The following is a 53,089-nucleotide window of genomic DNA, read 5'->3' on the forward strand; positions in this document are numbered from 1 at the left end:
CTCATGCCCCTTGAAGATTTCTTTATCCAGGATCCTGTCATTGACCAAGTCATAGTAGCCCTTCGAGATTTGCTTCGTCGTTTTGATTTAAAACCTTATGACGAAAAGGAACAGTCTGGCTTGATTCGAAATCTTGTGGTGCGTCGCGGGCACTATTCCGGACAAATCATGGTTATCTTAGTGACTACACGTCCTAAAATTTTCCGAGTGGAACAGTTGATTGAACAACTTATCAAGCAGTTCCCAGAGATTGTGTCTGTCATGCAAAATATCAATGACCGAAATACCAATGCGATTTTTGGTAAGGAGTGGAAGACTCTTTATGGTCAAGACAATATCACGGACCAGATGTTGGGAAATGACTACCAAATCGCTGGCCCAGCCTTTTACCAGGTCAATACAGAAATGGCAGAAAAACTTTATCAAACAGCTATTGACTTTGCGGAGTTAAGAGAAGATGATGTGGTGATCGATGCCTACTCAGGAATTGGAACCATTGGCTTATCTGTTGCTAAGCATGTCAAGGAAGTCTACGGTGTTGAAGTTATTCCAGAAGCGGTGGAGAATAGCAAAAAGAATGCGGCAATCAACGGGATTGCCAACGTCCACTATGTATGTGACACAGCTGAAAATGCCATGAAGAACTGGCTCAAGGAAGGTATTAAACAAACTCTCATCTTGGTCGACCCACCACGCAAGGGCTTGACCGAAAGCTTTATCGAGGCAAGCAGCCAAACAGGATCTGAACGCATTGCCTATATCTCATGTAATGTAGCAACTATGGCGCGTGATATCAAACTCTACCAAGAATTGGGTTATGAACTGCAGAAAGTACAACCAGTGGATCTATTTCCTCAAACGCATCATGTGGAGGCGGTAGCTCTGCTCGTGAAAGCCTAGAAACCTTTTAGCGAAAGGCTTTATGGAGTTGTAGCGCTCAATGTTATTTGTCAATAGTGGGGATGTATTAGAGTAAGAGTCAAAGTTGATGTAATTGAAATGATATTGATTGATTTGAGTTCGTTTAGATTTTTATTTCCATAAACGGTAGAGCGGGTATTGTATGCGAAGCTAGAATTATTGTTAGGATACTTGCCTACAATAATCCATGGTTTAGTAATGTGGTTATATAAATAACGTTGGATTTTGAATATATAAATGTAATGACTTGATTATTGCAAGTTTTTATGTAAAGATATAGACGTAATACTTTTAGAAGAAAGAGAGATGAAATGTCTAAAGTAAGTTATAGAACCCAATTAGGGGAATGTATAAATGGAGATTCACTACAAGAATTACAAGATTTGGGTGATAATAGTGTAAATTTAGTTGTAACTAGCCCTCCGTTTGCTTTACAACGCAAGAAGGAATATGGGAATGAGTCTCAAGAGAAATATGTAGAATGGTTGGCTCAATTTGCTAAAGTTGTTTTTGATAAGCTAAGGGATGATGGGAGTTTTGTTATTGATATAGGAGGAGCATATGAAAAAGGGGAACCCTCTTATAGTTTATATCAGTTTAGGGCCTTAATTAAATTTTGTGATGAAATAGGGTTTAAATTGGCTCAGCCGTTTTATTGGCATAATCCTTCAGCCTTGCCTTCCCCAATTGAATGGGTCAACAAAAGAAAATTAAGAGCAAAAACATCTGTTAATACAGTATGGTGGTTGTGTAAGGACCCTAGAAAATGTAAAGCAAATGTTAGCAAGGTGCTGAGCCCTTATTCTGATAGAATGAAAAAATTGATCAGTAGGCCAGAAGAGTATATAAAGGGGGCTACTGCAACACGTCCTTCAGGTCATGTTCATAATAAGGAAAGTTGGAGTAGAGATAATGGTGGTGCAATACCTTCAAATCTATTGCAAATACCTAATAGTGAGAGTAACAGTAAGTATTTAAGATATTGTAAAAAATACGGAATAAAAGGACACCCGGCAAGATTCCCTGCTGGACTTCCTGAATTTTTTATAAATTTTTTAACGGACGAGGGGGACTTAGTCATTGATATTTTTGGAGGGAGTAATACAACTGGAATGGTTGCAGAAAACAATAATAGACGTTGGAAAGCTTTTGAATTGTCAAAAGAGTATGCAGCCGCATCAATATTCAGATTTTTAGATGAAGATAATGAAAATGCTGAAAAATATTACCAGCAAATGATAGATGGTAAAACAGTTGAATTATAAAAACCCAATAGATCACTGGGCATTAATCAAAAATGCTGTCAGGATCTATTGGGTTTTCTTCATGAATCGGATAAATCATAGTACCATTTTCGCGAACAAAATTGACGTTAATTTTGGGATTATTAATATCTTTTTGAGTTCTAAGTTTCTCTTCCCATTTTTGGAAATAAGGTTCAAGGTCTCTTGCGTTCATAACATAGATTGCTTCAAGTGTGATTCCATGATAGATTGCAAATGACCATGGTACTCTTCTATATTTTTGAAGAATTTCAGTATTTAAATGATGATTGGTACTAAAACCCGAAGCTGTTGTGTCGAGGTTTATGGACTTCATTTCCCACTCAATTGTGGGATTTCTTCTTGAAGTCGCGTCATTTCCTTCTCTACCTGGTAGAGCATTTAAATAAAGATAAATCAGTTGTTGAACAACTTTGGCGCCATTATCTTGAAAAATATCATCAATTCCGTACTGTTTAGCAAAATCTCGTAATTCTTCTAATTTTGCCCAAAGCCCTTCTATCCGCTCTATCTCTTTTTTATGTTCATTATCAAAAAAAGCCATCGTTCCCTCCTAATAAGTTATTTTTTTCCTTACAAATATGACTAAAATTAATTATATCAGAAATAGTCTATAAAGTATATAGTCTAATTCTAAGACATATTTGAAACAGAATAATTTGATAGCTCAGGTTCTAATTAACTAATTTTTATAATTTAGAGTAATTCTTTTTCGCTTATAATAAAGATGCAGATTTCTGGAAAGGAGGAAAAATGGTCAGAAGGAGTTCTAAGAAATTAACGAAGAAGCAAGAGCGCATCCGTAATGCATTTGAATCCGAAAGAACCGTTGAAGTCATTCCAGCAGTTGTACAGAATGCTAGTTTAGGACAACAGAAAACCCGTGTAGCGGCTTATTGCCGGGTGAGTACCTTTGATGAATCCCAATCAGGTAGTTTTGAACTGCAGAAACAAACTTATCTGGAGCGGATTCAAAACACTCCCAATTGGGAATTGGTAGGCATTTATGCGGATCAGGGTGCATCAGGTACCACCATTAAGAAGCGTGAGCAGTTTCAGAAAATGCTAGAAGACTGCAGGCAAGGGAAAATTGATTTGATATTAGTCAAGAGTATCAGTCGATTTGCCCGGAACCAGCTTGACTTCATTAGCATCTACCGGGAGCTGAAAGCTTTACCTCATCCAGTAGGTATTTTAATAGAAGACATTAATCTAAACACACTGGATACCAAAGGAGAGCTGGTTCTTGGAGTCATGTCTATCGTGGCTCAAGGAGAGAGTGAACAAAAGAGTGCTTCGATTACCTGGTCGATTATTGAGCGTTTCAAACGTGGTATTCCGATTATTCCAACTCATAACCTGCTTGGCTATACCAAGGACAAGTATGGTCAAATCGTGATAGATGATTCGGAAGCCAAGGTAGTAAGGTACATCTACGATTCTTACATGAATGGCAAGACTGCGCGTGAAATTGCTGATGCGTTAATGGAACACCATATTCCAACGGTCACTGGACTTGAAAACTGGTCTACCCTTGCTGTTAATAACATTCTTAGGAATGAGAAGTATAAGGGTGAGATTATCATGCAGAAGACCTATACGGTTGACTGCTTTAGCCACAAGACACGGAAGAATAATGGTGAACGTCCGAAATACCGACTGAGAAATGGAATTCCTTCAATCATATCTGACTCTGACTGGAGTTTAGTACAAGAGCTACTCTCTCAACCGAGAAGAAGAACGAAATCTGCAAAGCTAGCTGTTGTGCCAAAACTCTATGTAAAAAAAGTGAAGTCAGGTATTTTGAAGGATTTTATTGTACTCGATTCTTCATGGAAAAAGAAGGAGATTCGAACTGTATTTAAAGGAGAAGAGTAATGAGATTTTCAGACTACGACCTACAGGTTATTACCATTGAGAAAAATGCCAGTGATTACAGTATGACTGTAAACAAGAACTTTGTGACCTTTAGTAAGGCCATAGCTGCTGAGCTGAATTACCCAAGTCATGTCATTGTGGCCTTCAACAAAGACACAAAAGTCATGGGGATTCAAGTATGTCATGCCAATACCAAGGGTTCCTATGAGTTCTGCAAGTCTAAGAAGATTCGAAAAGGTGTAGTTCAGATGATGAACAAGAATCTGAAAGAAGCTCTCTTGACCATCATGCCAGATTGGGAAAGTAATAAACGCTACAAGGTACCTGGTATTCATATTGCTGAGGATAGGGCCTTTGTCTTTGAGTTAAAAGGCTATGAGGTTCTTGAGGACTTTCGTAAACAGACACACCATGATATGGAGGACTTAGCAAATAGAAAAAACAAGAATCTATAAATTTCCTATTGCTTTTAAAAGTAATGAACTTTATAAAGCTGAAAATCCATTATTATAAAAGAAACAGGTCTAGTATATTCACTTTTCTAGACCTGTTTATCAATATTTGTTTAGAGAAAAATTTATGGCATTTAGTAAACAGTAAAAGTTAGAACGTACAACTATTGTTCATCTTTAAATATTAATGAATAGTGTTCGTTGTATCTCATGAAAGTCGGCTTGTCATCAAGAAGTTTGAATATTTGTAAAGCTTGTTTCATTTTATGCTTTCCTTCAATTTTATTATTTTGTTTCAACTCAAAATATCCTTGGGCATATAGGAAAACAGTTTTCTCATAGTAGCTCAACTCATTCTTTAAAAGCAATTCTATTTCTTGTATTAGAAAGTTGCAATGATTAAATCTATAATTATCAATACTTGCGATTAAGCAGTTCAAAGCAAGTTCTGTAACTAACCTTTTATTCGTTTTACTAACAAAACAGTAAAAATAGTTTTTTACCATTTCCTTTGTCAATAAGAAGAGAGTATCATAATTTAGTGTTCTCACACAATTTCCGAGGAGAATAATTTCATAATAGCCCCACTTTTCAATTTTAAATAAGTAGTCAGATAATTCTAATAATTCATTTTTAGTAGGCTTAGTAGATTTATCAAAAGTATAAATTATAGATTTTATCATTGTCCTTTCTAATGATGAAATTTTGTATGTTACATCTTCATTTAATAATAGCTTTATATTTGAGAATCTTTGTTTAGAGTATTCTTCCTGAATATATTTAATAAGATTAATAAAATTGTTAGGATGATTTTCATTGCTATGAATGGTCAAAAACTCTTCCAGAGTAATATTAAGCTTATCAAGTATATTCATTAGTCTGATGCATGATATTTCAGATTCGCCTCGCTCAAATCTTGAAATTTGAGATTTAGAAAGATATTCATCGGCTATTTTACAGATACTAACTTGTTTACCCTTTCGAACTTCTCTTAGTGTTTTGCCTAAAGATGATTTCATGATATTCCCACTTTCACAACAAAAAAATATTTTGATAAAAAATATTATACAATATCTGGTAATAAAAAGAAAGGACTTAAACCTATGAAAAAAATTTTTTTATTCCTTTTTTTAATATTGGATATTATTATTATCATTGGTATAAATAACCATGTTATGTTACTTTAACAAAACACGTAAAAAAGTATGATAGAGAACTTATGGAGTTCCATATATTATAGGAGTAGGTGTATGCTAGATGATATTGTAATCACAGGGATCGGCATCGTGTCTCCCTTAGGTATCGGAAAAAAAGAATTTTGGAAAAATAGTTTAAATGGGAAATCAGCTATTATACAGAGTAAAGAGATGATGAATGCTGGAATGAAATCATCTACTTATTCAAAAATAAAAGAATTGAATTATGAAAACCATCTTCAAAGTATAGAAGAACAGACATTGAAAAATCAATCGAAATTTGCTAAGAATGCTTATATTGCAGCAAAAGAGGCTATACTTGATGCACAGATAATAAATTATCTTGATAAAGAAAAAGTGGGAATTATCTCTAGCTCAGCGATTGGAGGAACACCTGAAATTCAAGAAATTTATGAAGAAATAACACAAGGAGGTATAGATGATATAGAGTACAAAAATGTAGGAGATAAATTTTACAATAATGGGATGTTTAATTATCCAGCTACTGAAATATCTAAAATATTTGGCTTTAATGGGATTTGCGTGTCCCTTTCCACAGGTTGTACAGCAGGTTTGGATGCTTTAATAACTGGAATTCAGTTATTAGAGAGTAATGAATTAGATATAGCAATTGTGGGAGCATCAGAAGCGCCTTTATGCACTTTGACCTATTCAACATTAAATGCTATCGGAGCTTTATCAAAATGGGAAGGTGAACCTAGTGAATCATCTAGACCCTTTGATAAAAAAAGGTGCGGATTTGTTATAAGTGAGTCATCCGTTTATCTAGTTTTGGAAAAGAAGAAACTAGCTGAAAAAAGGGAAAGAAGTATTTATGGCTATCTAAAAGGAGTAGCGAGTCTTTGTAATGCGAATCATATGACCGATTTAAAAGATTCAGAAGCTTTATCAGAAACCATACGACAAGCAATACAAAGAAGTGGATTAAATCTTAATGGTATTGATTATATCAATGCTCATGGTAGTTCGACACAACAGAATGACAAATGTGAAAGCGAGGCATTTCACAATGTATTTGGTAGTTTAATAGATGAAATTCCAGTAAGTTCCACTAAATCCATGATGGGACATCCATTATCTAGTGCGAGCCTAGTTGCCTTAGTCAGTACAATAGGGGCAATTCAGAATTCAATAGTTCCACCAAATATAAATTACGAATACCCTGATCACGAATGCGAATTAAATATTACCTTAAAACCAACAAATAAAATAATTAATACTGCATTGGTTACTGCAAGTGGTTTTGGAGGTATACATTCTGCCTGTATAATTGGGAAATGAGGAATTGAAATGACCACGAGAGTTGTTATAACAGGAAGAGGGATTGTCAATCCCTTAGGAAATAAAATATCAAAATTCAAGCATAATTTATATTCACTGCAAAATGGTATAAAAAAAATAGAGAGGTATGACACTTCCAAAAATAGAATTAAAGTTGCAGGAATTATTGATAATTTTGACGAATCGGTAATTTCTAGAAGAGTTAATCACAAAATTGATACTTTTATTAGATATGCAGTATATGCAGCTCAACAAGCTATGGAGGATAGCGGATTTAAAGAGTGTAGTAATTACAACTCATATAGGACAGGTGTTTTTGTCGGGAATAATTCAGGAGGATGGGACATTTCTGAAAGAGGATTCAAAGAATTGTACATAGATGGAGCTGAATTTGTTAACCCGTGGCAGGCAACGGCTTGGTTTCCTGCGGCAGCTCAGGGATATATCACAATACTTAACAAAATCCATGGTTATTCTAAGAGTTTTGTTGCAGACAGAGCAAGTGGTGCGATGAGCCTAAAATTTGCATATGAATCAATTAAATCTGGTTTTAATGATGTTGTTGTTTGTGGAGGTACTGAGGCTCCTATTACTAAACTAGCTACAGTTTGCTATTCGCAAACAAAAGATTTATATGAAAGTGAGGAAGCAGTGTACTATTCTCTCTATAATAGAGGGAATGGAATCGTACTAGGTGAAGGGAGTAGTTTTTTAGTACTTGAGGAATTGGAACATGCTTTAAGTAGGGGGGCTAAAATATATGGAGAAATTGTAGGCTCGAAATCTAACAGAGGAGACTATATAAAATGTATGGATAAATTAATGTCAGGTTTAGAATTGACTTATTCAAATTTAGATGTTTTTTTGCCTGAAGCATGTGGAGTTTATGAATGTGATAAGATTGAAGATCGATTCATTGATGATGTTTTATCAGATAATACTATTATTTCGACCCCTAAACAGCTATTTGGTCATCAATATGGAGCCTCTACGGTAACAGACGTATTAATTGGAACTATGTATATAGAGGATTCGATATGTATAGTTGACACTCGAAATAATAATATGAGGGTAAGTAGTGTTGATGAGGTTGATACAATATTAGTTTCATCAAGAACAAGAGAAGGTATTAATGTAGGAACGTTGTTAAAAAAATATAGGAGCTAAAAATGAAGGATATTTTAAATTTTTTAAAAGAAGCATTGGAAAATATTGGAATTGAGAAAGAAGAAATCAACAACAGTAGTTCTTTATCGGACTTCGACTTGGATTCTACAGAGAAAGTAGATTTATCATTAGCTATAAAACAGGAGTATTTTGTTGAAGTTGCTTTAGAAGATGATAAACAAAGTTTGATTGACTTATCTAATGAAATTTATTCAAAAAAGGAGAAATAAAATGAGTAAACCTATTAAAGAATATTATCAAAAAATATATAAAACCGAGAGTCCATCTGCTCATGAATGGACAGCAGGGACAGCCAATCCAGAGTTAGTTAACTTAGTATATGAGCAGAAAATTAAGCCAGAGTCTCATATTTTAGAAATAGGTTGTGGACTAGGGACCGAATCAGTCTTTTTAGGAATTAGGGGAATGAATGTGACTGCAGTTGATATTTCAGAATCTGCTATTTTGACAGCTAAAAAAATTGCTAGCGCATATGATGTAGTTGTGGATTGGAAAGTCGGTGACATTCTTGAAATGGAATTGGAAGAGAACAGTTTTGATGTTATTACGGATCAAGGGTGTTTTCATCATTTAACAGATGATGAAAGGAAAATTTATGCTAAGCAAATCCTTAAATTCTTAAAACCTGGCGGTATGTTTATTCTTCGTTGTTTTTCCGATAAAATTTCACCTGGAGCACAACCAAGGAGAATCTCAAGTGAAGAATTATTGGATACTTTTTATCCTGAATTTAAGTTAGAACATCTTGAGCGTATCCTATCATTTTCTACCCAAGATAGGCAGTTTCCACTGGGATGGTTCACCATTTGGTATAAATAATATGATTTATGGCCATGGTATAGATATTCAAAATTTTGAGCGAACTCGTGTATTGTTAGAAAAATATGATTCAATAATGGTTGACCTCATATATACTGAAAATGAGTGGAAATTTATTAAGCAATGTAATACGGACTGTATTTTTAGAGCGACCTTATTGTTTTCACTAAAAGAGTCAGCGTCAAAAGCACTTGGGACTGGTTTTAGAGGAATTAAATATAGCGATATAGAGATAAAAATAGAAAAACAAGCCTATATTTTAAATATTAAAGAAGGTTTATTTAAAGATAATTTTAATGCGTTGTTATCATTTACATGTGATCGTAATAATATTTACACATCTGTTATTTTAGAGGTAGAGTATGAATAGTTTAATTAAAACAATGTTTTTTGATCCAAGTAAGCATCCAAAGTTAGCAATAATTACTGACAAAACTAAATTTACGTATAAAGATTTACTGTTTAATATTTTTTGTCTCAAGGAATATTTATCTAGGCTTTCTATTCATAAAAACCAAACAGTATCAATATATATGAATGATTGTCCAGAATATGTTTTCTTATTTTGGGCATGTATATTTTCGGGAATTAGACCTATTTTAATAAATAAAAAAATGAATAGGGCAAACTTAGATTATTTATACTCTAATTCAAACTCAGTTTATTTAATTAGTGATATTGATTTAGAATGTGACAATCAAGCAATAGTGAAACTTGATGATATACGTTCTTACCTTAATACAAAAGAATGTACTGAAGAATTGAATTTTAGTAATATAGATTGTTTACCTAGTGATGTTCCTTCTTTTTATTTATGTACTTCGGGAAGCACTGGAAATTCTAAGATTATTCCACATACTCTGGATGATGTACTTAATTGTATAGAAAGTTTTCAAGCTACTTCTACATGTATTGTACCAGAGGATTTAATTTTTTCAGTGTCTAAAATTCCTTTTGCGTATGGATTTGGAAATAGTGTATATCTACCATTTTATGCAGGTGCAACAGTATTCATTTGCGAATATGATTCCATTTCACAGATATATAAAAGTATTTGTAGGAATAATCCTACAGTAGTTTTTGGAGTACCGACATTTTTTAATGCAATTCTAAAATTATATGATAACATAAATGAAATAGGTTCGAAGTTTAGAATGTGCATTTCTTGTGGAGAAACATTACCTAATGTAGTATTTGAAGAATGGAGCAGAAGGACAAATAATTATTTAGTTGAAGGAATGGGAACGACAGAACTTTTATACATTTTTTTTATAAATAGTTTACATTCACCAAAGAGTGGTAGTGTTGGAACACTTGTACCCGGATATTCAGCAAGGATTATCAAAAAAGATGGCAGTGAAGCCGAAATTAATGAGGTTGGGGAATTATTTGTATCTGGAAGGAGTTGCTGGAACAAAGAAGTTTCTGAAATAAGCACAGGGGATTTGTTTTACCGTGATGCAGGTAATAACTATTACTATTGTGGAAGAACAAATGATTTATTTAAAATTAATGGAAATTGGTTTAAGAGTTCTACTATAGAAAACGAACTGATTAGGCAGTCTGAAATTAATGAAGCGATGGTTAGAGTGAATCCGATCAACAAAACTTCAATTGAGGCATATATTGTTTTGGCTGATAATCAAAAAATATCAGATTTGAAACTAAAAAGTAGATTAAGAAAGAGAATCCCTCATTATGGGATTCCTGATAAATTTTTTAGAGTTCCTAAAATTCCAAAGGGAATTACAGGAAAAATAAATAGAGGAGCGGAGATAAAGACAAGTGAATAAGAACAATCTATTTAAAATAATTAATATAAAAGAGCTAACGGATGTAAAAACTCCATATGGTTGGGTAAAACCTATACTAAAGAATTTCTATTTAAGTACTACTCCTGACTTCACATTTGGTATTTCTAGTTTAAATTCGGGTAAAAGCCAAGAACTTCTTCATGAATTTAGTGATGAAATCATTATTTGTATCTCTGGAGAATTTAATATATATGTCAATAATATAAAATATGATATTCATGAAGAAGAATGTGTATTTATACCTAAAGGTCAAGCTTATAAGATTGAGAATGAAACAAATGCAGAGGTCAAAGTCATTTACATTGCATTTCCATTAGCTCCCAACCCAAAGTTAGGACATACTTACATAGAGAAAGGATAAATGATATGGATGAAATTAAAGAATTTAATCCTGAGGTAGTAAAAGCTTTTTTCGCCTTAACGGAAGAAATTACAAATGAAATTGATTTTTCACAAAGAGAAAAAGAATTGATATTAATTGCAATGTTCCTTGTAAATCGAGGAATTAGTGGACTTAATACTCATATTCATAGAGCATTATCTGCTGGAGCAAGTGAGGAAGAAATTTATCATACAATTTTATTAGGCCTTCCAGTTGTTGGAATTACAGACGTTAATCTTGCTTTTAAAGAAGCAACTAAAATTTTTGGAGAAAAATAAAAATGGTTAAATTTATTGATCTAAGTGTTTCTGTGGGAGATAACGATTCAGAACCCTCTAAATTTAAGCACACTAGGTTAACTAGTTCAGAGGGAGCAAAGGGACTAGCACAAAAAGCAGGAATACCCATATCTTCTTTCCCTAATAATGAATTTTTGACACTTGATACCTATACTTTATCGACTCATATGGGAACACATGTTGATGCTCCCATTCATTTTGGGGATAGTGAGAATGTAGAAAATATAAATACAAAATCTGTTGACCAATTGCCACTTGAATGGTTTTATGGTGAAGGTAAAGTATTAAACTTTTCAAAATTTCCTAGAAAAAAGAATATAGAGAAAGAAGATATAGTAAAGGTATTAGAAAAGGAAAAAATTGAAATTAAACCAAACGACATCGTACTTGTTTATACGGATATGGATAAGTTATATGGAACAAAAGAATATTTTACTGATGGGCCAGGGATGTCTAAAGAAGCTACAGAATTTTTGTTAGATTTGGGTGTTAAGGTAATAGGAATTGATAGTTATGGATTTGATAGATCCTTTCCAGTAATGTTAAACGAATTCAAAATTACTGGAAATAGAAATGTGCTATGGCCATCTCATTTCGTTGGAAGAACGCGTGAATATGTTCATATAGAGAAGCTGTGCAACCTAGATAAATTACCTAAAGAGGGGTTTTTGCTGTCTTTATTTCCAATAAAGTTAGATAAAGCGGATGCAGCTTGGGTGAGGGCAATAGCAATTGTGGAGGAGTAGATGAAAGTAAAGAATGAAATAATAATAAAAGATAGACTTGAAGATGTCTTTGAAATAACGAATGATGTTAGAAACTGGCCGTTGCTATTCAAAAACTATACAAAAGTTGAAATACTTGAAGAAGATGAAAATAGTATAAAGTTTAGATTATTTATGAATGATGGTCAAAAAGAGATTTCATGGATTTCCTTACGGAAGACCGATAGAAAAAAGTTTTCAGTAGAAGGTGAGAGATTAGATCCAGTTTTTCCATTTGATTATATGAAACTGAAATGGTATTATGAACGGGTTAAGGAAGGGACAAAATTGTCATGGGAGCAAGAGTTTATCCCTTCTAAATCATTGAATCCTGCTGACCAAAAGCGCCTTATTGAACATATGTTGAATAGTCCTCAAAAAGAATTGCAATATATAAAAGAAAGATATGAACGCATTGTTAAAAAAGAAAAAGATAAAGATTAAAAATAAAATAATGTGCTATTCTATTAATTCATCTTGGGAAAAAAGTAAAGATAATCTTTTACTTTTTTTTATTCATGGTCTATCAGAACATCCCTTAGTTTGGGAAAAGATTATTACTTATTTACCAACATATAGATGCTGTGTGTTATATAGGCCAGGATATGATTCTTCGTTTTCTGAAAATGAATCACAAATATTAGAATGTGTTATTCGTAGATTATGTCATATACAACAATGTAACAATTATTTTATTGTAGGGCACTCGTTAGGAGCTTATATAACACTTCAACTTAATAAATTTTTACCAAAGGGGAGAGTCTTAATCTCTCCATTTGAGTCAATCAAGTTAGGTCAATTAACTTTTAGCTCATATGAAGAATTTGAATATAGTCTTGAAAAAGGATTTAAATCGGATGTTACAGGAGACCTCAAACAAGAGTATTTTAAATTAACGAGGGAAATAGGCCTTTCAGTCATAAATAAAGATATTGAACTACATAGTAGTCTGAACTCAATTAATAGAATCATTGAACTACCAACATTGATAGTAAGACCATTATACGATCAAGTAATTTCTAATCGAAGGTTTAAAAAATTGTTGCAAAAAATTCCATATGCTACTACTGAATTTATTGCCGGCGGACACAATATAATCTATGAATCTCCAAAATTGATAAGCAGTTCTATTGCCCGTTTTATTGAGGAAAAGATATGAAATTAACTATTTATTTTGATAATGCTTTTTGGTATGGCCTAATTGAATATACAGATTATAATAATAATTATAGAGTAATTAAACATTTATTTGGTAGCGAACCTAAAGACTTTGAAGTTTTTGAGTTTATCTATAAAAAATTACCCTATCTTATTGAAAAAAATAATAAAATTGTAGTTTCATCGTCAGAGTTACAAACATTACCAAAAGATAAAAAAATTAACCCCAAAAGGATGCAAAGAGAGATAAATAAGGCTAAAAATAAACCTGTAGTATCTACTAAGGCTCAGAAGGAATTATCTAAGGTTCATGAGTTAGTGAAGAAAGAAAAAAGATTAAGTAACAAGAGACGTAAAGAGGAAATGAAGGAACGTCGATTTCAGTTAAAGGCGCAAAAACGCCTAGAAAAAAGAAAAGGGCATTAATAATATTTTGGTTTTAAAAGTATTATTATGATACCCTTTGCTTTTACAGAATATAAGGTTGAATATAGATTATGCAATGGGAAAAAGTAGTTTTTTTCAAGAATTGTTGTTATAATGATACTAAAAGTGGAGTCAAAGAATATAATTAGATTAGCTTTAAAAGGGCTAATTTGGGGTAGGACGAAATGTAAGGAGAAAAATATTTTATAAAGGGAGATTGTTATGTCATTTCAAACCTTATTCCAAAATACATTTTATAATGAGCTTTTTGCTAAGATTAATTCGTATGTTTATAACTCTAGAGAATCTTTAAATATATCCTCATATTCAATTGATGATATCAATTTTGCCAAACTAGATGACTTTTCTATAAAGAGTATTCATGCAAGCAATAAAAGTGGAGACTTTATTGTTTCGGATTTACTTGTAATTGGTTTTTTAAATATTGGAGGTCATGGTCGATTTGGCTATGAAAATGACAGTGCTGAAATCTGGCTTTCAGTAAAAGTAAAGTACCTATTGGCAGATGGTCTTCATCAATTTTCTGTCTTAAAAATTAAGCCTTATGTTCCTTCAAGTGAGAAGGGGCCTGTTCCTTATTTTTCAAAAGAATTTGTGCCCTATGTTAGCGCGAAGAATATGGATAGTATTGCAGAAGATATTTTAGAACAATATTATCCGGAGATGCTGCAAGCTCCTATGGCACTGCCCATCTATGATTTTGCAGGGAATATTGGAGTTGAGGTTGAAGAGGGTACTCTTTCTTCAGATAGCTCTATTTTTGGTGAGATGGTTTTTAAAGATAGCCTTGTGACTTTCTTTGATGGTAATCAAGAAAAGGAACGTACTGTGAAAGCCGGAACTGTTCTCGTTGACCCTAAGGTAAAAGGACTTCGGAATCAGGGAGGCTTTAATAATACCATTATTCATGAATGTGTTCACTGGCTCCTGCATCGTACTCACAATGAATACAAGAGTTTATTAGGATCGAAAGATACCAAAATTTCTAGCCGTTTAAATCGCTCTGCTATTAAAGAAGATAAGTGGAGTGCTTACGACTGGATGGAGTGGCAGGCCAATGGTATTGCGGCGAGAATTCTAATGCCAAGGAAAACCACAAAAATGATGGTTCAGGAACTGTTTCTCAAGTACTCGTTCCTTTTTGATGAAGATGAAAGAATCACCATGTTTGAACAGGTGATTGACGATTTAGCTCAATTCTTTCAAGTGTCCCGATGGGCTGTAAAAATTCGCATGATGCAGCTTGGTTATACCGAGTTTGAAGGCATCTACAAGTATGTGGGGCATGAATACATCAAGAGCTACACCTGTGAAGCGGATGCGATTCAGAACAATCAGACCTTTACCATCTCTTTTAACAATGCTTGTTTTTTGAACTTCAAGAACGAACGCTTTAGAGAGCTGATGGATTCAGGGAAATATGTTTATGTAGATTCTCATTTCTGCCTAAACTCTGAGAAGTATGTTCGTATGGTAGAATATGGAGTTTATCAAATGACTGACTATGCATACTCCCATATGGATGAATGCTGTCTCGTATTTGATATCCACTATGCAGGTCGGAAAAGTATTAGTTTTAAGGATTTCAATGATTATATCTTGTATCGTGGAAATCTGCCTGAACTAAAAATTGAGATAGATTTCTCAGAACACATCATTGAAGTCAACTCAATCCCGGAATACTCCGGCCATATTTTCCCTGAGATTCAGCGCATTATGGAATCTCTTCCGAATCATTTTTGTGGTACATTGCGTTTCCATCGAGATAGGAAGAATTGTACACAGGAACAATTGGAAGAATACAGTGGCGTTAGTGTTTCTACAATAGAGAGAATGGAAACAAAGCACGGAGAGAATGGTAAGTTGAAGAACATAATTGCCGTCTGTATCGGCCTAAAGCTGTATCCAGATTTTAGCTTTGATTTGATTAGGAAGAGCACTCACAGTTTTAATGACCTGCTTCCTCACCACTGTGCTTATAAAATGATTCTAAGAAGTTGTTACCACCTTTCATTAGAAGAAGTAAATGAAAAACTAAAATCGATGAATGTGAAAACAATTTAAAAATTTTTTATGTTGCACCCCTCATTTTTTGAGGGGTGCTTTTTTGCGTTCTAACAGGTTTTTTAAACAAATGGTTTATATCAAAGACTTATTTTCACGTTCAAAACCCCTCATTTTTTGCTCTGTTGACTTTCGCCAAATGGTTTTATACTAGTCTTGTGAGTTGGAGATGGCCATCGATAGTAACTCCAAAAAATTGATGAAGGACGGAATTTTCCGAATGAAAATAGTATTTATTTGTTCACCCTATCGAGGGAATGTTGCAGAAAATGAAAAGAAGGCCATTGCCTATTCCAAGCAAGCTGCCAAAGCTGGCTATGTCCCCCTTGCACCGCATCTGCTTTTGACACAGTTCTTAAACGACAGGAATCCTGATGAACGAATCCAGGGCTTGACCATGGGGCAGGAGCTTTTGAAGCGATGTGATGAGATTTGGGTCTATGGTCCCAATATCTCTCAAGGTATGAAGTATGAGATTGAAACGGCGAAAGAGCTGGGGAAACCTTTCCGATTATTCCACGAGAATGGTCAGCCTATCAATCCACATACCATGGAAATTGATGACCGGGTAGAACCCTTGTTTGCCCTCCAATGTAGTGGCCACAAAGTTCGCTATGCAGGAGAAAAGAATCCAAGAGTTACTAATACGAAAGATTCTGTTTGGTCGAAGTTTCCAAGCATGTTCTTAGAATAAGAAAGGAAAAGCTATGGCTCAAATGAAAAAACTAGAAACTGTTGTCTCCAACTTACGAATGCTGGCAGATAGTTTGGAAGAACTGTATGGTGCGGTTGACCATACAGATGAAGCACCTGTGGAAAAAGCTGAAAAGGCAGCTTTACCAACAGTCACTATTGAAGATATCCGTAAAGTTCTGGCCGAAAAGTCCCGAGCTGGTAAAACAGAACAGGTGCGAGAACTCCTTCAAAAGTATGGAGCAAACAAGCTCTCTGCGGTAGAAGAGAAGCGTTATTCTTCTCTTCTTGAAGATGCGAAAGGACTCTGATATGGCGGGAAAACAACACGCACTATTATCAGCATCCTCCAGCCACCGCTGGCTGACGGTGCCGCCTCTTGCTCGCTTAGAGGAGTTCTTTGAACACAAGACTAATCCTGCAGCAGAAGAGGGGACACTGGCCCATGCTCTAGCTGAGTATAAGCTGAAAAGTGCACTTCGGATAGAAGCAGAAGAACCGGAAGGTGAGTTGACGCTTGAGATGGAACAAGCCACGGAAGATTATGTTGCCTTCATCATAGATGAGTTTGAACAACTGAAACAAGGTACCAGTGATCCAATTGTTCTCATTGAGCAGAAAGTTGACTTTTCTCGCTATGTTCCAGAAGGATTTGGGACGGCTGACTGTGTCATTGTGGTAGACAGCACCCTGCATGTTGTGGACTTCAAGTATGGCAAAGGGGTGCTGGTCGAAGCCGAGAACAACCCGCAGATGAAGCTCTATGCCCTGGGAGCCTTGGAGTTCTACGATGCTCTCTATGATATTGAAGAAGTCAAGATGACCATTTTTCAGCCACGAAAAGGGAATATCTCAACGGCTATTTTACAACGAGAAGATTTGCTAGAGTGGGCTGAGACGGATCTGAAACCTAAGGCTGAACTGGCCTTTAAAGGAGAAGGAGAGGTCACCTATGGTCCTTGGTGTCAGTTCTCACCTTGTAATGCCGTTCTTCGGGCACGAATGGACTATCATAAAGAGCTTGAACAATTCCAGTTGGCTTCCCCTCATCTTTTGACGGATGGAGAGATTGAAGAAATTCTTCTTCATGTGGATGACCTAGTCAAATGGGCGACAGAGGTGAAAGACTATGCGACCAAGGTGGCCATTGATACTCATAAATCATGGGAAGGATTTAAACTGGTCGAAGGTCGCTCTATCCGTCAGTTCACTGATGAAGATGAAGTGGCCAAACTAGCAGAAGCAGAAGGCTTCACGGATATCTATAAACAAAGTCTGGTTTCTCTGACTGAACTGGAGAAACGGATGGGCAAGAAAGCATTTAACCGATTGTTAGGGCATTTGGTCCGCAAACCTCAAGGCAAGCTGACCCTTGTTCCTGAAAGTGATAAACGAAAAGAATATATTCCAGCAGCAGCTGAATTTGGAGGAAGCTAATATGTCAAAAGAAACAAAAGTAATCGTCCCTGGACGTCTATCCTATGCGAATGTATGGGAGCCGCAATCTATCAATGGTTCAGAACCGAAATATTCTGTATCAGTAATTATTCCAAAGAGTGATAAGGCCACGATTCAGAAAATCCAACAAGCCGTAGAGCAGGCCAAACAAGAAGCTATTTCAAAATTTGGAGGGAAGATTCCAGCCAATCTGAAACTACCACTCCGAGACGGAGATATTGACCGGCCGGATGATGAAGCCTATGCCAATAGTTATTTTATTAACTGTAATTCCAAACAAAAGCCGCAGGTCGTAGACCAGCAGGTTCAGCCAATCCTAGATCAGACGGAAGTCTATTCAGGCTGTTATGGTCGGGTATCTGTGACATTTTATGGCTTTAACTCCAATGGCAATCGTGGGGTGGCAGCTGGCCTTGGAAACATTCAAAAATTGAAAGACGGAGAACCACTGGGTGGCCGAGTTCGAGCAGAAGATGAATTCGGTACCGTTGATGATGACGACTTTCTAGCTTGAGGTGGGTCTCCACCTCTTTACCTATTGGAGGACGGATGAAAACTCTAAGCATTGATATTGAAACTTATTCAGATGTAGACTTAACAAAATGCGGAGTCTATCGCTATGTGGATAGCCTAGCCTTTGAGATTTTGCTCTTTGCCTATAAAGAGGATGAGAAAGAAACGCAGGTGGTAGACTTAGCTCAGGGAGAGCAGATTCCTGAAGAGATTCGTTTAGCTCTATTAGATGATGCCATTATAAAAACGGCCTTCAATGCCAACTTTGAGAGGGTCTGTCTTTCCAAGTTTCTAGGAGAGCATCTCTCAGCTAAGTCCTGGTTCTGTACGGCGGTACTTGCAGCAAGTTTAGGCCTACCATTATCCCTTGAAGGAGTGGGCCGAGTTCTCAACATAGAAGAACAAAAGATGAAAGAAGGAAGCAGGCTGATTCGCTATTTCTGTCTGCCCTGTAAAGGAACGAAAGCAAATGGTATGCGAGCGCGGAATTTCCCCCATCATGCGCCTGAGGACTGGGAATTATTTAAACGTTACTGCAAGCGAGATGTTGAGGTGGAACAAGCTATTCGAGAGCGTCTGAGAAACCATCCCTTGCTTTATAGTGAGCAGCTTCTCTATCAGTTGGATCAGGAAATCAATGACCGAGGCATAGAAGTAGACTTGCAGTTGGTTGAACAGGCCATTCTTTGTGACCTTTCTTATAAGGAGCGGGTCACAAAGCGTGCTTATGAATTGAGTGGATTAGAGAATCCGAATTCTGTCTCTCAACTAAAGGGCTGGTTAGAAGAGCAAGGAGTCTTCATGGACTCGTTGGGAAAGAAAGAGGTGACCAAGCAACTCAAAGAAGCAGATGGAGAAGTACTTGAAATGTTAAAACTGCGTCTCTTGATGTCCAAGACCTCCGTCAAGAAATACCAGGCTATCGAACGCTGTGTTTGCTCAGACGGCCGGGTACATGGACTTTTGCAATTTTATGGAGCGAATCGCACTGGCCGCTGGGCTGGACGATTGGTTCAGGTGCAGAATCTTCCTCAGAACAAACTCAAGGATTTGTCCCTTGCCAGAACCCTTGTGAAAGAAGGGAGGTTTGAAACCTTGGATACTCTCTATGAGAATGTCCCGAGTGTCCTTTCTGAACTTATTCGGACTGCCTTTGTCCCCAAAGCAGGTCATCAGTTTATCGTTGCTGACTTTGCTGCGATTGAAGCTCGGGTGTTGGCTTGGCTGTCTGGGGAATCTTGGCGGTTAGATGTTTTTGAACAGGGCGGGGATATCTATTGCGCATCTGCGTCTTCTATGTTTGGAGTACCGGTTGAGAAACACGGTGTTAATAGCCACCTTCGCCAAAAAGGTAAGATTGCAGAACTAGCTCTTGGTTATGGTGGGTCAGTCGGCGCTTTAACCGCTATGGGAGCACTGGATATGGGACTGGAAGAAGAGGAACTGCAGCCGCTCGTCAATCAGTGGCGGTCAGCCAATCCGCATATTGTGGCCTTTTGGTGGGAGATAGATAAGACCGCAAAGCAGGTCTATGAAACAAGAGAACCGAAGAAGATTAAGAATCTTGTCATCAGCTATCAATCTGGCATGCTCTTTATTACGCTACCTTCTGGACGAAAGCTAGCTTATGTTAAACCTCGCATGGGCATGAATGCATTTGGCAAACCTAGCTTGACCTATGAAGGGATTGGAGAGAGTAAGAAATGGACTCGGCTTGAGACCTATGGACCAAAGTTAGTGGAAAATATTGTTCAGGGTATCGCCCGAGATTTATTGGCCTATGGCATGGTGCAGCTCGAGCAAAAGGGATTAGCTATTGTTCTTCATGTGCATGATGAAGTGGTGGTAGAAGTGAGAGAAGAGAGTGTGGCAAAAGTCTGCCAGCTACTTGCCACAAAGCCAGACTGGGCCGAAGGTCTGCCTTTACAAGCCGACGGCTATGCCTGTGAATTTTATAAGAAAGATTAAGGAGGAAAGAATGGAACTTACCATTTCATTAGGAAACAAACGAACCGATAAGATTTGGACGCAAACCAGTTATAGCTTGGAACAGTTTGAAGCCCGCATTTCAACCACTATCCGAACGGCTGAGACCGTTGCAGAGTATAAGAAACTAGCGAAATCAAAACAAGATAATATTAAAGATGTCGGCGGCTTTGTTTTAGGAAAGCTTGACAAAGGAAGACGAAAGAAAGATGCGGTGTTGTCTCGCTCGGCTCTGACTTTAGATATGGACTTTGCGACACCTGGCATTATGGATGAAGTCGAACTCTTCTTTTCTTTCTTTGCCTATTTCTATTCAACGCATAAACATACCAAAGAGCATCCAAGGCTACGTTTGATTATCCCCTTATCTCGGGAAGTAACGGCTGAGGAATACCAGGCTGTTGCCAGAAAAGTGGCTGAAGATATCGGTATGGAGCTATTTGATGATACGACCTATGAACCGAGTCGACTCATGTATTGGCCTTCAACCTCGCAAGATGGAGAATTTGTCTTCAAAAAATTGGAGGGTGACTTCCTCAGTCCGGACACGGTTCTAGCGCGCTATCAGAACTGGAAAGATACGACTGAGTGGCCTGTATCCAGCCGGCAGAACAAGCTGCTGGAGCGGGCCATTGCCAAACAAGCAGATCCTCTTGGAAAATCTGGCTTGATTGGGGCTTTTAACCGAACCTACACCATTACAGAAGCAATTGAAAAATTTCTAGGAGATGTTTACAAGCCTTCCAGCATTCCAGGTCGTTTTGATTATATTCATGCCACAACCAGTGCTGGGGTTGTTCTTTATGATGACAAATTTGCTTATAGCCACCATGCGACCGACCCTTATGGTCACAGGCTTTTATCGGCTTTTGACCTGGTTCGCCTGCATCTCTTTGGTGATCAGGATGATGAGGAAAAGAAAGACTCAGCTAAGCAACCGTCTTATAAGGCTATGCAGGATTATGTCCTAAAAGATGATGCGACCAGGGAGACACTGGCAAAAGAGCGCTTAGCAGATGCGACTTTGGAATTTGCTGATACGGAGAATTGGCAGGCGAGCTTAGAGCTGGATAAGACCGGCCGTGTTAAGGATACCTTATCCAACATTGCGACGATTCTGCACTTTGACCCCAATCTTCAAAACATTGTCTACAATGAATTCAAGAATGTTATTGATGTGATTGGTGAGCTGCCTTGGAGACGGTCACGTCCTGGCTGGAATGATTCGGACTTAGCTAATGCCAAGCTCTACTTTGAGCGTGTCTATGGTATTTGGTCACCTACCAAGTTCAAGGATGCTCTTTTAGCTGTGGTGACTTCTTACCGGCTCTACCATCCCATTAAGGAGTATTTAGAACCCTTGGTCTGGGATGGAGTCGAACGGATTGATTCGCTTCTTATCGTTTACCTTGGGGCAAAGGACACAGCTTATACACGAGCAGTCATGCGAAAAACTATGGTGGCTGCGATAGCAAGAATTTATGAACCAGGTATTAAGTTTGATTCTATTCTTGTACTAAATGGACCGCAGGGGATAGGAAAATCAACCTTCTTTCTCAAGCTAGGTAAAGAGTGGTTCTCGGATTCTCTGGCGATTTCAGACATGCGGGATAAAACTGCGGCAGAAAAGCTCCAGGGCTATTGGATTCTAGAAATTTCTGAGATGACAGGAATTCGAAAAACAGATGTGGAAACTGTTAAATCCTTTATATCACGACAGGATGATAAGTTCCGTCAAGCCTATGGGGTGAATGTGGAAAGTCACCCACGCGCTTGTATTATTGTGGGTTCAACCAATTCAGAAGGTGGCTTCTTGCGAGACGTGACTGGGAACCGTCGCTTTTGGCCGATTCGAGTGTCCGATGCCAGTCAGTTAAAGCCTTGGGAGCTAGTCGATGTAGACCAATTGTGGGCAGAAGCCAAGGTCTATTATGAAGCAGGGGAGGAATTGTTTCTAAAAGGAAAAGCAGAAAATGAAGCAAATAAAGAGCGACAGGAGGCCATGGAATCAGACGACCGAGAAGGCATTGTAGCTGAGTACCTGGATACCTTATTGCCAGATAACTGGGCCAAGATGGACTTATATGAGCGACGGACTTTCTTGGCTGGTAGTGACTTTGGCAGTCAGACTTTGAAGGGAACAGAACAGCGTGAGCGGGTCTGCATTATGGAAATTTGGTGTGAGTGCTTCGGTAAGGAACGACAGAATATCAAAAAGGCTGATTCCTATGAAATTGAAGGAATTCTAAATAAAATCGGTGGCTGGAATAAGTACACAGGAAATACGACTGGTAAGATGAAGTTTTCCCTGTATGGTACTCAACGTGCTTTTGTCCGGGTGCCGTAAGGCAACTTGGGAAGCTTTAGTTGGTTTCCGCAGGTTTTCGATTTTACCTTTCAGCAACCGAATGGGAAACTGCTCAAAGCTGTTGCCAATAGTAGTTTCTCTAGTACTAGTTTCCTTAGTTGCCTATCTTTTCTAAGAGAGTAGTGTTACTACTAGTAAAATAGGAGTAATGGACACCCATACGCGCGTAAGGAGTTTGAACCCTTTTGGCACCCCCTATCGGAAACCCTGGGAGGAGAAGAAATGCGAGAAAGAGAAATTGAAGAAAAACTGAGACTAGAAAGTCAGAAGCGGGGTGGTCTCGCCATGAAGTTTGTCTCGCCTGGCTTGGTAGGGATGCCTGATCGAATCGTGATTTTACCTCAAGGAAAGATTGGTTTTGTGGAGTTAAAAGCCCCAGGAGAAAAGCCCAGAAAGATTCAGGTCAGGCGCATGGAACAGTTAAGAAAGCTGGGGTTTCTGGTTTATATGCTGGATGATAAAGGAAAGATTGGAGAAATACTAGATGACATACAAGGCACATCCTTATCAGGAGGTAGCGACTCGATTCATTGAGGAGCATGAGACAGCTTGTTTGATTCTTGATATGGGACTAGGCAAAACCGTGATTACCTTAACGGCATTGTGGAATTTGATATTGGATTCATTTGAGGTCAGAAAAGTCTTGGTCATTGCCCCGCTTCGAGTAGCCAGTCATACTTGGAAGAGTGAGCTGGATAAGTGGGAACATTTAAAGGGGCTGGATATTTCCATTGCCATTGGCAGTGAACCAGAGCGAAGAGCCGCCTTAACACGCTCAGCCTTTATTTATACCATCAACCGAGAAAATGTCGTCTGGTTGATTCAGAATCAACTCTTTGATTTTGATATGGTGGTGATTGATGAGCTATCTAGCTTCAAGTCTTATCAGGCTAAACGCGTCAAGGCTCTTAGGAAAGTTCGATTTAAAATCAAGCGCATGGTTGGGCTGACGGGAACTCCTGGAAACATCATGGACCTATTTTCTGAGATTGGCATTTTAGATGGCGGACAGCGCCTGGGACGCTTCATCACAGCTTTTCGCAATCAGTATTTTGACCCCGACAAACGAAACGGTCAGGTTATCTTTTCTTATAAGCCAAAGGATGGCGCAGAAGAAGCCATCTATGAAAAGATAGCGGATATGACGATTTCTATGAAGGCAGTGGATTATCTTAATATGCCAGAACGAGTGGACAATGAAGTTCTAGTTGAGATGTCGGAGACAGAATTTGCAGTTTATAAGGAGCTCAAAGCAGAGATGGTGGTTTCTCTCAAGGGGCAGGTACTTGATGCCGTGAACAGTGCCAGCCTTTCGAATAAATTACTGCAGATGGCTAATGGCATGGTTTATGATGAGAATCGAAAGGCGGTACTCTTGCATGATCAGAAGTTAGTGGCTCTTGAAGAAATGGTGGAGAGTATGAATGGCCGGCCTTTGTTAGTCGCTTATTGGTTCCAGCATGATTTGAAACGCATCAAGGAACGTTTTTCAGAAACTAGAGTGATTCAAAGCAATCAGGATATTGAGGACTGGAACAAGGGAAAGATAGTCCTTGGTTTGATTCACCCGGCAAGCAGTGGTCATGGACTGAATCTTCAAGCTGGCGGTCATACCATTTGTTGGTTCGGCTTAACTTGGTCTTTGGAGCTGTACCAGCAACTTAATGCCAGGCTCTGGCGGCAAGGGCAGAAAGAAACGGTGGTTGTTCACCACATCATTACAAAGAGCACGATGGACGAACAAGTCATGAAACGATTGAAAGAAAAGGACATCTCTCAGCAATCCCTGATTGATGCCGTCAGATATGAATTGAGAGAGGAGGAAAAGGATGGATAAAATAGAAAGCTTTTTCTATGATTACAAGAACATGAAAAAGGAGATGAAGCTCTTATGTAGCCAGTTGGACCAGTTTGTCGGCATCTCAGAAAATGAGATGCTGGACACCATGGTCTATGGTCGGTCTGATGAACCAAGGGTGCAGACCAGTAAGAATCCTTATCGCAGTGAGATCATTGCTTTATCCTACAAGGAAGAAACAGAGAAAGCCAATCGGGAGCTTTATCAATATTTGTCAAAGCGCTACTGTCGTTTAGTTCAGGAATTGCATTTTTTTGAAGTAGCTGTCAGTCAGCTTCCAGATGATTTGGCGGAATTTGTGACGGATTTAGTCATTGTGTCAGAAAGCTGGGACAACCTTATGGTCAAGTATCATATCAGCAGGAGTACCATTAGCAGGTGGAAGCAAAAGGCCATTAAGGAACTGCGTTTGATTTATACCATCAGAAACCAGCAGTTAGAAGATTTTTTACTTAGCTAGAGGAGAACCATATGTGCAAACGAGGAGATATTTATTACGTAGATTTTGGAAATCAGAAAAACAGTCATATTCAGCAAGGGATTCGACCGGCCATCATCGTCAGCAATAATAAAGCTAATGACCATTCTCATTTGGTTACGGTTGTTCCCCTAACCAAGCAGGTTCAAAAGAAAAAGCACCTGCCTACTCATGTGTATCTACCTAAGAAAGTTTTCAAAGGGCTTAAGTGGTCCAGCTTGGTTTTGGCAGAGCAGGTTCTTACAGTGGATAAATTTCAGTTAAAAAATAAGGTCATGACCATTCGAGAAGAAGCCTGGCTGGTGCGGATTGACCGGGCTTTACGGGTCCAGATAGGAGTTTAAAAAATTTTGAATAATCTTCGCTAATGACTTGATAAATAAAAAGTCGTACGGTAACATACACATACAAAAAAGAAAAGGGGTAAAAGCCCTGAAAAAATAGTGGACTTAATTAAGAAATACGGATTTTACCACGTTGGAAGTTGACGACTACGTTTGGTTGGACTAAGGAGGCAGAAACATGTGGCAAGAAGGAATATTTACAAGTCACAATCGAAAGGTGGTTTACCTAGCGAAGGTAAGCACTGAACCCTTCGAGGATGGAATAGACAACGGACGCATCTTTAAATTGGGAGTGGACGTAGACGGTGAGGAAGTCATTAGTTACGACAGGGGTTGGGAAATGTATCCGGAAGATGAAAGCCTAGAAGAAATTTTGGACCAGATTCTAGAACGTTTTCCAGCTTAAATATAGAGCGCAGAAATATTTGAAGTTTCTGCCTTAAAAATGTCTGAGATACAAGAAATGGTCATTTCAGGCATTTTTTTGTACATTTGAGAGGATAGCAACCCCTGATCAGTTGTTTTTAGTTATACTAGAAGTACCAACAGAAAGAGGTGCTACACTTGAAAATCTTAGAAGTTGAAATCCTATCTACTTTATTTGTTTCAGGAGTCTATATCTACCATATCAAGTTTCAATTCTTAACACTTTATAATCAACAAACCTACAGCATGCAGGTTATGCCAGTGACAAAGGAAGCCATCTCAGATATGGCAGCATACATAATGGAAAATTATTACAGGCGCATGGTTCGTTGTTCATTGGATTGTTTTTCATTTGCGTAATAGGTCTACTTAACGTATAATATGATGTAGATGAGATATTCTCATGTCATCACTTTGATGAGACAAGTGACGGTTCTGACTTGTTGGTAAACAAAAATTAGCCGAGTGTGAAATGAGAATTTTTAATTTGAGTGGTCGGCTCATGGTCAATCTGATATTAATCTTGGACATAAGGGCCAAGCGGGTGGCGGACACCAAAATTAAATCCGATATTTAATCTTGGACATAAGAGCCAAGCGGGTGGCAGACACCAGAATAAACCGACTAAAATAAATGGCTTACAGCTTGCTGTAGGTCATTTTCATTTAGAAATTGAAAAGAGGTTGAGGTTTCAAAATTTTGAAAAAATTCCACTGATTACTTGCATCACCTCCTTTCTTGTTGTATAATATTAGTGAAGATAGAAATATCTTGAGTGTGGAGACACTTTAAAGTTGTACTGGGTATGGAACAGGTATAATTCCATAACTTAAAGCTATCAAGATGGGTAGCGAGCTCCAAAGCAGAGATAGTGCTTGACTAATACGGCTAGTAGAAGAATGTCCGTAACATTTTAGCTATCAAGATGGGTAGCGAGCCTGACAACCAGGATAAAACACTCACTATATAAATAGAAGGGTGACCTGAGTAGGTTGCTCTTTTATTGTTAAAGAAAGACTGGAAAAGCTTAGTGAATATTCATAGAAAAAAAGAGCAAGTAAGAAGAAATATTATTAGTAGTGCTCGTTTGTATAAGGAGAGACTTGTAGGTAAGCGTTTTATTTATATATTTGGTGATGAATGTTTTGAAATGCATTTTAAAACTGATAGTTTTAAACATCTTACTGGTGCAAATGCAAGACTGTCGCCAAACCAATTTTACATGTCAGCCTCTGAAGGGCATTTAGGGGGAAATCAGATATTTTTTAATGATCGCCATCCATTAAGTATAGCAATCAGAAAAACGGAGGGATTGAGAGCACTAGATTTATTTATAAAAGAGGAGCTATTTGTAATAAAGGATTTAGTTACTGCGTCAGCAACTTATCCGTATGCACTCACAAACCTAGATAAATCATTATTAGTGGTTCTGGACTCAACTGATGCTACTGGGGATACATATTATGTGCCTAGGAGTTTTAGAGTTAAAGATAGAAATATATTTGATAAAACAAGCTCTCAGTCTATTCATGCTGTCGATTTTATTTTAAGTAAAGAAGATGTGATAAGGAAGTATGATACTATCCACATGCAAGATAAGGGAAAAAGTTTGAGTACTTTATCAGAGGAGCTGAAAATGAAAATCTCTGATGATCTTATGTGCTAGTAGCCGTATTTTATAACTGAAATACTAAGTTCTATCTGTTGGTGAGATAGAACTTTTTTATTTGTCAAGTAAAAACTGTAAAAAACAAAAAGACGGGACTACCCCGGTATTAGGGCGGGACTACTCTGGAACTACCCCGGTATTAGGGCGGGACTACTCTGGAACTACCCCGGTACTAATACGGTACTAAGTCGGTACTGCTTTGCACGAATAATTGTGATATGATTAAGATGTGAAAGAACATAGAGAGGAGGGGTGAAGGCCATGCCGAGACGACCCGCTCAGCCCTGCAAATTTCCAAACTGTCCAAAGCTCGTACCTTATGGTTCTAAGTACTGCGAGGATCACCAAAGTGTTCACTCACTTGAGGTGAAGTCGACAAAGGCTAAAGGTTACGACTCACGGTGGAACAAAGCTCGGCTTCATTTCTTGAAAACACATCCGCTTTGCGTGAGGTGTCGAGCTAAAGGAATGATTACACCTGCAACAGTAGTGGATCATATCACTCCTCATCGAGGAAACCAAAAACTCTTTTGGAATGAGGGCAACTGGCAACCTCTTTGTAAATCCTGTCATGATTATAAAACTATGACGGAAGACCATGCTCCAATTTATGGCTATGATTTCTGACGAGGGGTAGGGGGGATAAAATCTCTGTGAGTTGCCTCTCAAAAGACCGTGGCCCCCTCAAACGTGCATTTTCGCAAAATGTAAAAGGGGTATATTTTTTGAAGAAATAAATAACTGAAAAACAAGCTGTAACAGGAAGTTATGGCTTGTTTTTATTTCGTTTTATGATTTAAAAGGTTAGAGATTTCAGTAAAGAAAGGAGGCAGAAATGGACGATTTTCAGAGAAAACAGATTAGAAAACTACGTTCTGAAGGTTTGGGATACCAATCGATTGGAAAGATAGTCGGTTTATCTAGGGATTCTGTTCGCAATTACTGCAAACGAAATCCGGAACTATTGGGCTATCGAAATGCCGTCACGAAGATGATGAAAGACCAAGCCAGTGGTCTTCCTTGTTGCCTTCACTGTAAAGAAACCTTTATCCCCAAAGGAACTGGTCGACCTAAGAAGTTTTGTTCAGATGCTTGTCGGAGATACTGGTGGCAGGACCATCCAGAATTACACCAGAAACAAAATACAGCTTACTATGAATTGGCTTGCCAACATTGCGGTAAGTCTTTTTTATCATACGGCAATGCGAAGCGGAAATTTTGTAGCCATGCCTGCTATATTCAATCTCGTTTTTACTAAGGAGGTAGTATGAAAGTCACACAAGATATGACATGGGTCTCTTTATCCATTGACTCTTTAAAACCAGCGGCTTATAACCCACGAAAGAAACTCAAGAAGGGTGATAAGGAATACGAAAAAATCAAGAAATCCATTGTGGAGTTTGGTTATGTTGACCCGATTATTGTTAATTTCGATGGTACTGTAATTGGAGGCCATCAACGACTGACCGTCTTATCTGACTTGGGCTATAAAGAAGTTCAATGTGTTCAGGTTCGAATTGAGGATGAGAATAAGGTAAAGGCCCTGAATGTTGCTTTAAATAAAATCACAGGCGCGTGGAATGAAGAACTTCTCGCAGACCTGATGGTGGACTTGCAAGATGCGGATTTCAATTTAGACCTAACCGGTTTTGAAGCCCCAGAAATCGATCAGCTATTTTCTAAGGTTCACAACAAGGAAGTGAAAGAAGATGACTTTGATGTAGATGGGGAGCTGACAAAACCGACTATCTCGAAACAAGGAGATATCTGGCATCTTGGGAAACACCGAGTGATTTGTGGTGATTCTACAAAGCTAGAAACTTATCAGCTTCTCCTGGGAGATAAGAAGGCCAACCTTATCGTAACTGACCCTCCTTACAATGTTAATGTGGAAGAAACAGCGGGAAAAATCAAAAATGATGATATGTCCGATGCGGATTTTTATCAGTTCCTTTTTAACATGTTTGTCAATGTAGAACAGTCCATGGAGGATGATGCTTCTATCTATGTTTTCCATGCGGATACAGAAGGACTGAATTTCAGAAGGGCCTTTAAGGATGCTGGCTTTTATCTGAGCGGTTGTTGCGTTTGGAAAAAGAATGCTCTGGTATTAGGTAGAAGCCCTTACCAGTGGCAACATGAACCTGTGCTCTATGGCTGGAAACAAAAAGGAAAACACCAATGGTTTTCTGATAGAAAGCAGACGACCATTTGGGAATATGACCGTCCAAAATCCAGTAAAGAGCATCCGACTATGAAGCCTGTTCAGCTTATGGCTTATCCGATTCAGAATTCTTCCATGCGAGGGACACTTATACTGGACCCATTTTTAGGCAGTGGGTCTACCTTAATTGCGGCTGATCAGACAGGTCGAGTTTGTTATGGCATAGAACTGGATGAAAAGTTTGTGGATGTTATTGTCAAACGCTACATGGAAGCAACAGAAAAGACGGATGTGAAACTAATCCGTGAAGGCAGGACCTTATCTTTTGAAGAAGCTTTGAATGAAATGGAGGAAGCACAATGACGATAACTTTTCTGGATTTCTTTGCAGGAATCGGTGGCTTTCGTTGTGGATTAGAGTTGACGGGAATGAAATGTATTGGCTATTGCGAGAAGGATAAGTTTGCAAGAAAATCATATGAAGCCATGTATGAAACGAAAGGAGAATGGTTCCATGACGATATCACAAGCATCAACCCAGCACAACTTCCAAAAGCAGATTTATGGTGTGCGGGAAGCCCTTGTCAAAATCTGTCTATCGCAGGAAAGCGAGCCGGATTATACGGTGAACGAAGTGGACTCTTTTTTAGATTTGTTGCTTTGCTCGAAAGCCAAGAAGAAAAGGATAAACCCGAGTGGATACTCCTTGAAAATGTTAAGGGACTTTTATCAAGCAGCCGGGGACGAGATTATCTCGACTATCTCTCTAGTCTGGGGCAAGCAGGGTATGACCTCGAATGGCAGATTTTTAATTCCAAAGATTACGGAGTCGCACAAAACAGAGAACGAGTCTATACTCTCGGACATCTTAGAAGCAGAGGTAGACGACAAGTATTACCTGTCCGCAGAGAAAGCAGCAGCCATCTTAAGCAGCTTATAGGTGGCATGCAAAGTTACAGAGTTTATGATACTTCTGGCATTTCAACGACTCTTGTTGGTGAGGGAGGCGGAGTAGGTGCTAAAACAGGACTCTATATGATTGACCAATCTTTGACAGCTCCTAAGGTAACAAATACAGCACGCTGTATCACTGCTCGCTATACATCAGGGGTGACAAAAAGAACAGCTATGAATACAGCAGTTTTAGAAGTTGCTGAGCAAGAGGGGATAAAGGTTCGCAATGGTACTAAGAAAGGTTATCAAGTTGCGAATGTTGGAGATTCAGTTGATTTATCTTATCCAGGATCCAGAACAAGAAGAGCACGAGTTGGAAAAGGATTGGCTCATAACCTTTCTTGCGGAGGGCAAATGGGAGCTGTTGTCTGGAAGGGAAAAACAGTTAAGATTCGAAGATTGACTCCTAAAGAATGCTTCAGGCTTTAAGGATTTCCTGATGAGTTATTTGAAAAAGCTTGTGCCGTAAATTCGGATGCTCAGTTGTATAAACAAGCAGGAAACGGTGTGACAGTATCAGTTGTATTTGCTATTGGGAAAGCCATTCTAAATGCGATAAAGGAAAATCATGACGAATAATCTTCCTGAATCAGAAACCAAGCATTATCTTGAAAAAATTGCTGTTCAATTGGAGTCGTTTCCATCGATATCACCAGTTTCCAAAATACAACTTCAGGAACTGCTTATGCATATTAAGAGGGCATTGAAGACCAATCAGTTTGGTTATCTAGAATTGAAATATATCAATCAAATGATTGAGCAATTGATTGTGGAGACCACTCTTGAAAGTCAAAAAATATTCGAATAATTATCTCTTATAACTGGATAAATATGTATAATAGAGGTATTATACCATTGAACAAATTGAACCCCAAAGGAGAACAAAGATGAATGCGAAGATTGTAGAATTATTAAAAAAGCGGTATCCTGCTGGAACAAGGGTGCGGCTCTTAAAAATGGAAGACCCGAATCCAGTGCCAATTGGTATGTTGGGAACGGTGGAAGATGTAGATGATATTGGTTCCTTGGTTGTTCAATGGGACAATGGCCGACAACTCCATGTGTTACATGGCATTGATGAAGTAGAGAAAATCGATTCATAAGAAATTAAGTCTTCGGACTTTTTTCTTGTGGGCTGAAGGAGGTGAGGGCATGGCACAGAAGGGCAGAAAGCCCAAACCAATTAGTTTAAAAATCTTAGAAGGGAATCCTGGCAAGCGTCCACTTCCAAAGAATGAAATACAGCCTAAGAAGAAAGCTCCTAGATGCCCTTCCTGGCTTGAAGAAGATGCCAAGAAAGAATGGAAGCGTATGGGCAAAATCCTAGAAGGATTGGGACTTTTAACTGATATGGATATGACAGCTTTTGCAGGTTACTGCCAAGCTTATGCACGCTGGAAGGAAGCAGAAGAGTTTCTTTCAAAACACGGCTCTATCATCAAAACTCCCAATAGCTATCTCCAACAAGTGCCACAAGTTTCTATTTCTCAGACCAATCTTAAAATCATGCTTAAATTCTGTGAACAGTTTGGCTTGACTCCATCTTCCAGAACACGACTTGCTTCGATGGATACAGATGTGGGGTCAGGTGATGAAATGGAAGATTTACTTGGAGGGCGCTTATGACATATTACTACATCCCTTCTCCCTTCATGCTTCCAACTTCTCATTATGACGAGAAAAAGGCAGACCGGGCAGTAACCTTCATTCAGAATCTCTGCCATACCAAAGGACGCTGGGCGGGACAGAAATTCTTCTTATTACCCTGGCAGGAACAAATTGTACGTGACCTTTTTGGTATCGTAAAAGAAGATGGGAATCGACAGTTCCTGACGGCCTATGTAGAGATTCCTAAAAAGAATGGGAAGTCTGAACTAGCTGCTGCGATTGCTCTTTATCTCTTATACGCAGACGGAGAAGCCAGTGCCGAAGTGTATGGGGCAGCTTGTGACCGAAATCAAGCTTCTATTGTTTTTGATGTGGCCAAGCAAATGGTTTTGATGAGTAAAGCTCTGGAGAAACGATCCAAAGTCATGGGAGCCACTAAACGTATCATCAATTATTCCAATGCTGGTTTCTATCAAGTGTTATCGGCTGAAACTGGAACCAAGCATGGACTCAATGTATCAGGTTTAGTCTTTGATGAAATTCATGCCCAGCCCAATCGCCATTTATACGATGTCTTAACCAAAGGGAGTGGTGATGCAAGGGAGCAGCCGCTCTTTTTTATTATCACGACAGCAGGAAACGATAAAAACTCTATTTGTTATGAATTGCATACCAAGGCCTTAGATATACTAAAGGGGCGAAAAAAAGATAGTACCTTTTATCCAGTTGTCTATGGCCTTTCAGAAGAAGATGATTGGAACGATGAAGAGAACTGGCTAAAGGCTAATCCCTCCCTTGGTCATACGATTGGGATTGACCGGGTTCGGGAAGCTTATCTGAATGCCTTAGATAACCCAGCAGAAGAAAATGTATTCAAGCAATTGCGACTCAATATTTGGACCAATTCAGCTGTGACTTGGATTCCGGAACATATCTATGATAAAGGAAGACAGCCGATTGATGTGGAGAGTCTAAAAGGCAGAGATTGTTATGCTGGTCTGGATTTATCTTCCACTTCAGATATTACAGCCTTTGTCCTAATCTTCCCACCAAGAAATGAAGCAGAGAACTATCAAGTTCTTCCATATTTTTGGTTGCCTGAAGAAACCCTGGTTCTTAGATCTAGACGAGACCATGTGCTGTACGATGTCTGGGAAAAGCAAGGCTTTCTTCTTACCACGGAAGGGAATGTTGTTCATTATGGATTTATTGAACGGTACATTGAAGAACTGTCCACTATCTATCATATCAAAGAAATTGCCTATGACCGCTGGAATGCGACACAGATGGTTCAGAACTTAGAAGGCATGGGTTTAACAATGGTTCCATTTGGTCAGGGCTATAAGGACATGAGTCCACCTTCCAAAGAGTACTATAAACTCATGATGGAAGGTAAAATCCAGCATGGAGGTCATCCGGTTCTAAAATGGATGGCCCAAAACGTAGTCATGAGACAGGACCCAGCCGGAAATATTAAGCCTGATAAAGAAAAATCTGTCGAAAAGATTGACGGGATTATCGCGACCATTATGGCTTTAGACAGGTGCATTCGACATCAAAAGAATGACGGTAGTATTTATGACGAGCGAGGAATCTTATCCTTTTAAATTTATTAGATTTTCCACAATTGAAAGAGTGATTGTAAAGCATCTCAAGCGAGGTGCTTTTTTTCATGCCTAGAAAAGGAGATGACTATGGGAATATTGGAACGATTAGGACTAAAACGACAGAGGGGAGAGCCCAAAAATAAGTATGAAGGGAATGACTTTTCGCTACTCTTTGGTCGAACCACGAGTGGGAAAACGGTCAATGAACGGACGGCATTACAAACGACAGCGGTCTATGCCTGCGTAAGGATTCTGTCAGAGACCATTGCATCTTTACCTCTTCATGTTTATCGATACTCCGAAGGAGGAAAAGCAAAGGATACGGAACATGTCCTTTACACGCTTTTGCATGATGAGCCGAATCCTGACATGACATCTTTTGTCTTTCGGGAAACCTTGATGAGCCATCTCTTGATCTGGGGGAATGCCTATTCTCAGATTCTTCGTGACCGTTCAGGTCAGGTGATTGGGCTGTATCCTTTGCTACCGGATCAGATGAGCGTTCATCGAAGTGAGAAGGGCAAGCTCTTTTATGTTTACAATCGTTATGAGGAAGACAATCCTAATTTTCAGGAAAAAGGAAGCATTGTTTTATCACAAGAAGAGGTACTTCATATTCCAGGCTTAGGGTTTGATGGTCTGATTGGTTATTCTCCGATTGCTCTGGCGAAGAATGCGGTGGGGATAACGCTTGCCTGTGAAGAATATGGCGCTAGTTTCTTTGGCAACGGTGCTAACCCCGGTGGAGTTCTCGAACACCCGGGTATCTTAAAAGACCCTGCTAAGGTCCGAGATTCCTGGAATGCAGTCTATCAGGGGACACGAAATGCTCATAAGGTAGCTGTCCTGGAAGAAGGTATGAGCTATAAGCAAATTGGGATACCGCCTGAAGAAGCACAGTTCTTGGAAACCCGCAAGTTTCAAATCAATGAGATTGCGCGTCTCTTTCGGATTCCACCGCACATGGTAGGAGATTTAGAGAAGTCCAGTTTCTCTAACATTGAGCAACAATCCCTTGAGTTTGTTAAGTATACCTTGGATCCCTGGGTGGTTCGGTTTGAACAGGCTCTTAAGAAAAGTTTGCTGCTGCCGGAAGAAAAGAAGACCCATTTCATTAAATTCAATGTGGATGGCTTGCTTCGTGGGGATTACCAAAGTCGAATGAACGGCTATGCGATTGGACGGCAAAACGGCTGGCTCTCGACAAATGATATCCGAGAGCTGGAAGAACTCAACCCTATCCCGCCAGAAGAAGGGGGTGACCTTTACCTCATTAATGGCAATATGACCAAGTTAAAAGATGCAGGAGGATTTATGAAAACAAATCAAAAAGGAGAGAGTCATGAATAAATTTTGGAATTTCAGCGAGAATGAAATGGGGCGTGTGCTGCATCTAAATGGTACAATCGCTAGTGAATCCTGGGTGGATGATGATGTGACTCCGCGAATCTTTAAGAATGAACTCATGAGTGGCACCGGACCATTGACCTTATGGATTAATTCACCGGGTGGAGATGTCTTTGCGGCAGCTCAAATCTACAATATGTTAATGGACTACAAGGATGACGTGACCGTCAATATTGATGGCATAGCAGCTTCGGCAGCCAGTGTTATTGCTATGGCGGGAACCACCGTCAATATGAGTCCAGTTGCTATGATGATGATTCACAATCCGATGACGGTCGCAATTGGCGATTCTAAAGAAATGGAGAAGGCCATTGCTATGTTATCGGAAGTCAAAGAGTCCATTCTCAATGCCTATGAAATTAAGACTAGTTTATCTCGGGTACAGCTATCCCACTTGATGGATGCTGAGTCTTGGTTTAATGCTAAGAAGGCTCTTGAACTTGGGTTTGCGGATTCTATTTTGTATGAGCCTGCACCTCATGAAGATGGGACGGTTCAAAGTATGATGTTTAGTCGAGCAGCGGTGACCAACCAGCTGCTTTTAAAATTGGCTGATAAAAAACCTCAGCCCAAAACACCAGTTTCTCAGTTAGAGAAACGGTTGTCACTCTTGAAATAAGAAAGGAATAACCATGAGTAAAATTTTACAATTGCGAGAAAAACGAGCGCAGGTATGGGAGAAAGCAAAAAGCTTTCTGGATACCTGTCGGGATGATAAGGGGCTGGTTTCTGTAGAAGATACGGCCCGTTATGAAGAAATGGAAGATGAGGTTGTTCGCCTTGGTAAAGAGATTGAACGCTTGGAGCGGCAGGAAGCACTGGACAAGGAATTAGCCAGTCCGGTTAGTCAAGCCATTGTCGCCAATCCAACTGTAGGCGGAGGAAATCCAAAAGGCGGACGTTCCTCTAAAGCCTATAACACAGCTTTTTGGAACAATATCCGCAAGAAAAACTTCTATGATATCGAAAATACCCTCAGTATTGGAGACGACTCACGTGGCGGTTACTTGGTTCCAGATGAATATGAGAAACGTCTGATCCAGGCTCTTCAAGAAGAAAACTTCATGCGGAGTCTTGCAACGGTCATTCAGACTTCAAGCGGGGAGCGGAAGATTCCAGTTGTGTCAGGGAACGGTGAAGCCACTTGGATGGATGAGAACTCTAAGTTCAAGGAATCAGAAGATACCTTTAGTCAAGTAACGCTTGGTTCCCATAAGGTTGGAACAGCTATTAAGATTTCTGATGAGCTGCTCTATGATTCCGTCTTTGATTTGGAAAGCTATATGGCTAATGAATTTGCTCGTCGTATTGGTGTGAAGGAAGAAGAAGCTTTTCTGATTGGTGATGGAACAGGTAAGCCAACTGGAATTTTTCAAACGGTCACTGAAGGGGCGACTAGTGGTGGTGCGACGATTACCTTTGACGATGTCATGGATTTGTATCACTCGCTTAAATCACCTTATCGGAAAAATGCAGTATGGATTTTGAACGACTCCACCGTAAAAGCTTTACGGAAACTCAAGGACAATAACGGCAACTATATTTGGCAGCCATCTGTTCAAGCTGGTGTACCAGATATGATTCTGAATCGTCCTTATTTCACCTCTAGCTTTGTGCCAACCATTGATACAGGTAAAAAAGTTTTGGCTTTCGGTGACTTTTCTTACTACTGGATTGCGGACCGTCAAGGACGTTCCTTTAAGCGCCTGAATGAACTCTATGCAGAAAGCGGTCAAGTTGGCTTTCTTGCTAGTCAGCGCGTGGACGGCAAGTTGATTCTGAATGAAGCGGTTAAAGTCTTGACCATGAAATGAGGCTTCTCATGAAGATTAGTTTGGAGGAAGCAAAGAACTATCTGAGAGTCGAACACTCAGAGGATGACCACTTGATTCAAGTCATGATTTCTGCCAGTGAAGAGTTGTGTTCTAGTATCCTACGCAAGAATCTAGAGGAAGTGACGGAGGAGAAAGAAGTTGACTTCCTTCAGACGATTGTTTTGTTTGGGACAGCTTATCTTTACGAGCACCGAGAAGAAGGAGGGCAGGAGAGTTTGGTAGAACTCCTCAAGGCTCTTCTTTCTGCTCACAGAAGGGATGTGTTCTGATGAAGATAGCTCCATTAAGCAAACGGGTTTTCTTTGAAAAACGAGTCATTGTGCAAGATGCTATTGGCAATGAAAGCAGTCAGTGGCAGCAATTGTTTTCTAGGTGGTGTTCCTGCAAGGTGCTTCTTGAAATGGAAGGCACTACAACAGTAATGGTCAAGAATATTCATCAGTTACGCTTTACGCTGCGCTACGACTCTTCCATTCGAGAGTTGGATAGTCAAACCACTCGTCTTCGCTTTGAGGATAAGTTTTATAATATCAAGGCCATTGATTCGTTAACTTATCCTCAGGAGATAATCCTGATAGATGCGACAGAGGAGGTACAATATGGCAACAATTGACCCGTCTGACCTAGCTCGAGCTGTTCAAAAGGAGTTGGAGAATTATGTTGAAAGGTCTACTGAAACAGTGAAAGCAGTGGTGGAAGACAGCACGGGGGAAGCTGTTAATGAGTTAAAGAAACATTCTCCGAAAAAGCGGGGGAAATATGCTCGAGGCTGGAACTCTACTGTGACTAAAGAAACGAATCTAGCTTTGACAAAAACGATTTATAATCGAACACCAGGACTGACACACCTCCTTGAAAATGGTCATGCTAAACGAGGCGGTGGCAGGGTTGAAGGAATTCGGCATATTGCTCCTGTTGAAGAAAAGATGATTCGCCAATTTGAAGAGCGCTTGAAGGAGAAGTTATGAAAAAAGATGAGTGGTTTTCATTTTTGAACAGTCTAGGTTTACCCTGTGCCTATCATCATTTTGAGGAGGGGCATAGTCCAGCTCCTCCCTTTGTGGTGTATTGGTTTCCTGCTTCTCAGAATTATGGCGCAGATAATCTGGCTTATCACAAAGGAAGTCAAGTCAGACTGGAGCTTTATACCGAGAAAAAAGACCTTGAATTAGAAGAGAAAATAGAAGCAGCACTCGACAGTCATTCTCTCTTTTTTGACAAGGAAGAAACCTATTTGGATACAGAAAAGCTGTATCAGGTTATTTATCATTTAAGTCAATAGAAAGGAAAAATCCGATGGAGAAAAATAAAGTCACCTTTGGTTTGCAGGATGTCCATTGGGCAGAAGTAACCAAAGAAGGAGATGATGGGGCGCTGACCTACGGGACAGTGGAGCGACTTAGGGGTGCCGCAGAGCTGACCTTGGAGCCACAAGGGGATTCTGGTTCATATAAAGCAGACAACATCAATTTTTATACGACAGAATCTAATGATGGCTATGAAGGAACTCTGAAACTGGCTCTTTTGACACAGGAATTTTTGACCCGAGTGTTAGGAGAAACGATTGATGCCCAGAGTAAAGTCATCTCAGAAATCGCAAGCAGTGAGAAGAAAAACTTTGCCTTGATGTTCCGATTTGAAGGGGATAAGAAAGAAACGCTCCATGTGCTCTATTATTGTTATGCAAGCCGGCCAACAGTAGCTTCTAAAACAAAGAGCGGTTCAGACATCAATGAAGTGGAATTGAAATTCAAAGCCAGTCCTCGGCCGCTTGATAAGCTAGTCCGTCGCAGGACCACAGAAGATACCCCAGAAGATGTCAAAAAGACTTGGTTCGCAAAAGTCTATGAACCAACTGTGAAACCAGGAGGTTAATCATGAGGAAAACGATTCAGTTATCAGGTAAGAACATTGAGCTAGCTACTAATGCTTACACACCGATTGCCTATAAAAAAGAATTTGGGAAAGATTACTTTCAGGATCTGTTTCAAATGTTGCAGGCAGAGTCGATTCTAAAAAAAGCTGAACAGCTAGAAGAAGGCAAAACTTTATCTGCATCGGATGTGGGTATGAGCATGTTGGCGGATTTTGATATGACGTTTTTTCACAGGCTCTTTTGGGTTTTTGCCAAATCAGCTAACCCATCTATTGAACCTTTTGAAGAGTTCTTTATGGGCTTAGAAGACTTTCCGCTTCAAACAGTAGGACCGGTTCTGATGGAATTGTTAAATCAAGGAATGACCACCAGAAAAAAGTCGATGCGTCGGAAGAAGCGAGTAGCGAAACCTTCACGGTAGAATCCTATCTTCACTGTTGTAAAGAGACAGGACTATCCATGTCAGATTTAAAAGAGATAACGATTGGCATGGCGCTGGACTATCAGACAGACTATGTGGAAGTGCGTACCAAAGAAGCAGATAGAACTCGCAAGGCTACGCAGGTAGACTTTGATAATTTTTGATGTGGTGGTAAGGAGGTGACGGTATGGCTGGAACGATTAAAGGAATCACAATTGAAATTGGAGGCGATACCCAGCCCTTACAAAAAGCTCTAAAAGGGGTGAACCACGAAGCCTTAGAAGCAAGCCGAGAACTGAAACAAATTGATAAGGCACTAAAATTTGACACAGGCAATGTCACTCTCTTAACTCAGAAACAAGAGGTTTTAGCCAAGCAAGTTCAAACAACCAAAGAGAAGCTAGAGACACTACGTCAAGCCCAATCTCAGGTAGAAGCTCAGTTTCAAAGCGGGAAAATCGGAGCTGATCAGTATCGAGCTTTTCAAAGAGAGGTCGAAATCACTCAGAACACTCTCAAAATCTATGAGAATAAGCTAGAGGGTGTAAACCGAGCTTTGGAGCAAAATGGCTCCAGTGTCACCAGCAACAAAAGTAAACTAGCTGCTTTAGGAGCTGAACAAAATCAACTAGCTTCAGAGAGTGAGAAAGCCGCTTCCTCCTTTAAGTTGCAAGAAAGTCAGCTAGGCCGTAATGCCAGTGAATCTGAAAAACTGGCCCTTGCTCAGAAAAAGGTTGCGGCTCAGTCAGAGATTGTCGAGAAACAGATTGCCAATTTAGAACGGCAGTTAGAGTTGACCAAGGCTGAATACGGTGAGAACTCAGTTGAAGCCAATAAACTAGAAAAGTCACTCAATGAAACCAAGACAGCTTATCATCATCTGCAAGATGAGATGAGCAGCATGAGTGGGGCAAGTGATAATGCTAACCACAGCTTAGCAGAAACTAACAATCTTCTAAGGTCTGAGATTCTAGCCAACTTCAGTGAAAAACTGAGCGAAATCAGTCAGAAGCTGATTGACTTCGGAAAAGCAACACTGGAAGCTTTTCGAGAAGTGGACGAAGGGATGGATATCATCGTCACCAAAACCGGTGCCAGCGGAAAAGCACTGGATGAGATGACAGATATTGCAAAAGGCCTTGCGACTGAAATTCCAACGGACTTTCAAACAGTGGGCAGTGCTGTTGGTGAGCTTAATACCCAGTTTGGGTTGACTGGTGATGCCTTAAAGGACGCTTCTGCGACTTTGATTAAGTACGCAGAAATCAATGGTTCGGACGTGACGGAATCAGCTATTTCTGCAAAACAAGCTATTGAAGCTTATGGACTTGAGACGAGTGATTTAAATCGAGTCTTAGATACTGTCACTTATACGGCCCAGGCGACTGGAGTCAGTGTTCAGGATTTGATGAACAAAGCTATCCAAGGTGCTCCACAAATTAAGGCTTTAGGACTTTCGTTTGATGAGGGTGTGGCTCTTATGGGGCAGTTTGAAAAAAGTGGGGTCGATTCTTCGGCTGCTCTTTCTTCTCTCTCCAAAGCAGCAGTCAACTATGCAGCTAAAGGAAAGACACTGAGTGAAGGCTTAAAAGAAACGGTCGAACAAATCCGAAACAGCACTAGTGAAACGGAAGCCTTAACGCTTGCATCCAGTATCTTTGGTACTAAAGCTGCTCCACGGATGGTGGATGCCATTAAGCGGGGGGCTCTATCTTTTGATGATTTAGCAGGAACCGCAGAAAAAGCAAAGGGAGTGGTTGCTTCCACCTATGAAGCAACACTTGACCCTATTGATCAGTTCACCTTAGCTCAAAATGCAGCTAAAGAGGCCATGGCCGAAGTTGGAGGAGCGATTGCAGAAACCCTAGCTCCGTTTCTCCAACAACTTGTTCCGCTTTTAAAAAGTGTTGCGGAATGGTTCGTGAATCTTCCGGAACCTGTGCGGGAGTTCATTCTGGTTGTGGGTGGACTGGTGACTGTTGCGGGTATTCTCTTACCCATTATTGTAGCCTTACAAGCTGCAGCTTTAGCTCTTGGGACGACGATTGGAGGGATGTTAGCTGCGGCTGCTCCGATTGTAGGGATTGTACTTGCGGTGATAGCGGCTGTTGCTTTATTGGTCATTGGTATTAAGGAACTATGGGAACATAATGAAGCTTTCAGAACGGCTGTTACGGATGCTTGGAATGCTATCTATTCAGCTGTTTCTTTCATCGTTCAGACAGTCGTAGACTTTGTGATGGAAATTTGGGGAACCTTGGTTTCTTGGTGGCAGGAAAATCACCAGTTGATTCAAGATGCTGCAACAACTGTCTGGAATGCCATTTCGACGGTAATCACCACCATTATGGATTTAATTGGGCCTTATCTAACAGCCGTTTGGGAGAATATCAAGCTCGTTGTTACAACAGCTTGGGATATTATCAAGACGATAATAGAAACAGTCCTAAATGTTATTCTTGGCATTATCACATTAGTTATGCAGGTGATCACTGGCGATTGGTCTGGTGCCTGGGAAACCATTAAGCAAATTGTATCTACCGTATGGGAAGGGATTCAGTCCATCATTGGCACCATTCTTAATGCTATCTGGCAATTTATAGTGAATAGCTGGAACGGTATCAGAGATAGTGTTTCAAATATTCTATCAGCCCTTTCTTCTTTATTTTCATCCATTTGGAATGCCATTCAATCCACGGTGACAGGGATTGTTCAGGGGATTGCAAGCGCACTATCCAATATCTGGAATGGGATCTTTCAGACCATATCAAATGTCCTAAACAACATCTTCTCAACTGTTCGAAATATTTGGGATGGAATTAAAAATGCCATTTCTGGAGCGATTGATGGGGCTAAAAATGCCGTATCCTCTGCCATCAATGCCATAAAGAATCTCTTTAATTTCCATATCTCTTGGCCGCATATTCCATTGCCGCACTTTAGTGTCAGTGGGTCGGCCAATCCGCTTGATTGGCTAAAAGGGGATATTCCACGAATTGGTATAGAATGGTATGCCAAGGGAGGGATTTTAACAAAGCCAACCATCTTTGGATTAAATGGTGCGAACCTCTTAGCAGGAGGGGAGGCAGGCAGAGAAGCAGTGCTTCCCTTAAACAGAGAAACATTGGGTCAGATTGGCCGAGGGATTGCCTCTACTTTGGATGCTCTGCCACAGATTACCATTACAATTTCAGATGTTGTAATTAGGGAAGAAACGGACTTAGAGCGCTTGGCAGAACATGTGGCAGGAAGGCTGGCAGATGAACTAGCCAGACAAAAACAACTGAAAGGATTGGGAATATGATTCGACACAATGAGTTGGTGATTGATGGGGTGCATACTTCCTCTTTCCCTTTTAAGGTGATTGTAGAAAACAGTCCACCGATTGTCATGAAAAGCAGCAAGACTCAGCTCCTTGAGCATAGAGGGATCAGTGGTGCCGTCATGGAAACCAACAAGCATCGCAATGTGATGGAGTTGACATTTAAGATTTATGTGGTCAAGCCAAGTGAAGAAGAACTTTTTCAGTTTTTGACTCTCTTTTCTAAAGAACAGTTTTGGCTGGAGAGCGAGCAGTTGAAAACAGTCCAACTCTGGTGCTATAAGGTCCTTGTTTCAAAAGTTATAAAGGACAAGCATGAGGTTTATGAGATGGAAGCGACATTCCAATGCCATCCCACAAAGTTCTTTAAAGATACAGATAGTCAGTCGTTCACTCAAAATGGTGCTCTGCGAACGAAGGGGTCGGCTTTGGCTTTTCCCAAATTGACAATAGTTGGAAACACCTCAACTGAAACCAGTTTTACGATTGGCAGTCAGGTTATTCGTTTGGAGAAAATAGAGTCTGGTGAAACACTGGTGATGGATAACAACCCTGACAAACCAAGTTTTAGAACCTTATCGGGAAAAAGCATCAAGTGGTCTGGTGACTTTTTAACGATTGACCCTTCAAAAGATAAAACAGTGGGAGTCGTATTGGAAACTGGGATTCAGTCCATTCGTTTTGAGATTGTCTGGGGGTGGGCTTAATGCTTTATTTATTGGATAAGGAAGTACAGACCGTTAAATGGAACGGTATCCCCCTTTATGAAGCAGTATCTGCTAGGGTAAAGGAAACATTGAATGGAGATTTCACCTTAACCCTCAGGTATCCTATAACGGACAGCTATCTTTATCGGCTATTGAAAGTAGATAATCTGATTAAAGCTCCTGTCCCTGAATTAGGAGAACAGCTTTTTCGTATTAAGAAACCAGTTGAAATGGATGACCATGTGGAGGTTCTGTGTTATCACATTACGGATGATGTCATGCAGCATTCCATTAAGCCAATCGGAAATTCTCAAGTCGGCTGTATGATGGCCTTATCCAGTATGGTTCAGGCAGCCAAAACTAGTCTTAGTCCTTTCTCTTTTACCAGTGATATCGTAAAGCACAGGGATTTCAATACCAAAGAGACAACAACACTATACAGTGTACTGCTAGATGGAGCGCATTCTATCGTTGGAACCTGGGAAGGTGAGGTCACTCGAGATAATTTCTTATTCTCTATTCAAGAGCACCGAGGAGAGAATCGTGGTGTCATTATTACGACTCATCAGAACCTGAAATCCTACAAACGGAATAGAAGTTCGCAAACTGTAGTGACCCGTATCCATGTTCATTCGACCTTTAAACCAGAAGGAGCTGAAGAAGAGAAGACGTTAACCTTGACTGTTGACAGTCCTTTGCTTGATGCTTATCCCTACATCAATGAAAAAGAGTTCACGAATAACAATCTTAAAACCATTGAGGAGTTGCGAAAATGGGGTGAGAGTAAATTCTATCATGATAAGATTGACCGAGAGCAGGATGCCATTGTGATAGAAGCCTATGAGCTAGATGGTCAAACGGTTCATTTGGGAGACTGGGTCACTCTAAAAAGCCGAAAGCATTATGTGGATTTGTTAAAGCAAGCCGTGGCTTATGAATACGATGCACTTACTAAAGAATATATCTCATTGACCTTTGACGATAAAGTCAGAGAAGGTGGCCATAATACCTCTTCAAAATTGACGGCTGCAGCTCATTCCATCTTAACCCTTGCTCAAGGCAGCCATGATTTGATGATTGAACGAGCTTTAGAAAATGCCAATCGGGCCTTTGATGCAGCTTTTGAGAAGCAAGAGAGCAAGGTACTAGACGGCATTGAAAAGGCCAAAGCAAAGGCAGAAGAAATTGCAGCTCAGACTCGTGATCAGATTCAGAGTTCGTTTACTGCTTTTACGAAATCGACAGAGTCGACTCTTCATACGATTACTCAAAAGACGGAAGAAGCCTTAGGCAAGGCAGGAGCCACTCAGCAAGCTCTAAACAACGTCCAAGAAGTGACAAATCAAACAACAGCCGAACTGAATGCTTTTCAAAAAGAGACTCTTCAGAAAATGGGAACTTTTGTCAGTAAGACAGAAGTCAAGCAGACTCTATCTGGACTTGAAACAACGCTCCAACAGGTTCAGGGGTATGTTTCAAAAGATGGAGAACGGCAGGAACGACTGGAGCAGTATGTACGGACGGAAACAGCCAATCAGGCCAGAACTGTCCGAGAGCAAGTGGCCATGGACTATGTCGCAAAAGTCTTCTATTCAGAAGATGTGAAAGGTTTGAATCGTCGCTTTGAGAATCTGCAGATTGGTGGGCGCAACTACATCCGTCATTATGATTTTGATGGTCTGTTGCCACTCTCGTCTAATGTATCAGAATGGAAGTTTGAACGGGTACCGGATACGAATGCCAAAAGTGGATACTATCTCAAAGCTACTTGTACCAAAGCAGGGAATGGTGGCTTTCATAAGCCCATTTTTGATTTAAGGGGGGCTGAATGGCAAGGGAAGAAAATGGTCTATTCGGCCGACATGAAAGCGAGTCGGTCGGTAGTTGTTCGGTTTGGTTTTGAGACAGGTGGTGTTTCAACCGTGACACTTCAAACTGAATGGCATCGGTTTGTTCATCATTTTACCGTGAAGTTTGAGAGATATTGGTCCTGGGTATGTTATTCGAATGGCTGGCTTGTTGGTGATGTTCTTTATATTCGGGATCCACAATTGGAAGATGGGACAATTGCGACGACACCGAGTCCAGCTCCAGAGGATGACCGGCAGTACACAGAAACCAAGATTGCCTCCTATTCTCAAAGAGTGGAGGGACGCTTTTCAGAAATTTTGCAGGCAGTCAATGGCAAAACCAGCAGCAGTGATTTTCAAAAGGTTCAGGAAACAGTTAATCTGTACTCACGGCTCATTGGCTCAAAGGAAGACAGTGTCAAACATAACTTGGCCCAGATTGTCCTGACAGATTCTTCCTATGTGACCAAGGTGACGGATTTGACCCAGAGAGTTTCTACTGTTCAAACTCAGCTCGCAAACAGTTGGTCGGTTCAGCATTTGACTTCAGGTGGGGCAGTACTAAACAGTTTGAATCTATTAGCGAATGGAGTAAATCATATCCATGGTAGACTCACCCATATCACAGGACAAACTTTAATTGATCATGCTGTTATTAAGTCTGCCATGGTGGATAAGTTAAAGACAGCCAACTTTGAATCGGGATCAGTCACAACAGCAATCTTAAGTGCAGAAGCAGTAACGGCTGAGAAATTGAAAGTAGATGATGCCTTGTTTAACAAGCTATCTGCGACCGAAGCTTATCTGAGGAAGCTTTTCTCAAAGCAGGCCTTCATCAGCCAGGTGCAGTCGGTAACTTTATCTGCGAACAAGATATCAGGTGGTATCCTAACAGCCATTAACCGAGCTATGGAAATCAGTCTCAATGCAGGTCAGATTTTGTATTATACAGACCAAGCTGCCTTGAAACGAGTTCTGACTGGTTACCCAACCCAGTTTATTAAGTTTGCGACAGGGAATGTCGATGGCAAAGGAAGAGCGGGTGTAACTGTTATTGGCTCCAATCGTTATGGCACTGAAAGCTCTAATGATAGTGGCTTTGTCGGTATTCGAGCTTGGAATGGGTACAATATCGATTCACTTGATCTGGTTGGGGATGAATTATCTTTTGCCAGTTCTGCCTATGATAATAAAGACGGTTGGGTCATGACCACAACAGGAAAACTCCAACTGCGTCCAAGCAGGAAACAGGATAGAAGGGACTCAACCATTAATACAGGCGATGTTTGGCTCTATTTAGATACAAGCGGTAATTATGTCTCACTTCACGAGGTATTACAACGGATGTCTAATAGCATTGGAGCGCTCTATGAATATAGGGCTAGCCATAGTGAGGGGCATCCAGCCTGGTGGGATACCAGAAGCTTAGTGGGACATTTATAAGAAAGGAAACAAATGAACCAAGAAGAAATTAATCAGGCTCTTCGTTTAACGATTGAAGAGCTGACCAGAAAGCTTGCTGATGAGGTAACATCAAAGAACCTCTTAGCCATTCAATTGACTCAGAAAGAGGAAGCTTACCAAGTTCTCCTTCAGAAGAAAGAAGAATTGGAAGCTGATCTCAAAGAAGCAACTACACCATTAAAAATAGATGGAGGAAAGAAAGATGGAAGAAAAGGAATTACTACCTGATCTAAGTAGAATTACAGAACCTTTTGATTTGGTGGCAGCACTCACTTATATGCGCGAGAATGGTGAGTTCATTCGCTGCAAAAATGAGGGGGAGGATTTTTATATGTACCGAGAAGTACAAAAGCGTCCCGTGATTAAAGAAGGTCGACGTCAGTTGATGGAAGTCGAAACAGTGGGAGCTTTGACTCAGTGGGGTGCGACAGTCCCTACCATTAATTTGTCTGAGTTATTTCATAAAAACTTTTATATCATGCAATTTGATGAAAAGGGAAATCCCGACTGGAGTGAACCGCATAGAAAGGAAAATGCATCATGAAGCAGTTGGTTTTTGCGAATAAAGTCCTATTTACTACGGTAGGAGGACTTTTAGGAAGTGTCTTTGGCGATTGGGATGGTTTTATTTTTGCCTTGATTGTCTTTATATCTATTGATTATATCAGTGGATTGATGGCAGCAGTTGTTGAAAAGAAGCTATCCAGTGCAGTTGGTTTTCGAGGACTGTTTAAAAAAGTTGTTATTTTGATGCTAGTGGCTATGGGTCAGATTATTGATACTCATATCTTGAAACAGGGAGGAATCATCCGCACAGCGGTTATCTTTTATTACCTGTCTAATGAAGGCCTCAGCATCATTGAAAATGCGGCTCGGATTGGTCTGCCGGTTCCTGATAAACTCAAGCAGACCTTGAAACAATTAAAATCGGAGGAAAAATAAGATGGCATTATTTGGAGTAGATATCAGTGAACACAATGGTTTTATTGACTTTGATCAGTTGAAGAGCAATGTTGACTTTGTCATTATTCGTTCGTCTTGGGGTAGCTTTGCGGAAGACCTGCGTGCACGGCGAAATGCATATGAATGTGAGCGGGTTGGCATTCCGTACGGATTTTACCATTATAGCTATGCTCGTAATTTGGGAGAAGCACAAGCTGAGGTCAATGCCTTTTTGAATTTTGTTCGGCAATTTCATCCTTCTATGCCTCTTTACATTGACATGGAAGATGCGGACGGTTGGAAAGCCAACAATGGAGGTGTGAGCTGGGAAACTTCTACGGCTATTTGTCAACTGTTTTGTGACAATGTAGAAGCCGCTGGTTACTGGGCTGGTGTGTATGCAAGCCTGCACTGGTTCCAGAATATGGGTGACTTATCCCGCTATACGAATTGGGTAGCTCAGTGGCAGGTAGAAGCTTGTGCTATTCCAACAGACATCTGGCAGTTTACAAGTGATGGAATTGTTGGTGGTATCAGTGGCCGAGTAGATTCCAATTATATGTATCGGGATTTACGCTCAGTTTATACTGGCCAAATCCCTGAACCTCGCCCTGCGGTTCCAGCACCGGCAGCACCAGCGTCGACTAGGACTTACACAGTTCAAGAAGGGGATACCTTATCTGCTATTGGAGCTCTTTATGGAACAAGTTATCAGGAATTAGCGGCAATCAATGGGATTGCCAATCCTGACTTGATTTATCCAGGGCAAGTTTTAAAAGTTACTGGAAATCCTCAAGCACCTAGCAGCATCACTTATACAGTTGAAAGTGGCGATACGCTTTCAGCCATTGCAGCTATGTACGGCACGAACTACCAGCACTTAGCTGCCCTTAATGGAATTGAAAATCCGGATTTGATTTATCCCGGTCAAGTGTTACGAATTGAATAATCCATCAAGGTCTGTGTGGTTGTCTATGCAGGCCTTTTACATAGACAGCATTTCAACTAGAAAAAGCTTGAATGAGTGGGCTGAATACTTGATAAATTTGGCCTTTAGAGTGATATATAGTAAGGAAGAAAGGAGAATGGGATGAAGCCAGGAAAGATAAGAGTTTGTGCCTATGCGCGGGTTTCAACCATGACAGAAAAACAGCAGGAATCCCTCACCAATCAGCAAGCCTACTATAATCATTTCTATCAAAACAAAAAAGATGTCGATTTTATCGGAGTGTATTATGATCAGGGGATTTCGGGAAAACTGGCCAAGCGTCCAGGCTTTCAGCAGATGCTGGAGGATTGCAGGGCCGGAAAGATTGATGTCATTCATACTAAGTCCATTTCTCGCTTTGCCAGAAACACTGAGTTATTACTTGCAGTAAGTCGGGAGCTGAAAGCCATCCAAGTGGATATCTTTTTTGAAGAACAAAATCTCCATACCTTGTCAAATGAGGGAGAGGTCATGCTTACAGTTCTTGCCAGCTACGCAGAAGAAGAACTGCGCAATATGAGTGAGAACCAACGGTGGGCTTTTCAGAAGAAGTTCCAGCGAGGAGAACTGGTGATTAACACTAAGCGCTTCTTAGGCTATGACAAGGATGAGAACGGTGAGTTAATCATCAATCCTGAGGAAGCTAAAATTGTCCAACGGATTTATAACCTCTATCTATCTGGCATGGGAGTTCATGCCATCGCAAAGCTTTTCAATCAAGAGAAAGTTCCAACGGTAGACGGTGGGCGATGGTATTCAAGCACCATTACCAATATTCTAAAAAACGAAAAGTATAAGGGAGATGCAATCCTGCAAAAATACTATTTTGCGGAAATCAAGGCCAAGCAACGACTCAACCAAGGTCAGGTGCAGCAGTACCTGATTACGGATAACCATGAAGCTATAGTATCCAGAGAAGATTGGGAAGCCGTTCAAAAGCGTCTGAAACAGAATCGAAAGGCAAACCTAAGCATTAATTGCAACCGACGATATCCTTTGAGTGGCTTATTGAAATGCGAGCATTGTGGCTCTACTTTGAAACGACAAAAATACTACAAGGGAAAAGTTGTCTGGGTCTGCAGCAAGTATATCCGAGAAGGGAAGGCCGCTTGCATTGGTATGCGCGTGCCAGACAGTGCAGTCCAGGATTGGAGTATTTATGAACCCACAGTGGTAAAGGAGGAGAATATCAGTGGCAAAAAACATTACAGTTATTCCTGCCAAGAAAATGATACAAGTCGAGCAGGAGCAACACATTCAGAAAATCCGAATGGCGGCCTATTGCCGAGTGTCCACCGACCAAGACGAACAGCTATCAAGTTATGAGAACCAGGTTCGGTATTATCAAGACTATATTCGCCAGAATCCTCTCTACCAGTTGGTTGATATATACGCGGATGAGGGGATTTCAGGAACCAATACCAAGAAACGAACAGGGTTTAATCGGTTGATAGCAGACTGCCGAAAAGGTAAAGTGGATAGAATTATAGTGAAGTCTATCAGCCGTTTTTCCAGAAACACGCTGGACTGCTTGAAATATGTTCGGGAGTTAAAAGAACTTGGAATCGGGGTCACCTTTGAAAAGGAGAATATTGACAGCCTGGATGCCAAAGGTGAGGTGCTATTGACCATACTTTCTTCCTTGGCCCAAGACGAATCTCGTTCTATCTCAGAGAATGCGACCTGGGGGATTCGAAAGAAGTTTGAAAGGGGAGAAGTAAGGGTTAATACAACCAAATTTGTAGGCTACGACAAGGGCGAGAATGGAAATCTTATCATCAATGAGGAGCAAGCCAAGATTGTCAGACGAATCTTTCGGTATTTTTTACAAGGAGAAACGCCAGAAAGTATAGCAAGAACTCTGAAAGAAGAAGGGGTTCCAGGTTGGAATGGGAAAGTCAATTGGTACCCCACTACGATTCAAAGGATGCTTCAGAACGAGAAGTACATGGGAGATGCCCTCTTGCAGAAAACTTATACGGTGGATTTTCTAACCAAAAAGCGCAGTGAGAACCAGGGACAAGTCAATCAATACTATATCAAAGGCAATCATGAAGCCATCATTGATAAAGAAGAGTGGGAGTTGGTTCAGCTTGAGATAGAACGGAGAAATCAGTTTAGGCAGGATAATCACATCAATTTTTACATTATCCAGTGCGAACAAAACCCATTTACCTGCAAGGTATTCTGTGAAGAATGTGGAGGTCTATTTGGCAGAAAGAACTGGACTACGAGCAGAGGCAAGCGTCCAGTCTGGCAGTGCAATAACCGGTACAAGGTAAAAGGAATCCAGGGGTGCACCAATCGCCATATTGATGAGGAAACCCTGCAGCAGGCATTCTTTAGAGCAGTAGAGGTTCTTAGAGAAAATAAGGAAAATCTACAAGAGAAGTGGACTAACTTTAGCGAAGAACAAAAGCTGGAGAAGTACCATGCGGCTCAACTAAAGGAACTTCTTGATAGTGAGCAGGAAGCATTTGATGGAAGAAAGATGTGCCAGGTACTTGAGAAGATTATGCTTGGTGAAGACGGCAGCATTACCGTAAAGTTTTTAGAAGGAACAGAAGTTAATTTATAGGCCATAGTTAAGAGAGTAAATACTCTAGCTATGGCTTTTTTTATTTTAAATTTTTTAATTTGTAATTGTATTTAAATAGGTAGAAGTGTTATAATAAAGAAAACGCTTTAGTAAGTTGAGGTTTTATGGATTTCTATACTTTGTCAGAGCATATTCTGGGCTATACAAACAGTTTTGGAGAAGTCGAGCTTGGAAAATGTCAAGTTCTGGAAGATGCTATAAAAATAAATGAAGGTGAAATTGTATCATATTTCTCGAATATATCCTATCCATTTAAGGGAGCATCGGAATTTTCCACATTTGTTTCTTTTGTGCAATTACTGAAGGATTGGGGGATGACACCTAGCATATTATCTCAATACACAGATAATTTCTATTTTGGGTATAAAATTCCTCAAATAAGTAAAGAGTTTGATCTGATTCGTTTTGGGGAAAACTATAATGTTTCAATTGAATTGAAAAGTCAAACTACATTAGATAAGCAGGAAAAACAGCTTAAACGGAATCATTTTTATTTAAACTTTCTTGATAAACAGACGAGATATTATAGTTTTTCTCCTGACATCCAGAGTTATGTTGAATACGATGGAAATACCGGTAATGTTGAAAAAATCAATTCTGAAGAATTTAAGCGTGTCTTAATAGAACAGGAAGTCAGTTTATTAAGCCGCGATGAGGTAGATGCTCTATTTGATATAAAAAATTATTTAGTGTCTCCATTTAATGATACTGAGAAATTTCTCAAGCAACAATATTTTTTAAATGGACATCAAGAGGCAATTGTTAACTATATATTAGAACCCCAAAATAATGAGCGGCTGTTTACAATTAAAGGGAATCCGGGTACAGGTAAAACATTATTAATCTATCACATTGCAAAACTTTTGATGTACTTCGGCTTCAGAGTTGTAATTATACATGGTGCAAAACTAAATGATGGTCAGCGTCACTTACAGACAAAGGGATTTCAGATTAAGCCTATAACCCAATTGAAATCAACCTTGAATGATGCTAAGTCTTATGATTACATAATTATTGATGAGTCTCAAAGATTGCGAGAAGAAAGTCAATATAAGCAGGTGTCTGCTTTATTGGACTCTGTAACTGAAAATCCTGATACAAAATATATTATCTCCCTAGACGGTGCACAGACTCTCAGTAAATCTGAGAGTGCTGCAAATGCAAATGCTATATTAAGTAAGTTCTCTGAGTTGGGTTCAAAGCAATTTAGTTTAAAAGATAGATTCAGAACCAACCCAGATATGAATTTATTTATAAGGAACTTGATTAAGTTTTCAGTTGATAAGCCTATTGAAAAGGTAAAGAATACGCGTAGAAATATTCAAATAAAATATTTTGGCAATAGAGCAAGTGCGAATACTTATTTACATAAAATGGAGGATACAACCGATTGGCATGTCCTTAACTATGCTAAGAGTCGCTATACCTTTGAAAGTATAGACTCAATGGTTGATTGCGGAAAAGTTTCACATGAAGTCATTGGACAAGAATTTGATAAAGTTATTATACCGATGGATTTCAATTTTTACTATGGTCCAGGCATTCAGGAAAAGAAAAATAAAAAAGGAGAAGTTATTGGAGTAAAT

59 protein-coding genes and 1 pseudogene are annotated in these 53,089 nt (G+C 39.7%); 58 read left to right on the top strand and 2 right to left on the bottom strand.

The window, feature by feature from the left end:
* Positions 1–900: 23S rRNA (uracil(1939)-C(5))-methyltransferase RlmD (gene rlmD / locus GMD4S_RS10620; RefSeq protein ID WP_000674997.1), on the top strand; the 900-nt coding region annotated here is incomplete at its 5' end.
* A 332-nt stretch (positions 901–1,232) separates the two neighbouring features.
* Positions 1,233–2,186, top strand: coding sequence for a DNA-methyltransferase (locus GMD4S_RS10625; protein WP_000049349.1), 954 nt, complete (start codon positions 1,233–1,235; stop codon positions 2,184–2,186).
* A 22-nt stretch (positions 2,187–2,208) separates the two neighbouring features.
* Here GMD4S_RS10625 and GMD4S_RS10630 read toward each other — a convergent pair whose 3' ends face one another.
* Positions 2,209–2,748, bottom strand: a complete 540-nt coding sequence (locus tag GMD4S_RS10630; RefSeq protein ID WP_000863700.1) for a hypothetical protein — start codon at positions 2,746–2,748, stop codon at positions 2,209–2,211.
* Between the two features lie 209 nt (positions 2,749–2,957).
* Between GMD4S_RS10630 and GMD4S_RS10635 the strand changes: the two genes are divergently transcribed.
* Both GMD4S_RS10635 and GMD4S_RS10640 read left to right on the top strand, forming a co-directional pair.
* On the top strand, positions 2,958–4,082 hold the full coding sequence (locus GMD4S_RS10635; RefSeq protein ID WP_008287977.1) for a recombinase family protein: 1,125 nt from the start codon (positions 2,958–2,960) through the stop codon (positions 4,080–4,082).
* On the top strand, positions 4,082–4,537 hold the full coding sequence (locus GMD4S_RS10640) for a hypothetical protein (RefSeq protein ID WP_001212337.1): 456 nt from the start codon (positions 4,082–4,084) through the stop codon (positions 4,535–4,537). Before GMD4S_RS10635 ends, GMD4S_RS10640 begins: the two co-directional genes overlap by 1 nt.
* A gap of 161 nt (positions 4,538–4,698) precedes the next feature.
* Here the strand turns inward: GMD4S_RS10640 and GMD4S_RS10645 are convergent, their stop codons facing one another.
* Positions 4,699–5,553: a helix-turn-helix domain-containing protein gene (locus tag GMD4S_RS10645; RefSeq protein ID WP_000842631.1), complete on the bottom strand. Its 855-nt coding sequence runs from the start codon at positions 5,551–5,553 to the stop codon at positions 4,699–4,701.
* A 231-nt stretch (positions 5,554–5,784) separates the two neighbouring features.
* Between GMD4S_RS10645 and GMD4S_RS10650 the strand changes: the two genes are divergently transcribed.
* From GMD4S_RS10650 to GMD4S_RS10915, 54 genes and pseudogenes are all read left to right on the top strand, one after another.
* The gene (locus GMD4S_RS10650) at positions 5,785–7,032 is read left to right on the top strand and encodes a beta-ketoacyl-[acyl-carrier-protein] synthase family protein (protein ID WP_000883312.1); all 1,248 of its coding nucleotides are present in this window, start codon (positions 5,785–5,787) and stop codon (positions 7,030–7,032) included.
* Between the two features lie 9 nt (positions 7,033–7,041).
* A complete protein-coding gene (locus GMD4S_RS10655; RefSeq protein WP_000213426.1) occupies positions 7,042–8,199 on the top strand; it encodes a beta-ketoacyl-[acyl-carrier-protein] synthase family protein in 1,158 nt (385 codons plus the stop codon).
* A 2-nt stretch (positions 8,200–8,201) separates the two neighbouring features.
* The gene (locus tag GMD4S_RS10660) at positions 8,202–8,429 is read left to right on the top strand and encodes a hypothetical protein (protein WP_000651810.1); all 228 of its coding nucleotides are present in this window, start codon (positions 8,202–8,204) and stop codon (positions 8,427–8,429) included.
* Between the two features lies 1 nt (position 8,430).
* Positions 8,431–9,039 (top strand): class I SAM-dependent methyltransferase, encoded by a 609-nt coding sequence (locus GMD4S_RS10665; protein WP_000042567.1) that lies wholly within the window; start codon positions 8,431–8,433, stop codon positions 9,037–9,039.
* A 1-nt stretch (position 9,040) separates the two neighbouring features.
* Positions 9,041–9,409, top strand: a complete 369-nt coding sequence (locus GMD4S_RS10670) for a 4'-phosphopantetheinyl transferase superfamily protein (protein ID WP_000639096.1) — start codon at positions 9,041–9,043, stop codon at positions 9,407–9,409.
* Positions 9,402–10,832: an AMP-binding protein gene (locus tag GMD4S_RS10675; protein ID WP_001086650.1), complete on the top strand. Its 1,431-nt coding sequence runs from the start codon at positions 9,402–9,404 to the stop codon at positions 10,830–10,832. The genes GMD4S_RS10670 and GMD4S_RS10675 overlap by 8 nt, the downstream gene beginning before the upstream one ends.
* The gene (locus tag GMD4S_RS10680) at positions 10,825–11,214 is read left to right on the top strand and encodes a cupin domain-containing protein (protein WP_001039061.1); all 390 of its coding nucleotides are present in this window, start codon (positions 10,825–10,827) and stop codon (positions 11,212–11,214) included. Before GMD4S_RS10675 ends, GMD4S_RS10680 begins: the two co-directional genes overlap by 8 nt.
* 5 nt (positions 11,215–11,219) lie before the next feature.
* Complete coding sequence (locus GMD4S_RS10685; protein ID WP_000343399.1) at positions 11,220–11,513, top strand: carboxymuconolactone decarboxylase family protein; 294 nt, start codon at positions 11,220–11,222, stop codon at positions 11,511–11,513.
* 2 nt (positions 11,514–11,515) lie between these two features.
* Entirely contained in the window at positions 11,516–12,280 is a 765-nt protein-coding gene (locus GMD4S_RS10690; protein WP_000238214.1) for a cyclase family protein, read from the top strand.
* The gene (locus GMD4S_RS10695; RefSeq protein WP_000865291.1) at positions 12,281–12,742 is read left to right on the top strand and encodes an SRPBCC family protein; all 462 of its coding nucleotides are present in this window, start codon (positions 12,281–12,283) and stop codon (positions 12,740–12,742) included.
* Positions 12,705–13,457: an alpha/beta fold hydrolase gene (locus GMD4S_RS10700; protein WP_000992810.1), complete on the top strand. Its 753-nt coding sequence runs from the start codon at positions 12,705–12,707 to the stop codon at positions 13,455–13,457. The genes GMD4S_RS10695 and GMD4S_RS10700 overlap by 38 nt, the downstream gene beginning before the upstream one ends.
* Positions 13,454–13,882 carry a YjdF family protein gene (locus tag GMD4S_RS10705; protein WP_000778909.1) on the top strand — a complete coding sequence of 143 codons (429 nt, stop codon included), beginning with the start codon at positions 13,454–13,456 and terminating at the stop codon, positions 13,880–13,882. The genes GMD4S_RS10700 and GMD4S_RS10705 overlap by 4 nt, the downstream gene beginning before the upstream one ends.
* 222 nt (positions 13,883–14,104) lie before the next feature.
* Positions 14,105–15,967 carry an XRE family transcriptional regulator gene (locus GMD4S_RS10710; RefSeq protein WP_000009955.1) on the top strand — a complete coding sequence of 621 codons (1,863 nt, stop codon included), beginning with the start codon at positions 14,105–14,107 and terminating at the stop codon, positions 15,965–15,967.
* 169 nt (positions 15,968–16,136) lie between these two features.
* Positions 16,137–16,661 (top strand): DUF7768 domain-containing protein, encoded by a 525-nt coding sequence (locus GMD4S_RS10715; protein WP_008282373.1) that lies wholly within the window; start codon positions 16,137–16,139, stop codon positions 16,659–16,661.
* Between the two features lie 13 nt (positions 16,662–16,674).
* Positions 16,675–16,971, top strand: coding sequence for a hypothetical protein (locus GMD4S_RS10720; protein WP_000068161.1), 297 nt, complete (start codon positions 16,675–16,677; stop codon positions 16,969–16,971).
* The gene (locus tag GMD4S_RS10725; RefSeq protein ID WP_001224297.1) at positions 16,955–18,097 is read left to right on the top strand and encodes a DUF2800 domain-containing protein; all 1,143 of its coding nucleotides are present in this window, start codon (positions 16,955–16,957) and stop codon (positions 18,095–18,097) included. Before GMD4S_RS10720 ends, GMD4S_RS10725 begins: the two co-directional genes overlap by 17 nt.
* A gap of 1 nt (position 18,098) precedes the next feature.
* Positions 18,099–18,632, top strand: a complete 534-nt coding sequence (locus tag GMD4S_RS10730; protein ID WP_000032506.1) for a DUF2815 family protein — start codon at positions 18,099–18,101, stop codon at positions 18,630–18,632.
* Between the two features lie 35 nt (positions 18,633–18,667).
* A complete protein-coding gene (locus GMD4S_RS10735) occupies positions 18,668–20,599 on the top strand; it encodes a DNA polymerase (RefSeq protein ID WP_000854925.1) in 1,932 nt (643 codons plus the stop codon).
* Between the two features lie 10 nt (positions 20,600–20,609).
* Complete coding sequence (locus tag GMD4S_RS10740; RefSeq protein ID WP_000424009.1) at positions 20,610–22,964, top strand: virulence-associated E family protein; 2,355 nt, start codon at positions 20,610–20,612, stop codon at positions 22,962–22,964.
* Positions 22,965–23,207: 243 nt separating this feature from the next.
* A complete protein-coding gene (locus GMD4S_RS10745) occupies positions 23,208–23,519 on the top strand; it encodes a VRR-NUC domain-containing protein (RefSeq protein ID WP_001209159.1) in 312 nt (103 codons plus the stop codon).
* Positions 23,470–24,822 (top strand): DEAD/DEAH box helicase, encoded by a 1,353-nt coding sequence (locus tag GMD4S_RS10750; RefSeq protein ID WP_000221145.1) that lies wholly within the window; start codon positions 23,470–23,472, stop codon positions 24,820–24,822. The genes GMD4S_RS10745 and GMD4S_RS10750 overlap by 50 nt, the downstream gene beginning before the upstream one ends.
* The gene (locus GMD4S_RS10755; RefSeq protein WP_000357689.1) at positions 24,815–25,303 is read left to right on the top strand and encodes a hypothetical protein; all 489 of its coding nucleotides are present in this window, start codon (positions 24,815–24,817) and stop codon (positions 25,301–25,303) included. Before GMD4S_RS10750 ends, GMD4S_RS10755 begins: the two co-directional genes overlap by 8 nt.
* 11 nt (positions 25,304–25,314) lie before the next feature.
* Positions 25,315–25,665, top strand: coding sequence for a type II toxin-antitoxin system PemK/MazF family toxin (locus tag GMD4S_RS10760; protein ID WP_000335299.1), 351 nt, complete (start codon positions 25,315–25,317; stop codon positions 25,663–25,665).
* Between the two features lie 178 nt (positions 25,666–25,843).
* Positions 25,844–26,071, top strand: a complete 228-nt coding sequence (locus tag GMD4S_RS10765) for a DUF7678 domain-containing protein (protein ID WP_000267706.1) — start codon at positions 25,844–25,846, stop codon at positions 26,069–26,071.
* A gap of 149 nt (positions 26,072–26,220) precedes the next feature.
* Positions 26,221–26,451 carry a hypothetical protein gene (locus GMD4S_RS10770; RefSeq protein ID WP_237738357.1) on the top strand — a complete coding sequence of 77 codons (231 nt, stop codon included), beginning with the start codon at positions 26,221–26,223 and terminating at the stop codon, positions 26,449–26,451.
* A gap of 643 nt (positions 26,452–27,094) precedes the next feature.
* The gene (locus GMD4S_RS10775; RefSeq protein ID WP_000913325.1) at positions 27,095–27,757 is read left to right on the top strand and encodes a PBECR4 domain-containing protein; all 663 of its coding nucleotides are present in this window, start codon (positions 27,095–27,097) and stop codon (positions 27,755–27,757) included.
* A gap of 264 nt (positions 27,758–28,021) precedes the next feature.
* A complete protein-coding gene (locus GMD4S_RS10780; protein WP_001138021.1) occupies positions 28,022–28,387 on the top strand; it encodes an HNH endonuclease signature motif containing protein in 366 nt (121 codons plus the stop codon).
* Positions 28,388–28,595: 208 nt separating this feature from the next.
* On the top strand, positions 28,596–29,018 hold the full coding sequence (locus GMD4S_RS13145; RefSeq protein ID WP_000340864.1) for a helix-turn-helix domain-containing protein: 423 nt from the start codon (positions 28,596–28,598) through the stop codon (positions 29,016–29,018).
* A 9-nt stretch (positions 29,019–29,027) separates the two neighbouring features.
* Positions 29,028–30,287, top strand: a complete 1,260-nt coding sequence (locus tag GMD4S_RS10790) for a site-specific DNA-methyltransferase (protein WP_000869308.1) — start codon at positions 29,028–29,030, stop codon at positions 30,285–30,287.
* A pseudogene (locus tag GMD4S_RS10795) lies at positions 30,284–31,456 on the top strand (DNA cytosine methyltransferase). The gene GMD4S_RS10790 and the pseudogene GMD4S_RS10795 overlap by 4 nt, the downstream one beginning before the upstream one ends.
* Positions 31,457–31,562: 106 nt before the next feature.
* Positions 31,563–31,685, top strand: a complete 123-nt coding sequence (locus tag GMD4S_RS13885; protein WP_272943094.1) for a hypothetical protein — start codon at positions 31,563–31,565, stop codon at positions 31,683–31,685.
* Between the two features lie 79 nt (positions 31,686–31,764).
* Entirely contained in the window at positions 31,765–31,980 is a 216-nt protein-coding gene (locus tag GMD4S_RS10805) for a DUF4314 domain-containing protein (protein WP_000992184.1), read from the top strand.
* A 49-nt stretch (positions 31,981–32,029) separates the two neighbouring features.
* Positions 32,030–32,503, top strand: coding sequence for a phage terminase small subunit P27 family (locus GMD4S_RS10810; protein ID WP_000057466.1), 474 nt, complete (start codon positions 32,030–32,032; stop codon positions 32,501–32,503).
* The gene (locus GMD4S_RS10815) at positions 32,500–34,092 is read left to right on the top strand and encodes a terminase large subunit (protein ID WP_000222988.1); all 1,593 of its coding nucleotides are present in this window, start codon (positions 32,500–32,502) and stop codon (positions 34,090–34,092) included. Before GMD4S_RS10810 ends, GMD4S_RS10815 begins: the two co-directional genes overlap by 4 nt.
* Positions 34,093–34,179: 87 nt before the next feature.
* On the top strand, positions 34,180–35,442 hold the full coding sequence (locus GMD4S_RS10820; protein WP_000511777.1) for a phage portal protein: 1,263 nt from the start codon (positions 34,180–34,182) through the stop codon (positions 35,440–35,442).
* Entirely contained in the window at positions 35,435–36,118 is a 684-nt protein-coding gene (locus GMD4S_RS10825; protein WP_001032310.1) for a head maturation protease, ClpP-related, read from the top strand. Before GMD4S_RS10820 ends, GMD4S_RS10825 begins: the two co-directional genes overlap by 8 nt.
* Positions 36,119–36,131: 13 nt before the next feature.
* Positions 36,132–37,313: a phage major capsid protein gene (locus GMD4S_RS10830; RefSeq protein ID WP_000036012.1), complete on the top strand. Its 1,182-nt coding sequence runs from the start codon at positions 36,132–36,134 to the stop codon at positions 37,311–37,313.
* Between the two features lie 8 nt (positions 37,314–37,321).
* Positions 37,322–37,603 carry a head-tail connector protein gene (locus tag GMD4S_RS10835; protein WP_008282402.1) on the top strand — a complete coding sequence of 94 codons (282 nt, stop codon included), beginning with the start codon at positions 37,322–37,324 and terminating at the stop codon, positions 37,601–37,603.
* Complete coding sequence (locus GMD4S_RS10840) at positions 37,603–37,947, top strand: head-tail adaptor protein (protein ID WP_000684964.1); 345 nt, start codon at positions 37,603–37,605, stop codon at positions 37,945–37,947. The genes GMD4S_RS10835 and GMD4S_RS10840 overlap by 1 nt, the downstream gene beginning before the upstream one ends.
* Positions 37,934–38,302, top strand: a complete 369-nt coding sequence (locus GMD4S_RS10845; RefSeq protein ID WP_000190823.1) for an HK97 gp10 family phage protein — start codon at positions 37,934–37,936, stop codon at positions 38,300–38,302. Before GMD4S_RS10840 ends, GMD4S_RS10845 begins: the two co-directional genes overlap by 14 nt.
* Positions 38,299–38,616 carry a hypothetical protein gene (locus GMD4S_RS10850; RefSeq protein WP_000710710.1) on the top strand — a complete coding sequence of 106 codons (318 nt, stop codon included), beginning with the start codon at positions 38,299–38,301 and terminating at the stop codon, positions 38,614–38,616. The genes GMD4S_RS10845 and GMD4S_RS10850 overlap by 4 nt, the downstream gene beginning before the upstream one ends.
* 14 nt (positions 38,617–38,630) lie before the next feature.
* A complete protein-coding gene (locus GMD4S_RS10855; RefSeq protein ID WP_000414381.1) occupies positions 38,631–39,209 on the top strand; it encodes a major tail protein in 579 nt (192 codons plus the stop codon).
* Between the two features lie 2 nt (positions 39,210–39,211).
* Entirely contained in the window at positions 39,212–39,631 is a 420-nt protein-coding gene (locus GMD4S_RS10860; protein ID WP_001232596.1) for a hypothetical protein, read from the top strand.
* A 38-nt stretch (positions 39,632–39,669) separates the two neighbouring features.
* A complete protein-coding gene (locus GMD4S_RS13890) occupies positions 39,670–39,795 on the top strand; it encodes a hypothetical protein (RefSeq protein ID WP_001281455.1) in 126 nt (41 codons plus the stop codon).
* A gap of 23 nt (positions 39,796–39,818) precedes the next feature.
* Complete coding sequence (locus GMD4S_RS10870; protein WP_000929215.1) at positions 39,819–42,935, top strand: phage tail tape measure protein; 3,117 nt, start codon at positions 39,819–39,821, stop codon at positions 42,933–42,935.
* Positions 42,932–43,660, top strand: a complete 729-nt coding sequence (locus tag GMD4S_RS10875) for a hypothetical protein (RefSeq protein WP_000618011.1) — start codon at positions 42,932–42,934, stop codon at positions 43,658–43,660. The genes GMD4S_RS10870 and GMD4S_RS10875 overlap by 4 nt, the downstream gene beginning before the upstream one ends.
* On the top strand, positions 43,660–46,953 hold the full coding sequence (locus GMD4S_RS10880) for a phage tail spike protein (RefSeq protein ID WP_000966174.1): 3,294 nt from the start codon (positions 43,660–43,662) through the stop codon (positions 46,951–46,953). Before GMD4S_RS10875 ends, GMD4S_RS10880 begins: the two co-directional genes overlap by 1 nt.
* A 12-nt stretch (positions 46,954–46,965) precedes the next feature.
* The gene (locus tag GMD4S_RS10885; RefSeq protein WP_001070900.1) at positions 46,966–47,202 is read left to right on the top strand and encodes a hypothetical protein; all 237 of its coding nucleotides are present in this window, start codon (positions 46,966–46,968) and stop codon (positions 47,200–47,202) included.
* Positions 47,177–47,518, top strand: coding sequence for a hypothetical protein (locus tag GMD4S_RS10890; RefSeq protein ID WP_000391432.1), 342 nt, complete (start codon positions 47,177–47,179; stop codon positions 47,516–47,518). Before GMD4S_RS10885 ends, GMD4S_RS10890 begins: the two co-directional genes overlap by 26 nt.
* The gene (locus GMD4S_RS10895; RefSeq protein ID WP_000812005.1) at positions 47,515–47,916 is read left to right on the top strand and encodes a phage holin family protein; all 402 of its coding nucleotides are present in this window, start codon (positions 47,515–47,517) and stop codon (positions 47,914–47,916) included. Before GMD4S_RS10890 ends, GMD4S_RS10895 begins: the two co-directional genes overlap by 4 nt.
* 1 nt (position 47,917) lies before the next feature.
* Positions 47,918–48,865, top strand: a complete 948-nt coding sequence (locus tag GMD4S_RS10900; protein WP_001173139.1) for a LysM peptidoglycan-binding domain-containing protein — start codon at positions 47,918–47,920, stop codon at positions 48,863–48,865.
* Positions 48,866–49,006: 141 nt separating this feature from the next.
* Positions 49,007–50,230: a recombinase family protein gene (locus tag GMD4S_RS10905; RefSeq protein WP_000802276.1), complete on the top strand. Its 1,224-nt coding sequence runs from the start codon at positions 49,007–49,009 to the stop codon at positions 50,228–50,230.
* The gene (locus GMD4S_RS10910; protein ID WP_443255800.1) at positions 50,133–51,482 is read left to right on the top strand and encodes a recombinase family protein; all 1,350 of its coding nucleotides are present in this window, start codon (positions 50,133–50,135) and stop codon (positions 51,480–51,482) included. Before GMD4S_RS10905 ends, GMD4S_RS10910 begins: the two co-directional genes overlap by 98 nt.
* A 125-nt stretch (positions 51,483–51,607) precedes the next feature.
* Positions 51,608–53,089 (top strand): DNA/RNA helicase domain-containing protein (locus GMD4S_RS10915; protein ID WP_000348473.1); only part of this gene is annotated, 1,482 nt, incomplete at its 3' end.

This window comes from Streptococcus sp. GMD4S, assembly GCF_000296955.1.

What these genes read in the sequence shown, in the direction of transcription:
- GMD4S_RS10750 (WP_000221145.1), top strand. Translation starts at nt 23,470, where the DNA reads ATGACATACAAGGCACATCCTTATCAGGAGGTAGCGACTCGATTCATT.
- GMD4S_RS10910 (WP_443255800.1), top strand. Translation starts at nt 50,133, where the DNA reads ATGATACAAGTCGAGCAGGAGCAACACATTCAGAAAATCCGAATGGCG.
- GMD4S_RS10685 (WP_000343399.1), top strand. Translation starts at nt 11,220, where the DNA reads ATGGATGAAATTAAAGAATTTAATCCTGAGGTAGTAAAAGCTTTTTTC.
- GMD4S_RS10875 (WP_000618011.1), top strand. Translation starts at nt 42,932, where the DNA reads ATGATTCGACACAATGAGTTGGTGATTGATGGGGTGCATACTTCCTCT.
- GMD4S_RS10720 (WP_000068161.1), top strand. Translation starts at nt 16,675, where the DNA reads ATGGCTCAAATGAAAAAACTAGAAACTGTTGTCTCCAACTTACGAATG.
- GMD4S_RS10895 (WP_000812005.1), top strand. Translation starts at nt 47,515, where the DNA reads ATGAAGCAGTTGGTTTTTGCGAATAAAGTCCTATTTACTACGGTAGGA.
- GMD4S_RS10740 (WP_000424009.1), top strand. Translation starts at nt 20,610, where the DNA reads ATGGAACTTACCATTTCATTAGGAAACAAACGAACCGATAAGATTTGG.
- GMD4S_RS10860 (WP_001232596.1), top strand. Translation starts at nt 39,212, where the DNA reads ATGAGGAAAACGATTCAGTTATCAGGTAAGAACATTGAGCTAGCTACT.
- GMD4S_RS10755 (WP_000357689.1), top strand. Translation starts at nt 24,815, where the DNA reads ATGGATAAAATAGAAAGCTTTTTCTATGATTACAAGAACATGAAAAAG.
- GMD4S_RS10640 (WP_001212337.1), top strand. Translation starts at nt 4,082, where the DNA reads ATGAGATTTTCAGACTACGACCTACAGGTTATTACCATTGAGAAAAAT.
- GMD4S_RS13885 (WP_272943094.1), top strand. Translation starts at nt 31,563, where the DNA reads ATGCATATTAAGAGGGCATTGAAGACCAATCAGTTTGGTTATCTAGAA.
- GMD4S_RS10820 (WP_000511777.1), top strand. Translation starts at nt 34,180, where the DNA reads ATGGGAATATTGGAACGATTAGGACTAAAACGACAGAGGGGAGAGCCC.
- GMD4S_RS10710 (WP_000009955.1), top strand. Translation starts at nt 14,105, where the DNA reads ATGTCATTTCAAACCTTATTCCAAAATACATTTTATAATGAGCTTTTT.
- GMD4S_RS10730 (WP_000032506.1), top strand. Translation starts at nt 18,099, where the DNA reads ATGTCAAAAGAAACAAAAGTAATCGTCCCTGGACGTCTATCCTATGCG.
- GMD4S_RS10805 (WP_000992184.1), top strand. Translation starts at nt 31,765, where the DNA reads ATGAATGCGAAGATTGTAGAATTATTAAAAAAGCGGTATCCTGCTGGA.
- GMD4S_RS10890 (WP_000391432.1), top strand. Translation starts at nt 47,177, where the DNA reads ATGGAAGAAAAGGAATTACTACCTGATCTAAGTAGAATTACAGAACCT.
- GMD4S_RS10625 (WP_000049349.1), top strand. Translation starts at nt 1,233, where the DNA reads ATGTCTAAAGTAAGTTATAGAACCCAATTAGGGGAATGTATAAATGGA.
- GMD4S_RS10665 (WP_000042567.1), top strand. Translation starts at nt 8,431, where the DNA reads ATGAGTAAACCTATTAAAGAATATTATCAAAAAATATATAAAACCGAG.
- GMD4S_RS10810 (WP_000057466.1), top strand. Translation starts at nt 32,030, where the DNA reads ATGGCACAGAAGGGCAGAAAGCCCAAACCAATTAGTTTAAAAATCTTA.
- GMD4S_RS10900 (WP_001173139.1), top strand. Translation starts at nt 47,918, where the DNA reads ATGGCATTATTTGGAGTAGATATCAGTGAACACAATGGTTTTATTGAC.
- GMD4S_RS10695 (WP_000865291.1), top strand. Translation starts at nt 12,281, where the DNA reads ATGAAAGTAAAGAATGAAATAATAATAAAAGATAGACTTGAAGATGTC.
- GMD4S_RS13890 (WP_001281455.1), top strand. Translation starts at nt 39,670, where the DNA reads ATGTCAGATTTAAAAGAGATAACGATTGGCATGGCGCTGGACTATCAG.
- GMD4S_RS10880 (WP_000966174.1), top strand. Translation starts at nt 43,660, where the DNA reads ATGCTTTATTTATTGGATAAGGAAGTACAGACCGTTAAATGGAACGGT.
- GMD4S_RS10700 (WP_000992810.1), top strand. Translation starts at nt 12,705, where the DNA reads ATGAACGCATTGTTAAAAAAGAAAAAGATAAAGATTAAAAATAAAATA.
- GMD4S_RS10885 (WP_001070900.1), top strand. Translation starts at nt 46,966, where the DNA reads ATGAACCAAGAAGAAATTAATCAGGCTCTTCGTTTAACGATTGAAGAG.
- GMD4S_RS10845 (WP_000190823.1), top strand. Translation starts at nt 37,934, where the DNA reads ATGGCAACAATTGACCCGTCTGACCTAGCTCGAGCTGTTCAAAAGGAG.
- GMD4S_RS10905 (WP_000802276.1), top strand. Translation starts at nt 49,007, where the DNA reads ATGAAGCCAGGAAAGATAAGAGTTTGTGCCTATGCGCGGGTTTCAACC.
- GMD4S_RS10745 (WP_001209159.1), top strand. Translation starts at nt 23,208, where the DNA reads ATGCGAGAAAGAGAAATTGAAGAAAAACTGAGACTAGAAAGTCAGAAG.
- GMD4S_RS10850 (WP_000710710.1), top strand. Translation starts at nt 38,299, where the DNA reads ATGAAAAAAGATGAGTGGTTTTCATTTTTGAACAGTCTAGGTTTACCC.
- GMD4S_RS10855 (WP_000414381.1), top strand. Translation starts at nt 38,631, where the DNA reads ATGGAGAAAAATAAAGTCACCTTTGGTTTGCAGGATGTCCATTGGGCA.
- GMD4S_RS10735 (WP_000854925.1), top strand. Translation starts at nt 18,668, where the DNA reads ATGAAAACTCTAAGCATTGATATTGAAACTTATTCAGATGTAGACTTA.
- GMD4S_RS10830 (WP_000036012.1), top strand. Translation starts at nt 36,132, where the DNA reads ATGAGTAAAATTTTACAATTGCGAGAAAAACGAGCGCAGGTATGGGAG.
- GMD4S_RS10765 (WP_000267706.1), top strand. Translation starts at nt 25,844, where the DNA reads ATGTGGCAAGAAGGAATATTTACAAGTCACAATCGAAAGGTGGTTTAC.
- GMD4S_RS10670 (WP_000639096.1), top strand. Translation starts at nt 9,041, where the DNA reads ATGATTTATGGCCATGGTATAGATATTCAAAATTTTGAGCGAACTCGT.
- GMD4S_RS10815 (WP_000222988.1), top strand. Translation starts at nt 32,500, where the DNA reads ATGACATATTACTACATCCCTTCTCCCTTCATGCTTCCAACTTCTCAT.
- GMD4S_RS10690 (WP_000238214.1), top strand. Translation starts at nt 11,516, where the DNA reads ATGGTTAAATTTATTGATCTAAGTGTTTCTGTGGGAGATAACGATTCA.
- GMD4S_RS10835 (WP_008282402.1), top strand. Translation starts at nt 37,322, where the DNA reads ATGAAGATTAGTTTGGAGGAAGCAAAGAACTATCTGAGAGTCGAACAC.
- GMD4S_RS10840 (WP_000684964.1), top strand. Translation starts at nt 37,603, where the DNA reads ATGAAGATAGCTCCATTAAGCAAACGGGTTTTCTTTGAAAAACGAGTC.
- GMD4S_RS10660 (WP_000651810.1), top strand. Translation starts at nt 8,202, where the DNA reads ATGAAGGATATTTTAAATTTTTTAAAAGAAGCATTGGAAAATATTGGA.
- GMD4S_RS13145 (WP_000340864.1), top strand. Translation starts at nt 28,596, where the DNA reads ATGGACGATTTTCAGAGAAAACAGATTAGAAAACTACGTTCTGAAGGT.
- GMD4S_RS10725 (WP_001224297.1), top strand. Translation starts at nt 16,955, where the DNA reads ATGCGAAAGGACTCTGATATGGCGGGAAAACAACACGCACTATTATCA.
- GMD4S_RS10705 (WP_000778909.1), top strand. Translation starts at nt 13,454, where the DNA reads ATGAAATTAACTATTTATTTTGATAATGCTTTTTGGTATGGCCTAATT.
- GMD4S_RS10675 (WP_001086650.1), top strand. Translation starts at nt 9,402, where the DNA reads ATGAATAGTTTAATTAAAACAATGTTTTTTGATCCAAGTAAGCATCCA.
- GMD4S_RS10630 (WP_000863700.1), bottom strand. Translation starts at nt 2,748, where the DNA reads ATGGCTTTTTTTGATAATGAACATAAAAAAGAGATAGAGCGGATAGAA.
- GMD4S_RS10825 (WP_001032310.1), top strand. Translation starts at nt 35,435, where the DNA reads ATGAATAAATTTTGGAATTTCAGCGAGAATGAAATGGGGCGTGTGCTG.
- GMD4S_RS10645 (WP_000842631.1), bottom strand. Translation starts at nt 5,553, where the DNA reads ATGAAATCATCTTTAGGCAAAACACTAAGAGAAGTTCGAAAGGGTAAA.
- GMD4S_RS10635 (WP_008287977.1), top strand. Translation starts at nt 2,958, where the DNA reads ATGGTCAGAAGGAGTTCTAAGAAATTAACGAAGAAGCAAGAGCGCATC.
- GMD4S_RS10870 (WP_000929215.1), top strand. Translation starts at nt 39,819, where the DNA reads ATGGCTGGAACGATTAAAGGAATCACAATTGAAATTGGAGGCGATACC.
- GMD4S_RS10650 (WP_000883312.1), top strand. Translation starts at nt 5,785, where the DNA reads ATGCTAGATGATATTGTAATCACAGGGATCGGCATCGTGTCTCCCTTA.
- GMD4S_RS10760 (WP_000335299.1), top strand. Translation starts at nt 25,315, where the DNA reads ATGTGCAAACGAGGAGATATTTATTACGTAGATTTTGGAAATCAGAAA.
- GMD4S_RS10780 (WP_001138021.1), top strand. Translation starts at nt 28,022, where the DNA reads ATGCCGAGACGACCCGCTCAGCCCTGCAAATTTCCAAACTGTCCAAAG.
- GMD4S_RS10655 (WP_000213426.1), top strand. Translation starts at nt 7,042, where the DNA reads ATGACCACGAGAGTTGTTATAACAGGAAGAGGGATTGTCAATCCCTTA.
- GMD4S_RS10715 (WP_008282373.1), top strand. Translation starts at nt 16,137, where the DNA reads ATGGCCATCGATAGTAACTCCAAAAAATTGATGAAGGACGGAATTTTC.
- GMD4S_RS10790 (WP_000869308.1), top strand. Translation starts at nt 29,028, where the DNA reads ATGAAAGTCACACAAGATATGACATGGGTCTCTTTATCCATTGACTCT.